Annotated in this window: 55 protein-coding genes and 2 tRNA genes (1 of these 57 running past the window's edge); 37 read left to right on the top strand and 20 right to left on the bottom strand. The window is 38.9% G+C overall.

Annotated features, from left to right (window positions below; all coding sequences use genetic code 11):
- Positions 1-326: 326 nt before the first annotated feature.
- Positions 327-3,011, top strand: coding sequence for a bifunctional acetaldehyde-CoA/alcohol dehydrogenase (adhE, locus tag PPBDW_RS10795; protein ID WP_036795437.1), 2,685 nt, complete (start codon positions 327-329; stop codon positions 3,009-3,011).
- Positions 3,012-3,188: 177 nt separating this feature from the next.
- Here adhE and PPBDW_RS10790 read toward each other — a convergent pair whose 3' ends face one another.
- From PPBDW_RS10790 to PPBDW_RS10755, 8 genes are all read right to left on the bottom strand, one after another.
- Positions 3,189-3,878: an SDR family oxidoreductase gene (locus PPBDW_RS10790; protein ID WP_036795435.1), complete on the bottom strand. Its 690-nt coding sequence runs from the start codon at positions 3,876-3,878 to the stop codon at positions 3,189-3,191.
- 221 nt (positions 3,879-4,099) lie between these two features.
- Entirely contained in the window at positions 4,100-4,609 is a 510-nt protein-coding gene (locus PPBDW_RS10785; RefSeq protein WP_036796440.1) for a VC2046/SO_2500 family protein, read from the bottom strand.
- A 135-nt stretch (positions 4,610-4,744) separates the two neighbouring features.
- Entirely contained in the window at positions 4,745-5,719 is a 975-nt protein-coding gene (locus PPBDW_RS10780) for an alpha-L-glutamate ligase-like protein (protein ID WP_036795433.1), read from the bottom strand.
- 3 nt (positions 5,720-5,722) lie between these two features.
- The gene (locus tag PPBDW_RS10775; RefSeq protein WP_036795431.1) at positions 5,723-7,237 is read right to left on the bottom strand and encodes an inactive transglutaminase family protein; all 1,515 of its coding nucleotides are present in this window, start codon (positions 7,235-7,237) and stop codon (positions 5,723-5,725) included.
- A gap of 14 nt (positions 7,238-7,251) precedes the next feature.
- Positions 7,252-8,058 (bottom strand): ATP-dependent zinc protease family protein, encoded by an 807-nt coding sequence (locus PPBDW_RS10770; RefSeq protein ID WP_036795429.1) that lies wholly within the window; start codon positions 8,056-8,058, stop codon positions 7,252-7,254.
- Positions 8,059-8,145: 87 nt separating this feature from the next.
- Positions 8,146-9,120: a tRNA 5-methoxyuridine(34)/uridine 5-oxyacetic acid(34) synthase CmoB gene (cmoB, locus tag PPBDW_RS10765; protein WP_036795428.1), complete on the bottom strand. Its 975-nt coding sequence runs from the start codon at positions 9,118-9,120 to the stop codon at positions 8,146-8,148.
- A 16-nt stretch (positions 9,121-9,136) separates the two neighbouring features.
- Positions 9,137-9,865, bottom strand: a complete 729-nt coding sequence (gene cmoA, locus PPBDW_RS10760; RefSeq protein WP_036795427.1) for a carboxy-S-adenosyl-L-methionine synthase CmoA — start codon at positions 9,863-9,865, stop codon at positions 9,137-9,139.
- A gap of 233 nt (positions 9,866-10,098) precedes the next feature.
- Positions 10,099-10,986 (bottom strand): LysR family transcriptional regulator, encoded by an 888-nt coding sequence (locus PPBDW_RS10755; RefSeq protein ID WP_036795426.1) that lies wholly within the window; start codon positions 10,984-10,986, stop codon positions 10,099-10,101.
- A 187-nt stretch (positions 10,987-11,173) separates the two neighbouring features.
- Here PPBDW_RS10755 and bla point away from each other — a divergent pair, with 187 nt between their 5' ends.
- The gene (gene bla / locus PPBDW_RS10750) at positions 11,174-12,037 is read left to right on the top strand and encodes a class A beta-lactamase (RefSeq protein ID WP_036795425.1); all 864 of its coding nucleotides are present in this window, start codon (positions 11,174-11,176) and stop codon (positions 12,035-12,037) included.
- A gap of 20 nt (positions 12,038-12,057) precedes the next feature.
- Here the strand turns inward: bla and PPBDW_RS10745 are convergent, their stop codons facing one another.
- The gene (locus PPBDW_RS10745) at positions 12,058-12,951 is read right to left on the bottom strand and encodes a DUF72 domain-containing protein (protein WP_036795422.1); all 894 of its coding nucleotides are present in this window, start codon (positions 12,949-12,951) and stop codon (positions 12,058-12,060) included.
- 329 nt (positions 12,952-13,280) lie between these two features.
- On the opposite strand from PPBDW_RS10745, the gene aspS reads away from it, so the two are divergent.
- From aspS to nadA, 20 genes are all read left to right on the top strand, one after another.
- A complete protein-coding gene (aspS, locus tag PPBDW_RS10740) occupies positions 13,281-15,065 on the top strand; it encodes an aspartate--tRNA ligase (protein ID WP_036795421.1) in 1,785 nt (594 codons plus the stop codon).
- A 203-nt stretch (positions 15,066-15,268) separates the two neighbouring features.
- A complete protein-coding gene (locus PPBDW_RS10735; RefSeq protein ID WP_036795419.1) occupies positions 15,269-16,015 on the top strand; it encodes a YebC/PmpR family DNA-binding transcriptional regulator in 747 nt (248 codons plus the stop codon).
- 20 nt (positions 16,016-16,035) lie between these two features.
- Positions 16,036-16,557: a crossover junction endodeoxyribonuclease RuvC gene (gene ruvC / locus PPBDW_RS10730; protein ID WP_036795417.1), complete on the top strand. Its 522-nt coding sequence runs from the start codon at positions 16,036-16,038 to the stop codon at positions 16,555-16,557.
- A gap of 191 nt (positions 16,558-16,748) precedes the next feature.
- A complete protein-coding gene (gene ruvA, locus PPBDW_RS10725) occupies positions 16,749-17,372 on the top strand; it encodes a Holliday junction branch migration protein RuvA (RefSeq protein WP_036795415.1) in 624 nt (207 codons plus the stop codon).
- Between the two features lie 27 nt (positions 17,373-17,399).
- A complete protein-coding gene (gene ruvB / locus PPBDW_RS10720; RefSeq protein ID WP_036795413.1) occupies positions 17,400-18,416 on the top strand; it encodes a Holliday junction branch migration DNA helicase RuvB in 1,017 nt (338 codons plus the stop codon).
- A 977-nt stretch (positions 18,417-19,393) separates the two neighbouring features.
- Entirely contained in the window at positions 19,394-20,980 is a 1,587-nt protein-coding gene (gene cydA, locus PPBDW_RS10715; RefSeq protein WP_036795411.1) for a cytochrome ubiquinol oxidase subunit I, read from the top strand.
- Between the two features lie 18 nt (positions 20,981-20,998).
- Positions 20,999-22,135 carry a cytochrome d ubiquinol oxidase subunit II gene (gene cydB, locus PPBDW_RS10710; RefSeq protein ID WP_036795410.1) on the top strand — a complete coding sequence of 379 codons (1,137 nt, stop codon included), beginning with the start codon at positions 20,999-21,001 and terminating at the stop codon, positions 22,133-22,135.
- Between the two features lie 14 nt (positions 22,136-22,149).
- A complete protein-coding gene (cydX, locus tag PPBDW_RS10705; RefSeq protein WP_036795409.1) occupies positions 22,150-22,257 on the top strand; it encodes a cytochrome bd-I oxidase subunit CydX in 108 nt (35 codons plus the stop codon).
- Complete coding sequence (locus tag PPBDW_RS10700) at positions 22,250-22,552, top strand: cyd operon YbgE family protein (protein ID WP_036795408.1); 303 nt, start codon at positions 22,250-22,252, stop codon at positions 22,550-22,552. Before cydX ends, PPBDW_RS10700 begins: the two co-directional genes overlap by 8 nt.
- Before the next feature lie 272 nt (positions 22,553-22,824).
- The gene (gene ybgC, locus PPBDW_RS10695) at positions 22,825-23,229 is read left to right on the top strand and encodes a tol-pal system-associated acyl-CoA thioesterase (RefSeq protein WP_036795407.1); all 405 of its coding nucleotides are present in this window, start codon (positions 22,825-22,827) and stop codon (positions 23,227-23,229) included.
- On the top strand, positions 23,230-23,916 hold the full coding sequence (gene tolQ / locus PPBDW_RS10690) for a protein TolQ (protein WP_036795405.1): 687 nt from the start codon (positions 23,230-23,232) through the stop codon (positions 23,914-23,916). It begins immediately after the preceding gene.
- A 6-nt stretch (positions 23,917-23,922) separates the two neighbouring features.
- A complete protein-coding gene (gene tolR, locus PPBDW_RS10685) occupies positions 23,923-24,375 on the top strand; it encodes a protein TolR (protein ID WP_036795404.1) in 453 nt (150 codons plus the stop codon).
- Between the two features lie 3 nt (positions 24,376-24,378).
- A complete protein-coding gene (gene tolA / locus PPBDW_RS10680) occupies positions 24,379-25,458 on the top strand; it encodes a cell envelope integrity protein TolA (RefSeq protein ID WP_036795403.1) in 1,080 nt (359 codons plus the stop codon).
- Positions 25,459-25,530: 72 nt separating this feature from the next.
- The gene (tolB, locus tag PPBDW_RS10675) at positions 25,531-26,853 is read left to right on the top strand and encodes a Tol-Pal system beta propeller repeat protein TolB (RefSeq protein ID WP_036795401.1); all 1,323 of its coding nucleotides are present in this window, start codon (positions 25,531-25,533) and stop codon (positions 26,851-26,853) included.
- A 66-nt stretch (positions 26,854-26,919) separates the two neighbouring features.
- Positions 26,920-27,471, top strand: a complete 552-nt coding sequence (pal, locus tag PPBDW_RS10670; protein WP_036795399.1) for a peptidoglycan-associated lipoprotein Pal — start codon at positions 26,920-26,922, stop codon at positions 27,469-27,471.
- Positions 27,472-27,492: 21 nt separating this feature from the next.
- A complete protein-coding gene (gene ybgF, locus PPBDW_RS10665) occupies positions 27,493-28,221 on the top strand; it encodes a tol-pal system protein YbgF (protein ID WP_036795397.1) in 729 nt (242 codons plus the stop codon).
- 137 nt (positions 28,222-28,358) lie between these two features.
- On the top strand, positions 28,359-28,685 hold the full coding sequence (locus PPBDW_RS10660) for a hypothetical protein (protein WP_036795395.1): 327 nt from the start codon (positions 28,359-28,361) through the stop codon (positions 28,683-28,685).
- A gap of 16 nt (positions 28,686-28,701) precedes the next feature.
- Complete coding sequence (locus PPBDW_RS10655) at positions 28,702-29,022, top strand: hypothetical protein (protein ID WP_036795393.1); 321 nt, start codon at positions 28,702-28,704, stop codon at positions 29,020-29,022.
- Positions 29,023-29,030: 8 nt separating this feature from the next.
- Positions 29,031-29,408 (top strand): hypothetical protein, encoded by a 378-nt coding sequence (locus PPBDW_RS10650; RefSeq protein ID WP_036795392.1) that lies wholly within the window; start codon positions 29,031-29,033, stop codon positions 29,406-29,408.
- A 368-nt stretch (positions 29,409-29,776) separates the two neighbouring features.
- On the top strand, positions 29,777-30,817 hold the full coding sequence (gene nadA / locus PPBDW_RS10645) for a quinolinate synthase NadA (RefSeq protein ID WP_036795391.1): 1,041 nt from the start codon (positions 29,777-29,779) through the stop codon (positions 30,815-30,817).
- Positions 30,818-30,931: 114 nt separating this feature from the next.
- On the opposite strand, the gene PPBDW_RS10640 is transcribed toward nadA, so the two are convergent.
- Positions 30,932-31,507, bottom strand: a complete 576-nt coding sequence (locus tag PPBDW_RS10640; protein WP_036795390.1) for a UPF0149 family protein — start codon at positions 31,505-31,507, stop codon at positions 30,932-30,934.
- A 302-nt stretch (positions 31,508-31,809) separates the two neighbouring features.
- Here PPBDW_RS10640 and PPBDW_RS10635 point away from each other — a divergent pair, with 302 nt between their 5' ends.
- The 8 genes from PPBDW_RS10635 to PPBDW_RS10600 all read left to right on the top strand — a co-directional run bounded on the left by PPBDW_RS10635 (position 31,810) and on the right by PPBDW_RS10600 (position 39,003).
- Positions 31,810-33,462 (top strand): LytS/YhcK type 5TM receptor domain-containing protein, encoded by a 1,653-nt coding sequence (locus PPBDW_RS10635; RefSeq protein WP_036795389.1) that lies wholly within the window; start codon positions 31,810-31,812, stop codon positions 33,460-33,462.
- 4 nt (positions 33,463-33,466) lie between these two features.
- Positions 33,467-34,198 (top strand): LytR/AlgR family response regulator transcription factor, encoded by a 732-nt coding sequence (locus PPBDW_RS10630; protein ID WP_036795388.1) that lies wholly within the window; start codon positions 33,467-33,469, stop codon positions 34,196-34,198.
- Between the two features lie 191 nt (positions 34,199-34,389).
- Positions 34,390-35,589 carry an OFA family MFS transporter gene (locus tag PPBDW_RS10625; RefSeq protein WP_036795387.1) on the top strand — a complete coding sequence of 400 codons (1,200 nt, stop codon included), beginning with the start codon at positions 34,390-34,392 and terminating at the stop codon, positions 35,587-35,589.
- A gap of 222 nt (positions 35,590-35,811) precedes the next feature.
- Positions 35,812-36,900: a glycerol dehydrogenase gene (locus PPBDW_RS10620; protein WP_036795385.1), complete on the top strand. Its 1,089-nt coding sequence runs from the start codon at positions 35,812-35,814 to the stop codon at positions 36,898-36,900.
- Between the two features lie 155 nt (positions 36,901-37,055).
- The gene (locus PPBDW_RS10615) at positions 37,056-37,859 is read left to right on the top strand and encodes an MIP/aquaporin family protein (RefSeq protein ID WP_424022320.1); all 804 of its coding nucleotides are present in this window, start codon (positions 37,056-37,058) and stop codon (positions 37,857-37,859) included.
- Between the two features lie 269 nt (positions 37,860-38,128).
- On the top strand, positions 38,129-38,584 hold the full coding sequence (locus tag PPBDW_RS10610; protein ID WP_036795383.1) for an L-alanine exporter AlaE: 456 nt from the start codon (positions 38,129-38,131) through the stop codon (positions 38,582-38,584).
- Positions 38,585-38,798: 214 nt separating this feature from the next.
- Positions 38,799-38,886: transfer RNA gene (locus PPBDW_RS10605), tRNA-Ser, on the top strand.
- 26 nt (positions 38,887-38,912) lie between these two features.
- Positions 38,913-39,003 (top strand) — tRNA-Ser (locus PPBDW_RS10600).
- A 1,004-nt stretch (positions 39,004-40,007) separates the two neighbouring features.
- Here the strand turns inward: PPBDW_RS10600 and PPBDW_RS10595 are convergent.
- From PPBDW_RS10595 to PPBDW_RS10580, 4 genes are all read right to left on the bottom strand, one after another.
- Entirely contained in the window at positions 40,008-41,180 is a 1,173-nt protein-coding gene (locus PPBDW_RS10595) for a copper amine oxidase (RefSeq protein WP_036795381.1), read from the bottom strand.
- A 37-nt stretch (positions 41,181-41,217) separates the two neighbouring features.
- On the bottom strand, positions 41,218-42,369 hold the full coding sequence (locus PPBDW_RS10590) for a hypothetical protein (protein ID WP_036795380.1): 1,152 nt from the start codon (positions 42,367-42,369) through the stop codon (positions 41,218-41,220).
- 54 nt (positions 42,370-42,423) lie between these two features.
- Positions 42,424-43,125, bottom strand: coding sequence for a hypothetical protein (locus tag PPBDW_RS10585; protein WP_036795379.1), 702 nt, complete (start codon positions 43,123-43,125; stop codon positions 42,424-42,426).
- 169 nt (positions 43,126-43,294) lie between these two features.
- Positions 43,295-43,573: a hypothetical protein gene (locus PPBDW_RS10580; protein WP_036795378.1), complete on the bottom strand. Its 279-nt coding sequence runs from the start codon at positions 43,571-43,573 to the stop codon at positions 43,295-43,297.
- Between the two features lie 222 nt (positions 43,574-43,795).
- Between PPBDW_RS10580 and PPBDW_RS10575 the strand changes: the two genes are divergently transcribed.
- The gene (locus PPBDW_RS10575) at positions 43,796-45,067 is read left to right on the top strand and encodes a DEAD/DEAH box helicase (RefSeq protein ID WP_036795377.1); all 1,272 of its coding nucleotides are present in this window, start codon (positions 43,796-43,798) and stop codon (positions 45,065-45,067) included.
- Between the two features lie 128 nt (positions 45,068-45,195).
- Here the strand turns inward: PPBDW_RS10575 and PPBDW_RS10570 are convergent, their stop codons facing one another.
- Entirely contained in the window at positions 45,196-47,586 is a 2,391-nt protein-coding gene (locus PPBDW_RS10570) for a GH92 family glycosyl hydrolase (RefSeq protein WP_036795375.1), read from the bottom strand.
- Positions 47,587-48,043: 457 nt separating this feature from the next.
- Between PPBDW_RS10570 and yiaY the strand changes: the two genes are divergently transcribed.
- Positions 48,044-49,192, top strand: a complete 1,149-nt coding sequence (gene yiaY, locus PPBDW_RS10565) for an L-threonine dehydrogenase (protein WP_036795373.1) — start codon at positions 48,044-48,046, stop codon at positions 49,190-49,192.
- A gap of 90 nt (positions 49,193-49,282) precedes the next feature.
- On the opposite strand, the gene cls is transcribed toward yiaY, so the two are convergent.
- Positions 49,283-50,743, bottom strand: a complete 1,461-nt coding sequence (gene cls, locus PPBDW_RS10560) for a cardiolipin synthase (protein ID WP_036795371.1) — start codon at positions 50,741-50,743, stop codon at positions 49,283-49,285.
- Between the two features lie 300 nt (positions 50,744-51,043).
- Between cls and PPBDW_RS10555 the strand changes: the two genes are divergently transcribed.
- From PPBDW_RS10555 to sbmA, 4 genes are all read left to right on the top strand, one after another.
- On the top strand, positions 51,044-51,730 hold the full coding sequence (locus tag PPBDW_RS10555) for a TIGR01621 family pseudouridine synthase (RefSeq protein ID WP_036795370.1): 687 nt from the start codon (positions 51,044-51,046) through the stop codon (positions 51,728-51,730).
- 139 nt (positions 51,731-51,869) lie between these two features.
- Positions 51,870-52,073 carry a hypothetical protein gene (locus PPBDW_RS10550; RefSeq protein ID WP_036795368.1) on the top strand — a complete coding sequence of 68 codons (204 nt, stop codon included), beginning with the start codon at positions 51,870-51,872 and terminating at the stop codon, positions 52,071-52,073.
- Between the two features lie 89 nt (positions 52,074-52,162).
- Positions 52,163-53,104: a class I SAM-dependent methyltransferase gene (locus PPBDW_RS10545; RefSeq protein WP_036795367.1), complete on the top strand. Its 942-nt coding sequence runs from the start codon at positions 52,163-52,165 to the stop codon at positions 53,102-53,104.
- 265 nt (positions 53,105-53,369) lie between these two features.
- Positions 53,370-54,371 carry a peptide antibiotic transporter SbmA gene (gene sbmA, locus PPBDW_RS10540; RefSeq protein ID WP_052671541.1) on the top strand — a complete coding sequence of 334 codons (1,002 nt, stop codon included), beginning with the start codon at positions 53,370-53,372 and terminating at the stop codon, positions 54,369-54,371.
- Between the two features lie 73 nt (positions 54,372-54,444).
- Here the strand turns inward: sbmA and gspS2 are convergent, their stop codons facing one another.
- Together gspS2 and PPBDW_RS10530 are read right to left on the bottom strand one after the other, a co-directional pair.
- Positions 54,445-54,846: a type II secretion system pilot lipoprotein GspS-beta gene (gene gspS2, locus PPBDW_RS10535; protein ID WP_036795366.1), complete on the bottom strand. Its 402-nt coding sequence runs from the start codon at positions 54,844-54,846 to the stop codon at positions 54,445-54,447.
- Between the two features lie 19 nt (positions 54,847-54,865).
- Positions 54,866-55,165 (bottom strand): YciI family protein, encoded by a 300-nt coding sequence (locus PPBDW_RS10530; RefSeq protein ID WP_036795365.1) that lies wholly within the window; start codon positions 55,163-55,165, stop codon positions 54,866-54,868.
- A 606-nt stretch (positions 55,166-55,771) separates the two neighbouring features.
- On the opposite strand from PPBDW_RS10530, the gene PPBDW_RS10525 reads away from it, so the two are divergent.
- Positions 55,772-57,178: an endonuclease/exonuclease/phosphatase family protein gene (locus PPBDW_RS10525; protein WP_162271198.1), complete on the top strand. Its 1,407-nt coding sequence runs from the start codon at positions 55,772-55,774 to the stop codon at positions 57,176-57,178.
- A gap of 75 nt (positions 57,179-57,253) precedes the next feature.
- On the opposite strand, the gene yciA is transcribed toward PPBDW_RS10525, so the two are convergent.
- Together yciA and PPBDW_RS10515 are read right to left on the bottom strand one after the other, a co-directional pair.
- Positions 57,254-57,655 (bottom strand): acyl-CoA thioester hydrolase YciA, encoded by a 402-nt coding sequence (gene yciA / locus PPBDW_RS10520; RefSeq protein WP_036795362.1) that lies wholly within the window; start codon positions 57,653-57,655, stop codon positions 57,254-57,256.
- Positions 57,656-57,668: 13 nt separating this feature from the next.
- Positions 57,669-57,671: the end of a septation protein A gene (locus PPBDW_RS10515; RefSeq protein WP_036795361.1), read on the bottom strand. It continues 537 nt past the right edge of the window; the window shows 3 of its 540 coding nt (coding positions 538-540); its start codon lies beyond the right edge, outside the window; its stop codon occupies positions 57,669-57,671.

The following is a 57,671-nucleotide window of genomic DNA, read 5'->3' as shown; positions in this document are numbered from 1 at the left end:
ATGTATTTTTATTACGTAATATTTCGGCTTGTGAAATAAATGATTTTAGTACATATTAAACAAATCAACTGTGAGGCTCATTAAATTGCATGTAAAAGCATGAAAAACGCACTACTTTTTGCCATTTAGTGATATTTTCAGCATTTTAAGGGTGTAGTGATCTAAATCAATTTCTTTTACAGTGTGAAAAATTATAATCAAATTTGAAAGCAATTTACTAAGTATGTGTATTGCAATAAATGTTAATGCGTTTTAACGCTTTAATGTGAAAGGATTCCAGCATGTTCTTACTAAATGATTTTTAATTTTAAAGCTAGGAGTTATGTATGCCTGTAACAAATATGGCTGAACTAGATGCAATGGTTGCACGTGTTAAAGCGGCTCAAAAAGAATTCGCTACTTTTTCTCAAGAGAAAGTAGATGCAATTTTCCGTGCAGCATCTCTTGCTGCAAACAACGCACGTATTCCTTTAGCACAGCAAGCAGTTGCTGAATCTGGTATGGGTATTGTTGAAGACAAGGTTATCAAAAACCACTTCGCTTCTGAATTTATTTACAACAAATACAAAGATGAAAAGACTTGCGGTATCTTAGAAGAGAACGAAGAGTTCGGCACTATGACTATTGCTGAGCCTGTAGGTATCATTTGTGGTATCGTTCCAACAACGAACCCAACATCTACCGCTATCTTTAAATCACTTATTTCTCTTAAAACACGTAACGCGATTATTTTCTCGCCACACCCGCGTGCTAAAAATTCAACCAATGCAGCCGCTAAACTTGTATTAGATGCAGCTGTTGCTGCTGGCGCACCAAAAGATATCATTGGCTGGATTGACCAACCTTCAGTAGAGCTTTCAAATGCACTAATGAAGCATGATGATATTAATCTTATCCTTGCAACTGGCGGTCCAGGCATGGTTAAAGCTGCTTACTCTTCTGGTAAGCCTGCTATCGGTGTTGGTGCGGGTAACGTACCAGTTGTTATTGATGAAACTGCTGATATTAAACGTGCAGTTGCATCAGTACTTATGTCTAAGACATTTGATAACGGTGTTGTTTGTGCTTCTGAGCAAGCAGTTATCGTTATGGATGAAGTATATGACGAAGTGAAAGCACGTTTTGCGTCTCACAACGGTTATGTTCTGTCTAAAGATGAAGCAAATAAAGTTCGTAAAATCTTGTTGATTAACGGCAACCTAAACGCAGATATCGTTGGTCAGCCAGCAACTAAAATTGCTGAGATGGCAGGCGTTAAAGTTCCAGCTAATACTAAGATCCTTATTGGTGAAGGTGAGCAAGTTTCTTACGATGATGAATTCGCACATGAGAAACTATCTCCTACATTAGGTATGTTCCGCGCGTCTTCATTTGAAAACGCAGTTGACCAAGCAGTAACTATGGTTGAAATCGGTGGTATTGGTCATACATCTGGCCTGTACACTAACCAAGATACTAACGCTGACCGTATTAAATACTTCGGCGACAAAATGAAAACTGCCCGTATTCTTGTAAACATCCCGACAACACACGGTGGTATCGGTGACCTTTACAACTTTAACGTTGCACCTTCGCTAACTCTAGGTTGTGGTTCATGGGGTGGTAACTCTATCTCTGAGAACGTAGGTCCTAAACACCTTATCAACAAGAAGACAGTAGCGAAGCGAGCTGAAAATATGTTGTGGCATAAACTACCTAAATCAATCTACTTCCGTCGTGGTAGTCTTCCAATCGCACTTAGCGATCTAGAAGGTAAAAAACGTGCGTTCTTAGTAACTGACCGTTTCCTATTTAATAACGGTTACGCAGATGAAATCGTATCTTTGCTTAAAGCGCAAGGTATCGAAGTTCAGACATTCTTTGATGTAGAAGCGGATCCAACACTTTCTGTTGTTGAGAAAGGCGCTGAAGCAATGAAGAGCTTCCAACCAGACGTGATTATTGCACTTGGTGGTGGTTCTCCGATGGATGCTGCGAAGATCATGTGGGTTATGTACGAGCACCCAGAAACGCATTTCGAAGAACTAGCAATGCGCTTTATGGATATTCGTAAGCGTATTTACAAGTTCCCTAAAATGGGTAAAAAAGCTGAGCTAGTATGTATCACAACGACATCTGGTACAGGTTCTGAAGTAACACCGTTTGCGGTTGTAACTGACGATAAAACAGGTGCTAAATACCCACTAGCAGATTACGAACTAACACCTCACATGGCTATCGTTGATGCGAACCTTGTGATGAACATGCCTAAGTCGCTAACAGCGTTTGGTGGTTACGATGCAGTAACTCACGCATTAGAAGCTTATGTATCAGTTCTTGCTAACGAATACTCAGATGGCCAAGCGCTTCAAGCACTAAGAATGCTAAAAGAGTACTTACCATCAAGCTATGCAAATGGTGCTAATGATCCAATTGCACGTGAGAAAGTACACAATGCGGCAACTATCGCTGGTATCGCGTTTGCTAACGCATTCCTAGGTGTTTGTCACTCAATGGCACATAAACTAGGTGCAGAGTTCCACGTACCACACGGTCTTGCTAACGCATTGTTGATTTCTAACGTTGTGCGTTACAACGCAAATGATAACCCAACCAAGCAAACTGCATTCTCACAGTACGCAAGCCCACAAGCGCGTCGTCGTTATGCTGAAGTTGCTGACCACTTGGGTCTATCTCATGCAGGTGATCGCACTGCACAGAAGATTGAGCGTCTACTAACTTGGTTAGACGAATTGAAAGTGAATCTTCAGATTCCAATGTCAATTCAAGAAGCTGGTGTTGCTGAAGCGGATTTCCTAGCGAAAGTTGATGAGTTAGCGGTAGAAGCGTTTGATGACCAGTGTACTGGTGCAAACCCACGTTACCCTCTAATCTCTGAGCTTAAAGAAGTATTACTAGCTTCTTACTACGGTAAACCTTTCATTGAAGGTGAAGCGTTTGAAGGCACTACAGTAATCAAGAAATCAGAGCCAGTAGTAATTGCTGCTAAAGGTAAAAAAGCGAAAGCTTAATCCTCTTTACTGATTAAAAAATAATAAAGCCCGTCTAGCAATAGACGGGCTTTTTGTTTGGGGTTATTTACAGAATCGATAAATGATCAAAATTAACCTCTTAAACCTTAAACCTAAAAAAGGCCGAGTAGTTATACTCAGCCTATTGGTTAGATTCATTGTTTAGTACTGGTGAGATTAGACCCCAATTTCAGACTCAAGCATTCGGCCATTAAATGAATCGTTACGGACAATATATTCAACATTACGTGCAATTTCATCCTGCATCGGCACGTTAACTATCGTGTGCTGTTCATGGCGTTTGTCTTGTAAATTAATTGGCACAATACCGCCGACTCGAATATTTAAACTCGCAAGTTCATTAGCCCAATTTTGAGTTAAGCCGCTAACAACCGTTTTACTTGTTGTTGGCGTATGTGGGTGATGGTTTTCATGGCTCAATGCTAAATTAATAATGACACTTTGGTGGGGTTGATACTGCATAAATTCAGCAGCAACTTTGCCGAAAATAAAAAAGCTGGCGGCACTTTTTTGCATAATAAGATTAAAATCAGTGATTGATGTCGGTGATAATAAATGTGGTATTTCAGTTCCAGTCCAAGTGTTTAATAAAATATTAATGGCACCAAAGCGATCAGTGACTTGTTGGAATAAGGATTGAATACTGGCTTCATCATAACATTGCATGTAGAAAGCGGCTGAAGCATCATTAATTTTACGGCAAGATTGTAAGGTTTTTTTTAACTCAACTTCATTATTATCGACGAGTGCTAAGGTTGCTCCTAATGATGCGAAATGAAGTGCCACCGCTTTACCAATAGGGTTACCAGCATCGGTAATGATAGCGACTGATTGTCCGATATGCATAGATTCCTAGCCTTAATGTTTGAATGGTTCAATTTAAGCCTTATTGGTATCAATATGGGAGTGGTTATCTCTAAGGCAATTACTAGTATCAATATTAGCCAATAAGGCCGCAAACTAATAATAATAAAGAAGAAATTATGAGCAATGTCACGAACAAATACCGTAGTTATTTCTGCATCATAAATGACATATTTTATCTTTGACCAACTGCAAATATTGCTTTAAGCAGCCCAATTCATTTCACTTAGGCGTTTAGATTTAATCAGGGCTAAGTAAAGATTTTGTGGTGTTGCTTGAAGAGGTTTGGGTTCGACTGGCGGTAACTTACGGCGTTCGTGGATCGATAAGTTATGAAACAAATCTTCAGGTAAGCCTTTAGTTTGTTGCGGTGGGTAGCAAAGGGCGGTGGGTTGTAACTGTGACAGTAAACGAGTGCTAGTTAAACTGGCTTGGTGAAAAGCTTGAGCCTGCTCTGCTGAGCGCTGATAACATGATGCTGTTGATGTTAGTGGCTGCGAAGCTGGAATTTCAAAATAAGCCCGTAATTGTTGCGATGACTGTGTTTCAGTCGGCGTTGTATCTACAGGAATATTCTCATGCAGATCAGAAGATAATAGTGCCAGCATTAGAGAGAAATCAGCACGACGGCCACTTTCAACCGCATGGTTGAGGTTAGTACCGAGTTGGATTTCATTAATGAGCTGTATATTATCAAGTGATTGAGTTTGCATGTAACCAATAGACATCTATGTAAGATAAGGTACTTAAGTTATCGGCCATAGTATAGGTAACTTTAATGATTTATTTTAAATAATAAAAAGCCCTGAAGATGTCAGGGCTTGTATTTTGGGCAACGTAATTACAGGTTAAAACTCAGACTTAGCGCCAAACTGATGCGCACAATAGGCAACCCGTTCTTCTGGTGTTGGTGTATGTGCTGTAACACCCATTGCTTCAATATGACGTAAGCGAGGTAATAAACCAGTACCGTTAGCTATTTGAATTGCTAACCCTGGGCGAGCATTAAGCTCTAATACCATTGGACCTTTGGTTTTATCCAATACCATATCTGTACCCATATAGCCCAAACCAGTCATTTCCCACGCACTTGACGCCAGTACTAACAGTTTGTTCCACTCAGGTACTTTGAGCTCACTTAATAGACGATCGGTATCAGGGTGGCGCTCGATCGGTTGGTTAAATTGGACCGCTCGAATGGCTTTACCTGACGCAATGTCGATACCAACACCAACAGCTCCTTGGTGCAAGTTGGCTTTACCATCAGAAGCCGATGTTGAACAACGCATCATTGCCATAACAGGGTAACCCTTAAATACGATAACACGTACATCGGGCACACCTTCATAACTGAAACCATCAAACACATTATCAAACTGAATTAGGTTTTCGACCATGGCAACATCATTTTTACCCCCTAGCGAGAATAATCCCGCCAGAGTATTGGTAATATGGCGCTCAACATCTTGTTGATTGATTTCTGCACCTGATGGTTTGACATAGATTCCATCTTTGTGCTTAACAATCACCAAAATACCTTTACCACCTGAACCTTGTGCGGGTTTTATTACAAATCCCGGCCAATCCTTAACCATATGATGAATATGTTTAACGGTAGCTTGGCTATCAATAACGCCAATCAAATCGGGTACAGTTGCTCCTGCTTGTTGGGCAATAAACTTCGTTTTTAGTTTATCGTCCACAAGAGGATAACGGCTACGATCATTATAACGTCCAATGTAGCTATGGTTACGTTTATTCATGCCCATGATGCCACGTTCACGCAGTTTTTGTGGTGAAGTAAACTGTGAAAATAATGACATAGTTTAGTCCTCAGCGAGCGGCTTAAAGCGACGTAATTCACTTAGGCGATAACCGGTGTAGTTACCTAATATTAAGATCGCTGCTAGAATCAGGAACTGTACACCAATAAAGTTAAACGTTAGGTGACGTACGATTGGTGTCGTCATTGCAAGGTAAATTAACACTGATGTTAACAGTGAACCACCACCTTGAATAAACACTTCTTTTGCACCTTCCTCTTCCCATAGAATCGACATCCGCTCGATAGTCCATGACAAAATGATCATTGGGAAGAAGGTAATTGTTAGACCTTCAATCAGACCAATCTTAAACGCCACTACAGTGAATATCGAAATAATCAATATAACGGTTATTATGACCGCGGATATTCGGGCAACTAAGAGCAGGTTGAGTTTTGATAGATAACTTCGAATAATCAAACCTGTACCGACTATTAGTAAGAAACCAACAATACCTGTGAGTAATTGGGTTTGGACAAACGCTACTGCGATCAATACTGGCATGAAAGTACCAGAGGTTTTTAAACCGATGATCACACGTAAGAACACCACAATTAGCGCACCAATAGGGACCAGCATGATGGTTTTAAACATCGCCTGTTCTTCAAGTGGTAAGCTATGGATTGAGAAGTTCAGTAGATCTTCTGCTTTAATCTTTTCTTGGGTTGCACGTTGTGGCGTGATGTCTTGCGCAATAATAGAGAAACTGATGTTTGAGTTGCGACCACCAACAACATCAAGTAGGGCATTACCTTGTTGATTCCAAATCATCACATTTTCTGGTTTGCCTTGCTCACCAGTAGTCAGATTAAACAGCTGCCAATTTTTATGTTGTTTATCCCACACTTCAACCATAGGTGAAACACTTTGACGACGACGGCCATCTTCAAGCGTTAACCCACTGACAATACGAGAGTGAATATTTTCAAGTGAAAGTAAGCTTGTCACTACGTCTGCTGGTGACATTGTATCAAGCAGTACTGCAGCATTTTGATTCTGCTTATCATGTAATTCACGAATTAACTCACGTGCTAATGTGACATCATCTGCTGATAAGTTACGAGCTTGAGTTAATAATGCTGTTGCCGCTGTTTGTTGTGGGTTACTTAAACTGACCTCAGCAACGTTACCTTTTGGTGGTATCGGCTTATATTCAGCTTGGTCATCAACCAGTAATTGTGTTTTGTAATACAACACTTGTTTACCAATTGCGGTACGAGTAGCCCAATCGGCCTGACGACCATCTTTAGTATTGTGGATCACAACAGAATAATTAGGGGGGGATGAAGTACTTTCATCGATAAGAGTAAAGCCCTGTTGCGTACCTGGAGCTGACATTTTTACTTGTACAGGATCGCCAATAGCATCAAATTGTACTCGTGCTTCAACTTCCCATACTGCCCGCTCTTTGCCTGGGGTCCATGGTACGCCATAAACATCATGGCGGTACATGCTTAATCCTATACCTGAAATAATTAGCAGTGATATAAGAATATAAAAGGGTATTCTAGACGTCATGACATCCTCATCATTTATTTGTTAACTTGGACTGGTTTGGGCTCAGTCTTTCCCTGAACAAATTGTTTACCTACATCAACCAGCGCAATATCTTTAAAGAATTCACGTCCAAGTAAAATAGGGAAATCCATTTTCGTTCTGTCTGCGAGAGTAAATTGCGCTTTTTCGTGTAGATTACCTAAGGTGATCCAAGCTTCGATAACAGGTCGGCGAACCGCTTCTTCAGATGTTGACTGACGAATACGTACCCAGCGGAAAATAGGCGCTTCAATAGTTTCTGGTTTTGCTTTGCTATTCGCTGCAATTTCTTCAGGTGTGTCCATTGCAGAGTCATGACTTAAATTAAAACGAACCCATTCTTTACCATCACGCTCAAATGTTTGTACATCAATCGCATTGAGTGATGATGTAGTCGCACCGGTATCAACACGCGCTTTAAAATGGCTCTTAACTGAGTCAATCCATACCCACTCTTCTTGACCTAAAATGGCTTTACCATTCGCGGTTTTAGAGTCAGTTACAGGTTGCTCAATAGGAACACGAACAATTTGCTTTTCAACAATTACTTTAGGCTGAGTTAGACTCTTATGCTTAAGAAATTTTATATCTTTTGAGATAGATGCTAATTTTCTTTCAAGTTGGCCTATATATTGTTGCTGATTTGCAACGTGCGTAGAAACATTATTGATTTTAGTGTCAATGTGAGTTTCAACATTATTGATAGCTGCTAAAGTTTGTTGGTGATTTTTCTCTAGCGTTGCATTTGAGGTACATCCTGAAAGTATCGCTAGTGCAATTACTGATACGCTAAGACGAAGCATCATATCTCCTATGTGCGTCTGTTTTATATAATAACAACATTAGTTTACATCAAAAAAGGGATGCGCACAGCATCCCTTTGTCAGTCGTTAGTCAGGATTCCTACCCACTAAGATTGCCCGTCTTGGGGCTGGATATCCTTCTATAGTTTTTGAACTATTTTCTTGGTCTAAATATTCTGGGAGGGAATTATTTGTCATCCAGTCTGTTGATCTTTGTTCATCTGTAGTAGTGATATTCTCATCAACAATACGAACGTCAACAAAGCCACATTTCTCCATCCACACTTTTAATGCTTTAGCGGAAGGGAAAAAATAGACATTGTGCATTTGTGCATAACGATGGGTGGGTACCAACACGGTATTTTCATCGCCATCAATGACTAATGTTTCTAAAATAACTTCACCACCGGCACGCAATTGATTTTTTAATTGCAGGATATGATCTAATGGTGAACGGCGGTGATATAGAACTCCCATACTGAATACAGTATCAAAAGCTTTTAACTCAGGTAGCTGCTCAATGCCTAGAGGAAGTAAGTATGCGCGTTCGTCTTGCCCCATTAAACGCTTAATAGCTTCAAACTGAATTAAGAATAGACTCGATGGATCAATACCGACAGTTAACTTGGCACCTTCGCCAAGCATGCGCCACATGTGGTAGCCATTACCACAACCCACATCTAATACACTACGACCTTTTAGTGGTGTAATGTGAGGTAGAACGCGATCCCATTTCCAATCAGAGCGCCATTCAGTATCGATATGAATATCGTGCATAGTGAATGGGCCTTTACGCCAAGGATGAAGTAAACGTAATAGACTTTCTAAACGTTTTTTTTCACCATCGGTAATCGGTACTTCATTACGAACACTGACTTCATTTTTGAGATCAATAATATCTGGCTTGTTGGTAGGGAATTTTTGTAGTGCACGTACCCAACGAGCCATGTCGCCATGTTCTTGCTGTTCCCAATCACTTAATTGTTGTGGCAGCGTATTTAACCATGGACGCAACGTTTCATGTTGAGCGAGAAGCTGATAAAAAGCAGAAAAACTAAACATATTGGAACTGTAAACCTTATTTAATCGCAAACATTGAGCCAAAGTTGAAGCATTGGAACCACACTTCAGAGCTAGAAAAACCAATATCATTGAAACGTTGTTTGTGGGTTTCAATGCTGTCTGGACGCATCACATTTTCAATTGCGCTACGTTTTTGACTGATTTCTAATTCGCTATAACCATTTGCTCGTTTAAAGTCGTGATGAAGATCGATCAGCAGTTCATTGGCTCGTTCATCATCAAAAATGTATTTTTCAGAGAGAATTAATATTCCCCCCGGACGTAAACCGGCATAAATTTTTTCTAATAATGTTTGACGGTCTGCGGGAGCAAGAAATTGGAGCGTAAAATTGAGCACAACCACTGATGCATCATGGATATCGACATGACGAATATCGGCTTCAATCACTTGGACAGGTGTTTCAGAACGGTAAGCATTAACCAATAAGCGGCAGCGTTCAACCATAGCTGCTGAATTATCAATGGCGATAATTTCACAGCCTTCTTGATGAATATGACGACGCATCGATAAAGTGGCAGCGCCAAGTGAACAGCCAAGATCAAACACTTTTGAGTGTGGTTTGGCAAAACGTTCAGCGAGCATACCAATAGCAGAGATGATATTGCTATAACCCGGCACCGAGCGTTGAATCATATCTGGAAAAACTTCAGCAACACGTTCATCAAACGTAAAGTCACCTAGCTTTGCAATTGGCGTAGCAAAAATATTGTCGTGGCTTGCCATTCTCACGAACCTCATCATATATAAAAAATAGGGATCCTACTGGTACTGTGATGGTGTCTTGCAGTAAAGAGCAACCATCAGGTGATCCATCACCTTTGAAAGGTCGCGTATTGTAGAGAAAATAGCATCATTTGTCTTTAATAATTGTTGAAATGCACTGTTAGTTAGGATTGATACTTCATCGTGCTTGATAAGTAAAATGAATGTTGAGTCATGACTATGTTGTGATTCAATCATTCGTTATTGAGTTGGTGTGCTTGTTTTAATAACCAAGATTTAAATGCTATTTGAGCAGGGGTTTGTTTTTTTATATCTAATCGAGTAAGCCAATATCCGCCTTTATTAAGGTAAATATCGAAGGGTTGCACTATTTGTCCTTGTGCTATTTTTTCTTGGAACATAAACGGTGACGCTAGTGCAATACCATGTCCATTTATTGCTGCTTCCATCATCAGCGCGGTTGAATCAAAAGTAATACTTGCAGTGTGTGAACAATGGGCCATTTCTTGCGCTTGATTAAACCATAAACTCCATTCGTTAATATCGTAAGAGCGCAATAATGTGTGTTGTAAGATATCTTGTGGCGCATGTAAGTATGAGGCAATCGTTTTATTGCAAAGAGCGCTAAAGGGGGTATCAAATAAATGCTCAGCAACGGTACAGTGCCAATTACCACGTCCAAAACGAATGGTGTAATCGAGTCCTTCGGCAAATGTATCTGCAATATTATTATTCGTTGAAATTCTCAGTTCAATATGTGGATGTGATTGATAAAAATCACGTAGTTTTGGTAATAACCAATTGATCGCAAATGTGCCGACGACACCAATATTAATGAGTTCTCGATCTGCACCTAATTTTAAATTATCAAGATTGAGGCTAAGGTCAGAAAATACTTTTTCAACGACGGGAAATAATCGAACGCCCTCCATGGTTAGACTTATTCCTCTTGGCATGCGGTTGAACAGTGTGATGCCCAATTTCGATTCTAATCCTTTAACTTGCTGGCTCACTGCTGTTTGGGTTACGCACAATTCCTGAGCAGCTTTGGTAAAGTTTTGGTGTTTTGCGGCTGCAAAAAAAGCCCGTAGTGAATTGAGCGGAAGTTGATTTAAGTTCATGGAGTTCTTATTCGCCAATTAAAGCTGGGTATTTTATCGTGCTACATGTTATTTACGAATATTAATCTGGCGACGGTATCATTATTTTAGCCCAAGAAAATCTTTGGTCTCTGGTTAGAAATGGTATGTTGTGAGTGTTTGGATGACCTCTTAAAATCCTTTACTCATCTTTTTATGGACAAGAACAGTGAAAAAATATTTGGTATGTAGCTTGTTGGCATTGTTTTCTTATACGGCATCAGCAACCGATCTTGAACAGTATTTACGTCATACAGAACAACAGATTCAAGGACAAATTGGGGTAGCGATTATTGATACTCAACAGCATAGTCAGTGGAACTTTAATGGCTCGAACCATTTTCCAATGATGAGTGCCTTTAAAACGTTGGCTTGCGCTAATGTGTTATATGATGTGCAACAACATAAGCTAAGTTTGACCAATAAAATCAAGGTAACCAAAGCTGGTCTTATTAATTGGAATCCCATTACCCAAAATTTTGTTGGTGGTCAAATGTCACTGCAAAGTGTTTGTGGGGCTGCAATGTTTATGAGTGATAATTATGCAGCTAATTTAGTATTGGAGCAGATTGGTGGGCCACAAGGGTTGACCGAATTTTTGCGAACGATTGGTGATAAAAAAACGCGACTTGATCATTTTGAACCTAAGTTAAACTATGTTGAAAAAGGGGCGCTAAATGATACGACCACGCCAATTGCTATGATGAATACCATTAAAAAATTATTAACAGGAAATGTATTAGATAGTGAAAATAAAGCCCAATTACAATTATGGATGACCAATAATATGGTATCTGATGATTTGGCACGAGCAGTGCTACCGAGGGGATGGAAAATCGCTGACCGTAGTGGTGGTGGCGTCAATGGATCACGAACTCTGACGGCAATGGTGTGGAATGAACATCAACAACCATTGTTTATCGGAATATTTATTGCTAATTCAAAGCTTAAAACATTACCGGAACTAAACCGAGTGGTAGCGAGTATCAGCGCAAAAATTTTCAATAAATATAATATTGTTGAGCCACACTGATAGCTCGCGTTAGACTGTGATTATAGAAGTTTAATTTGCTGATCCTGCTGTTGATGTAATGGTAATTCAACATTAGGCAGAGCAATGATTGATGCCATTTGGTGTTGTAAGCTTTTATATAAACGTACCGCCGATTCTGGCGCATGATTATTATCAGGTGAATGAATAAATAAATACGGTTGTTTACCTTCGGCTATCCACAGCGGTAGCCGTTGCAACCAATTTTTAAAAAATGGATCATTGCAGTTGTCATTCGGATGACCAATGAAACGGATCACTGGGTTATTGGCTGTGGCGATAGCATGCACTGGAATCTGCGGTTTTTTACGATGGGCATCAATAACCGCAGGTGTAATTGGAGCGGCAGAAAAGACAGGCCGACTATCCATAATAATACGATTGCTGCGGTGTTTGATTAATAATCGATTTAGGGCTTGTTCTTCTGGACCTTTAGCAAAAAAAGCCGGATGTCTAACTTCAACCCCAGTTGTTAGATGAGCTGGAAATTTGGCTAAAAATTGTGCCAATATTGGCAAAGCGTCAGGACCAAATTGAGCCGGTAACTGAATTTTCCAAATCCCTGTTTTTGGCTCTAATACTTGCATCGTACTTAAAAAATCTGCCACAGCTTGATCGCAATGCCGTAATTGCTGCTGATGAGTGATGGTTTGTGGCAACTTAAAAGTAAAACGAAAATGGTCAGGAGTTGCATCATGCCACTTTTGTACAGTTGTCATACTTGGTGTGGCATAAAATGTAGTATTCCCTTCTACCGTATTAAATACCTCAGCATAACGTGCTAAGCGATCGCCACTTTTACAGCCTTTATCATAAAGGCTATTGATCCAGTGATTATGCGACCACTGGGTGAGCCCTAATCGAAGTGGTGACATTCTAGCTGTAGTTAATGACATGCAAAGCCTCATGGTGATAACCGTTAATTCATGATTACTTTATCGTATTTGTATTTAAAATGCTTAAATTGCCGCAATTAGAAATAATTTCAGTAATGATCTGTTTTGATTGGTTGCTGATAGTACGAATAAACGTGCGGTTAACTTCGCAAACTGAGGCTGTTTGGGTATAATAGCTCGTTATTTTTGCCTCTTGGCCGGCTTGCTATCCAATTTTATGCGTAAATTAGACAGCAAGCGGTCGGGATTGAACCAGTTGTGCTTTGTTAACAGTGAACTGTGACCTGAGTACAAACATGCTAAGTAAATATATAGATTGGGAATTTCTTATGCGCACCCATTATTGTGGACACCTAAATAAGTCCCTTGCAGGACAAACAGTAGATTTATGCGGTTGGGTAAACCGTCGCCGTGATTTGGGCGGTCTTATCTTTATTGATATGCGTGATCGCGAAGGTGTAGTTCAGGTTGTTATTGATCCTGATATGACAGAGATCTTCACACTAGCAAACCAATTACGTAACGAGTTTTGTATTCGTCTAACGGGTGAAGTGCGTGAGCGTCCTGAAAGCCAATGCAATAAAGACATGGCAACGGGTGAAGTTGAAATTTATGCAACTGGCCTTGAAATTATTAACCGTTCAGAAGCGTTACCACTTGATTTCAACCAAAAGAACTCAGAAGAACAACGCCTAAAATACCGTTATTTAGATCTTCGTCGTCCAGAAATGAGCGATCGCATTAAGCTACGTGCTAAAGCATCAAGCTTTGTGCGTCGTTTCCTTGACGACAATGCATTCCTTGATATCGAAACACCAGTACTAACTAAAGCAACACCAGAAGGTGCGCGTGACTACTTAGTACCAAGTCGTGTACATAAAGGTAAATTCTACGCATTACCACAATCACCACAGCTATTTAAGCAGCTGCTAATGATGTCTGGTTTTGATCGTTACTACCAAATCGTTAAATGTTTCCGTGATGAAGATTTACGTGCTGATCGTCAGCCTGAATTTACTCAAATCGATATCGAAACATCATTCATGTCAGCTGATCAAGTACGTGCAACAACTGAAAAAATGATCACAGAAATGTGGAAAGAGCTACTAAATGTAGATCTTGGCGCATTCCCTGTAATGTCATTTGAAGAAGCTGCCCGTCGTTTTGGTTCTGATAAGCCAGATCTACGTAACCCACTAGAGTTAGTAGATGTTGCAGATATTCTTAAAGATGTTGAATTCCAAGTATTCTCAGCACCAGCAAATGATCCTAAAGGTCGCGTTGCTGTGATCCGTGTACCTGGCGGTGCATCTCTAAGCCGTAAACAAATCGATGAGTACACTAAGTTTGTCGGTATTTATGGTGCTAAAGGCTTAGCGTGGATGAAAGTTAACGATCGCGCAGCGGGTTTTGAAGGTGTTCAATCTCCAGTGGCTAAGTTCTTAAACGAAGAAGTTGTTGAGAACTTACTTGAGCGTACTCAAGCAGAATCTGGCGATATCATTCTATTTGGTGCTGATAGCAAGCGTGTTGTTACAGAAGCGATGGGTGCACTTCGTCTTAAATTAGGTGAAGATCTAGAGCTAACTGATAAGTCTGCATGGAAACCACTTTGGGTTGTTGATTTCCCAATGTTTGAAGAAAATGAAGATGGTTCATTGTCTGCAATGCACCACCCATTCACTTCACCATTAAACCTAACGCCAGAAGAATTAGCGGCTAATCCTGCTGATGCATTATCGAATGCGTACGATATGGTTATCAATGGCTACGAAGTTGGTGGCGGTTCAGTTCGTATTCACAACTCAGCAATGCAATCGACAGTGTTTGATATTCTAGGTATCTCTACTGAAGAGCAACGTCTGAAGTTTGGTTTCTTACTAGACGCACTGCAGTTTGGTACACCACCACACGCAGGCCTTGCGTTTGGTCTGGACCGTTTGGTAATGCTTCTTTGTGGTACTGATAACATTCGTGATGTTATTGCATTCCCTAAAACAACAGCAGCGGCATGTCTATTAACGGATGCGCCAAGCCTAGCAAACCCAGCGTCACTAGAAGAGCTTTCTATTGCGGTTAACATTGCTAAGAAAAAAGAACAAGATCAAGAGTAATCTTATCCTGTTTAACTGTCATTTAGCCTAAATAGGATAAATTTTCAGTCTTTCATGAGCCAATCACCTAATACAGGGATTGGCTTTTTTTATAGCTATTAAGATGATTTAGCATCGCTTTGGTAAAAGTCTTTTGTTCGCTTTCATGATTTATTTAGTTTATGTTTTTAGAGGACTAAAAATAATGACAGTAGGAGATCGAGATGGCTGGTCACAGTAAATTTGCTAATATTAAGCACCGTAAAGCGGCACAAGATGCTAAACGCGGTAAGATTTTTACTAAATTAATTCGTGAAATTACGGTTGCGGCCAAAGAAGGAGGAGCTGAAGCCGAAAATAACCCTCGTCTACGTGCAGCAATAGATAAAGCATTATCAAATAATATGACCCGTGACACCATTAATCGAGCTGCAAGTCGTGGTGCTGGTGGAGAGGGGGATGAAGGGGTCGAAACGGTTATTTATGAAGGCTATGGGCCGGCAGGGACTGCGGTGATGGTAGAGTGCATGACTGATAACCGTAATCGTACTGTTTCTGGTGTTCGTCATGCTTTTTCTAAAGCGGGTGGTAATTTAGGTACTGATGGTAGTGTTAGTTATCTTTTTGAAAAGAAAGGTGTTATTTCTTATGCTGCGGGTACAGATGAAGATTCGATGATAGATGTTGCATTAGATAGTGGTGCCGATGATGTTGCGACTAATGATGACAGTTCTATCGATGTTTATACTACGCCTGCTTATTTTGGTGCGGTAAAAGATGCCTTAGATCGAGCTGGTTTTGTCGCCGAAAATGCTGAAGTAACGTTAGTGCCGTCAACCAAAGCTGAACTGGATATAACAACCGCCCCTAAGCTACTACGTTTAATTGATGCATTAGAAGATCTGGATGATGTTCAAGAAGTTTATCATAATGGTGATATGTCTGATGAAGTAGCAGCAGCACTCGAATAAGTGTTTGCTTCGGAATATAAATGTCAATTATTTTAGGTATTGACCCAGGGTCAAGGATCACGGGTTATGGTGTTATTCGTCAAGTAGGACGGAAACTTGAATATTTAGGCAGTGGATGTATTCGTACATCATGCCCTGATATTCCTGGTCGATTAAAACAGATTTATGCAGGGGTTTCTGAGGTTATTACTCAATTTCAACCCGACTGTTTTGCGATTGAGGAAGTGTTTATGGGGAAAAATGCTAGCTCTGCGATTAAGCTTGGACAGGCACGTGGTTGTGCCATTGTTGCAGCTGTTAATGCCGATTTGCCCGTGAGTGAATACGCCGCGCGGTTAATTAAGCAAGCTGTAGTAGGGAACGGTGGTGCAGATAAAGTTCAAGTGCAACATATGGTGTGTTCAGTGCTAAAGCTTGAAGGTAAACCACAAGCCGATGCTGCCGATGCTTTAGCGATTGCTATATGTCACGCTCATACTCATAAAACCCTAATTGCAATGGCAGGAAAAGCGACCAGCGCTCGTCGTGGTCGTTACCGTTAACTGCTCGATGATAGTAATTATGGTTATATAAAAGCAGCTATAGCTGCTTTTTTTATGGATGGAATTTTATTACATGACCGATAGTGGATATTCTGTGGCTGTTTGATCGCGATTACAGATAAAGGGCTGGATATTGATCCAGTAGTTTACTATTCTAGTGCCAATTTACTTTCTATTATAGAGATGATGTTGTGATTGGCCGACTACGCGGAATTGTGATTGAAAAACAGCCACCAGAAGTACTACTTGAAGTGGGCGGTATTGGCTATGAAGTATCTATGCCAATGAGTTGTTTCTATGAGTTACCTGAGTTAGGCCAAGAAGCTATTATTTTTACTCACTTTGTGGTGCGTGAAGATGCACAATTATTGTATGGCTTTAATAAAAAAAGTGAGCGTGAATTGTTCCGTGAGGTCATTAAAGCTAATGGCGTCGGGCCAAAATTAGGCTTAGCTATTTTATCTGCAATGACAGCAAGCCAATTTGTACGTAGCGTAGAATTAGAAGATGTTACTACATTGGTTAAAATCCCCGGAGTTGGTAAGAAAACAGCAGAACGACTAGTGGTTGAGATGAAAGATCGTCTTAAAGGTTGGGGTGAAGGTGATTTATTTACTGCGGCACTAGATACTGCAGCTTCTAATGCGGCAATTCAACATCCAGCGACTCAAGCTCGAGCAGAAGATGAAGCGGTTAGTGCTTTAGTGGCTTTAGGATACAAACCACAAGTAGCTGCTAAAGTTGTATCACAAGTTACTCAACCTGACATGACCAGCGAAGCGATTATTCGTGATGCACTGCGTTCAATGGTGTAATAGCACATCCTATAATAGGTATTTATTATGATTGAAGCCGATAGACTGGTTTCTAGTAATTTCGAGACACCTCGCGAAGATGATATTATTGATCGTGCTATTCGTCCGAAGTTACTGAATGATTATCAAGGCCAAGATCACGTCCGTGATCAAATGGAAATCTTTATTCAAGCGGCGAGATTGCGAAATGAAGCTTTAGATCACCTGTTGATCTTTGGCCCCCCTGGTTTAGGTAAAACTACTTTAGCCAACATTGTTGCTAATGAAATGGGAGTGAGTATTCGTACTACTTCAGGACCTGTGCTTGAAAAAGCGGGAGACTTAGCAGCGCTATTGACCAACCTCGAAGAGAACGATGTATTATTTATTGATGAAATACATCGTTTAAGTCCGCAGGTTGAAGAGATTCTTTACCCAGCAATGGAAGATTACCAATTAGATATTATGATTGGTGAAGGACCTGCTGCGCGTTCGATTAAAATTGATTTACCACCTTTCACTTTAATTGGTGCAACAACACGTGCTGGGTCATTAACTTCACCGTTGCGAGATCGTTTTGGTATTACGCAACGGTTAGAGTATTACAAAGTTGATGATCTTAAAGATATCGTCTCTCGTAGTGCTAGTTACTTAGGTTTATCACTCGAAGAGGGTGGTGCCATGGAAATGGCAATGCGCGCACGTGGAACACCTCGTATTGCCAATCGATTATTACGTCGAGTGCGTGACTATGCCGAAGTAAAAAGTAATGGTCATATTTGTCCTGATATCGCGAATAAAGCGCTTGATATGCTTGATGTAGATAGTAGTGGCTTTGATTATATGGACCGTAAATTATTGATGGCTATTATTGATAAATTTATGGGAGGTCCGGTCGGATTAGATAACCTTGCAGCAGCGATTGGTGAAGAAAAAGATACAATTGAAGATGTACTTGAGCCTTATTTAATTCAGCAAGGTTTTTTACAGCGAACGCCACGTGGGAGAATTGCAACTCATCGTGCTTACCTACATTTCGGTTTGGATATCCCCCAGACTAAATAATCTTGCGGCAGGTTAAAATAATGTAAAGGTGAGGCATTATAGGCCTCACTTTTTTTGCTAATATTTTGAGTTGCGTAAAAGATCACATATTAACACCACAAATAATAGTTATATTAATTAACAATTAATGATTATGTTTAACATGTATTGTGTGGGGTTGAACTTCCTAAATATAACTAATGGTTATTTTGAGGATCACAATATCTCTTTAATAGAGTTTAAAGGATAATTATTATCGTTTACAAAGAAGATAGCGTTAATTTTATTACCACCACCTCGTAAAAATCTCTCCTAAATTAAAATCTATTTTATTAAAAATGAATATTGACTTATATCAATTTAATAAGCGGTATGTTTTGTCTATTTATGGGTCGTGTAATATAAATGGCAGTGATGACTGTTTTTGTTTTTGCTTTTGTTTTTATATATCAATAGCTTAATTGCATTTCAAAACGTTTTTCTTATAAGCATCTGTGTTTATAACGTATTGTTTGGTAGTAACTTTTATTTTTTGCATTAATGATGACGAATTGACTGAATACCATCATCATGTGACACGATAAGAATGGATTATGTAACAATATGTCACCTAATAGCTAAATATTAAGGTGTAACTCTTATAAACTCGGCTCGCTAAACAAAAATGAACTCAACGTTGACTTGCATCAATGATTTGAAGTTCGTTGCTTTGATGAGGTTTTTCCTTGATGGATATCAAGGAAACACTATTAATAAATGCTTTGAAGATCAATGCTGATATCTGTAATATTAGCCTTGACTTTATTAGCTGTAGAATAACAGTAAAACAATATTTTTGGTACAAAACTGCAACAATAGAATGGACGCCATTATCAACATGATAAATGCGATCAGGAAGATCACTAATATTGCAGTTTGTTATCTACGATTGGCTAAGCCCAATAATCGGTACACTGTGTAGTACTGCACCAGTCAGCTGGTGAAAAAAGGAGTTATCAATGTTAACTGATGTCGTCGAACTATCGCGGTTACAGTTTGCTTTAACAGCAATGTATCACTTTTTGTTCGTTCCATTGACTCTAGGTATGGCTTTCTTGCTAGCCATCATGGAGTCGGTTTATGTAATGACCGGCAAGCAAATCTACAAGGACATGACAAAGTTCTGGGGTAAGCTTTTTGCTATTAACTTTGCTCTAGGTGTAGCAACTGGTCTATCCATGGAATTCCAGTTTGGTACAAACTGGGCTTACTATTCTCACTATGTTGGTGATATCTTCGGTGCTCCATTAGCCATCGAAGCACTGATGGCGTTTTTCCTCGAATCCACTTTAGTCGGTATGTTCTTTTTTGGCTGGGACCGTCTATCAAAACGTCAACACCTTACAGTGACATGGTTAGTAGCGTTAGGTTCTAACTTCTCAGCATTGTGGATTCTGATTGCCAACGGTTGGATGCAAAATCCAGTCGGCGCAGATTTCAACTTTGAAACCATGCGTATGGAAATGGTGAGCTTTGCGGACGTTGTGTTTAACCCAGTTGCTCAGGTTAAATTCGTTCACACAGTTGCATCTGGTTACGTATGTGGTGCGATGTTTATCCTTGGCGTAAGTTCATACTACATGCTTAAGGGACGTGATATTGCCTTTGCTCGTCGTTCATTCGCAATCGCAGCGGCATTTGGTCTTGCATCAATTGTTTCTGTAATGATTCTAGGTGATGAGTCTGGTTATGAATTAGGTGATGTTCAGAAAACTAAGCTAGCAGCGATTGAAGCTGAATGGCATACCGAACCTGCTCCTGCGGCATTTACTGCGTTTGGTTTCCCTAACCAAGAAACGATGGAAACAGATTACGCGATTAAGATCCCATATCTAATGGGTATTATTGCTACTCGTTCACTTGATACTCAAGTAACAGGTATTCGTGATCTGAAGAAACAACATGAAGTGCGAATTCATAATGGTATGGTTGCTTACGGATTGCTTGAAAAACTACGAGCAGGCGAAAGAACACCAGCTAACATTGCTGCATTTGATGAAGTAAAAGGCGACTTAGGTTATGGCTTATTATTGAAGCCTTATACTAAGAACGTTGTTGATGCGACACCAGAACAAATTCAACAAGCCGTTGATGACTCTATACCTCGTGTATGGCCGTTATTCTTTAGCTTCCGTATCATGGTTGGTGCTGGTTTCTTAATGTTTGCCATTATTGGTGCTGCATTTGTGCAATCATGCCGTCATAAAATCACAGGTAATAAGTGGGTACTTAAAGCAGCATTGTTTGGTATTCCATTGCCTTGGATTGCGATTGAAGCTGGTTGGTTTGTAGCTGAATATGGTCGTCAGCCATGGGCTGTTGGTGAAATATTACCAGTACATATGGCTGCATCCAATCTTGAGCCATCGCAATTATGGTTCTCGCTAGCCGCGATTATCGGACTTTACACCTTGTTCTTGATTGCCGAAGTGTACTTAATGCTTAAGTTTGCACGTTTAGGTCCAAGTAGCTTGAAGACAGGCCGTTATCACTTTGAACAACAAGATACGGCGCAAGATGTGGTTTCACGTCAGGTTGAAGTGTAAGCAGGGAGAGACAGAATAATGTTTGATTATGAAAGCTTGCGAGTCATCTGGTGGGTATTAATTGGTGTATTATGCATCGGTTTTGCTATCACTGATGGTTTTGATATGGGCGTAGGTATGCTGTCACCAATTATTGGTAAGACAGATAACGAACGTCGTGTAATGATTAACTCAATTGCACCGCACTGGGATGGTAACCAAGTTTGGTTGATCACCGCCGGTGGTGCATTATTTGCAGCATGGCCATTAGTTTACGCCACCGTATTCTCTGGTTTTTATGTAGCAATGATCTTGACCTTGGCTTCACTGTGGTTACGTCCGTTAGGTTTCGATTACCGTTCTAAGCTGACTGATCCAAAATGGCGTAGCTTGTGGGATAAAGCTATCTTTGTTGGTAGTTTTGTACCGCCAGTCATTTTTGGTGTTGCTTTTGGTAACCTGATGCAAGGTGTACCATTTGAAGTAAACGAATTTATGATTACAACCTATAAAGGATCATTCTTTGGGTTACTAAATCCGTTTGCATTACTTTGTGGTGTCGTGAGTCTACTGATGATCATCACTCAAGGCGCAACGTTCCTACAATTGAAAACAACCGATGCGATTCATGCTCGTGCACGTAATGTTGCAGCAATCTCTGCAGTATTAATGGCAGTAGTATTTATTATTGCTGGCTTTGTTTCTCAAGGTATTAACGGTTATGTGATTACATCGCAAGTATTACCAAATGCAGCTTCAGATCCATTAACTAAAGAAGTTGTTCGTCAGGTAGGCGCGTTGTTTATTAACTACCATAACTACCCTATATTATGGATTGCACCAATACTTGCAGTAGCAATGCCATTATTAACAGCGTTATGTTCACGTGCTGACCGTGCTGGTTTTGCGTTCTTGTTCTCAAGCCTAACTGTTGTTGGTGTGGTCTTAACGTTTGGTTTTGCGACATTCCCATTCATTATGCCATCAAGCTTAGATCCACATGTAAGTTTGACTATTTGGGATTCAACATCATCTGAATACACATTACAGATTATGACAGTGGTGGCATTTGTTATGGTACCTGTAATCTTGGCGTACACCTCATGGTGTTACTACAAAATGTTTGGTCGTCTTGATACTAAATATATCGAAGACAACAAGACGTCACTGTACTAAGGAGTAGACGAACTATGTGGTATTTCGCTTGGATTCTCGGTGTTCTACTGGCTTGTTCTTTCGGTATTGTCAATGCATTATGGCTTGAAACGACTGAAAATATGGATAAAGACAGTGAGTAATATAGATCGTGCGGTTAAGCTAATTCATGCACCACTGAGTGTGTTGCCGCTTAAATTATTAGCGATAGTAATGGCGTTGACCGTTACTGGGTTGCTAATGTGGGAGCCTCGACAATTTGCCGAAGATATTGGTGGATTTAGTGCGGGGTTAGCGCCTCTGATGATTTGGGCAACCTGTAGTGCCATGGTCTTTGGTATGGGGTTCGTTCCTCGTCGGTGGTATTTCCAGGTGTTTTTTACGCCTTATATCGCACTACCTGTATTATTGTATATTCTCGGATTACGTTTTTTATAACGTTTAATTTGTAGTACTAAAAAGCCTGTTTCCGTAATGGAACAGGCTTTTTTTATGTGAGTAAATTGTAACCATGATTAACAATTCGTTTTTAATGCATGATAACTGAACAGAATTGTGATTTGATTGTCAGAACCTACTGACAAATTTCATTTTTCAGTTAAATGCTCCCATCTATTAGCTCCACGGTAACTATCCGTGGGTGAGTTAGGGTATAGTAGTATTAAGCGAGATTGTTAGCACCGTGTAGGCATGACGGTTATGGATACCAAATGAAAGAACAAGATATTTTTAAATGGCCAATTACCATTTATTATGAAGATACCGATGTGGGTGGGGTGGTATACCATGCCAATTACTTGAAGTTTTTTGAGCGAGCAAGGACAGAACTACTGCGTTATATTGGCTTAAGTCAGCAACAATTATTTGCTGATAATATGAGCTTTGTGGTACGCAGTATGAATATTGATTTTATTCGCGGTGCAAGACTAGATGATCAGCTTGTTGTTAATACAACTATTCAAAATGTACGTCGTGCATCAATAGAATTTAATCAAGAGCTTGTTAATGACGATAATGTGGTCTTTTGCCGTGCAATTGTAAAAATTGCCTGTATTAATCCAACCATCATGAAACCAATAGCGTTACCTGCACAATTAAAGCCGGAGATCAATTAAGTGAATTCAGAATTAACCATTTTAGACCTTTTTTTACAAGCAAGTTTGTTGGTAAAACTGGTTATGCTTATTTTGCTTGGAATGTCGATTGCTTCTTGGGCAATGATCATTAAACGCTCGCAAGTTTTAAACAGCGCTGAACGTAACGCAGCTCAATTTGAAGATCGCTTTTGGTCTGGTATTGACCTTTCGCAGCTTTATCAAGAAATTCAAGATCGCAAAGAAGAGCTGTCAGGATCTGAGCGAATTTTTTACTCTGGCTTTAAAGAATTTGCACGTTTGCATCGTAGTAATGGTCGAGTGCCTGAAGCGGTAATGGAAGGTACTGGGCGTGCAATGCGAGTGTCATTATCCAAAGAAGTCGATGAGCTAGAAACGAATTTACCGTTTCTTGCTACCGTAGGTTCAATCAGTCCTTATATCGGCCTTTTTGGTACGGTATGGGGCATTATGACTGCATTTATTGCACTTGGTGCGGTAAAACAAGCAACATTGGCCATGGTTGCTCCTGGTATTGCTGAAGCATTAGTAGCAACAGCAATGGGACTTTTTGCTGCGATTCCTGCTGTAATGTTTTATAACCGCCTTACTAATAAAGTGACTAAACTTGAACATACTTATGTAACCTTTATGGAAGAATTTTCAAGCATATTACATCGTCAGGCATTTGCGGCGAATCAGGAGTAATAAGCAATGGCTTATCAACCGAAGAAACGCAAAATGACGGCAGAAATTAATGTCGTCCCTTACATTGATGTTATGTTGGTTTTATTAATTATCTTTATGGTGACAGCGCCGTTTGTTAGCCAAGGGGTAGATGTTGATCTACCTAAAACCCAAACTGCTGAAACAGTTGCGCAATTAAATAAAGATAATAATACTCCGCCAATCATTGTTGAAGTCGATAAAGATGGCAATTTAGGGGTTAGCATTGATAATGCTGATATGGCGCACGGGCTGAGTCTTGATGAGCTAATTGCGCGCGTAAAAGCTGAACTTGCGAGTAATCCAAAAACCTTAGTGATGGTTGGTGGTGATGGACGCACACCTTACGCTAATATTGTCGAAACCTTAGATGCGCTAAGCCATGCTGGGGTAGGATCTGTAGGCTTGATGACTGATCCGTTAGATAAACCCGGAAATTAAGGCATGAAGAAGAGTAATTATTCTAAGTCTGTCGTTATATCGGTGGCCATTCACGCGTTATTAATTGTGCTGCTATTATGGGGAGCTGATTTTACCTTTGATAATAAACAGCCTGTAGGTAATACAATCCAAGCGACCATGGTTGATCCTGCAATGTTGAATCAACAAGCTCAGCAGATTCGGCAACAACGTCAAGCGGCCAAAGAGGCTGAGCAGGCACGCCAAGATCGTTTAGAACAGCAAACAGCAGCCCTTGAAACCCAGCGTAAAGCAGAAGCTGAACGAATACGGCAACTAAAAGCCGATAAGTTGGCGGCTGAAAAACAAACGCGTGAGGCCGAAAAACAACAACAATTACAGCAGCAACAAGCATTAGAAGCTAAAGCAAAGGCAGAGGCTAAAGCGAAGGCAGAGGCTCAAGCAAAGGCAGAGGCTCAAGCAAAGGCAGAGGCTAAAGCGAAGGCAGAGGCTCAAGCAAAGGCAGAGGCTAAAGCGAAGGTAGAGGCTAAAGCGAAGGCAGATGCTCAAGCAAAGGCAGAGGCTAAAGCGAAGGCAGAGGCTAAAGCGAAGGCAGATGCTAAAGCGAAGGCAGATGCTCAAGCAAAGGCAGATGCTCAAGCGAAGGCAGAGGCTAAAGCAAAGGCAGAGGCTAAAGCAAAGGCTGATGCTAAAGCAAAGGCAGAGGCTAAAGCAAAGGCAGAGGCTAAAGCAAAGGCAGAAGCTCAAGCGAAACAAGATGCAGCATTAAATGATATGTTTTCTGGGCTAGAAGCTGAGAATGCACAACGTGGTGGTGCTCGAGGTAAGCATATTGCTGATGAAGTAGCCCGTTATGGTGCTATTTATAAGCAAATGATTCAACAAAATTTATTGGTTGATCAAAGCTTTAAAGGTCAAGAATGTAAGCTAACGTTACGTTTGTCTGCTAATGGTTTAGTGTTAAATGTTTCTCAGTTAGCTGGGAATGATACTCTTTGTCGAGCAGCTAAATCAGCCGTACTGCAAGTGAGTGAGTTTCCAATGCCAGATAATCCTGATGTCGTTAAGCAATTACGGGTTATTAATCTGACTGTTAGTCCATAGAAGTTGTTGAATATTTACTTTATTTTTTGCCACAACAATAGTTGTGGCTTTCGTAACGATAAGGAGCGATTGATGAAACGTTGGATGATAGGTGTTTTTTTTGCCTTACTAAGCGTTAGCCAATGTGCACATGCTGCACTTGATTTAGTCATCACTGATGGTGTTGATTCCGCCCGTCCAATAGGGATAGTACCTTTTGAATGGCAAGGCCAAAATAAATTACCTACCGATATTTCAGCTGTCATTTCTTCTGACTTACAGCGAAGTGGTAAATTTAGCCCACTAGCAAATAATAAGTTACCACAACACCCTTATAACGAAAGCCAAATTAATTACAGTGCGTGGACTAAATTAGGGGTAGATGCGGTTGTAACGGGCAGTATTACTCAAGACGCAGATGGTAATTATGTTATTGATTACCAACTGGTTGATGTCGTTAAAGGCAAACTGAATAGTGATTCGCAAGGTGCTGCGAGTGATTACTTACTTTTAAATAATCGTGCGGTAGTAAAGCCTGATCGAATGCGTCAATATGCGCATCGAATTTCAGATATGATTTATCAAAAACTCACCGGTGAGCGTGGTGCTTTTTTAACCCGTATTGCTTATGTAGATGATAATCAAGGGGCAGAATTTCCATACCAATTACGTGTTGCTGATTATGACGGCTATAACGAACGTGTAGTTTTAAAATCAAAGCAGCCGTTAATGTCGCCAGCTTGGTCTCCTGATGGCAGTAAGTTAGCTTATGTCAGCTTTGAAAATGGCAAAGCTGAAATTTTTGTACTGAATATTTATAAAGGTACTCGTGAACTTATTGCTAATTATCCACGTCATAATGGTTCACCGCAGTTTTCACCTGATGGTACAAAATTAGCGATGGTGTTATCAAAGACGGGTAGCTTACAGATTTATATTAAAGATCTACGGACGAAAGAATTACGTCAAATCACTCATGGTCGAGCTAATAATACTGAAGAAGTTTGGACGCCAGATGGTAAATCAATGTATTTCACTTCAGATCGTGGTGGCCGCCCACAAATTTATCATCTTGATTTAGCTACTGGTGATACTCAACGTGTAACATGGCAGGGTAGTCAAAACATGGGGGCTCAAATCACCCCTGATGGCCGTTTCTTAGTGATGGTTAATCGTTCAGATAGCGGTTATAACATCGCTAAACAAGACTTAAAAAGTGGTGCAGTGCAGATTTTAACAAAAGCAAACTTAGCTGAATCACCAAGTATTGCACCTAACGGTAGCATGATTATTTATAGCTCAGCACAAAATAATAGTTATGAATTGTCTTTGGTATCTATTGATGGTCGATTCCAGGCGCGTTTACCGTCGACAAGTAAACGTGTACGAGCTCCTGCTTGGGGTCCATTCCTATAATAGGATTATAGAACAATAACATACCCAAATAATGGGTATTACTGAATGATAAAGGATGAAAAATAGATGCAACTTAACCGAATTTTAAAAGGCCTAGCGATTGCGCTACCAATGATGACATTGGCAGCATGTAGTTCAACAGACAGTGCTGGTAGTTCAGCTGCGTCTCAAAACCAAAATGGTGGTATAGGTGGCGGTGGTGCTGGTCAAACAACTATCTCGACACCAGTCGATCAAAATGGTGCAATGACTGAACAACAATTGCATGAACAACAAATGCAAAAGTTGCGTCAAGAAGAACAAACAGTGTTCTTTAAATTTGACAATGCTGAAATCCAACCGGAATATCAAAAAATGTTGGAGGCACATGCAGAATATTTACGTAATAACCCAAATGTTAAGGTAATTGTTCAAGGTCATGCTGATGAGCGTGGTACCCCTGAATATAACATTGCACTTGGTGAGCGTCGTGCAACTGCTGTATCTCAATATTTACAGGCTTTAGGTGTACCGGCTAATCAAATGTCGATTGTTAGCTACGGTGAAGAAAAGCCATTATTGTTTGGACATACTGACGCTGATTATGCGAAAAATCGTCGTGCAGTGATCGTATACTAATTAAGATTTAGGTTGATAATTATGAACAGTAACAAAATAATGCGTCAATTTGCATTAGTGTTGCTGGTTGGCGCGGCGACCCAAGTGGTCGCCGCTCCTGCTTCAGCAGCTAATTTACAAACTTTAGAACGTATGCTTGAAGCACAAGGGCAATCGCAATTACAGGTTCAACGTCAGTTAGATCAAATGTCTGCTGATCTTGATAATATTCGTGGCAAAGTAGAGCGTAATAGCTACGATATTAAGCAGATGAAAGAGCGTCAACGGCAATTGTATAATGATGTCGATCAGTTAAGTCGTCAGCCAGTAAAAGCAGCCCCAGCGGCTAAAGAGACCAGTAATACACCGACAGAAGCATATTCTAAAAATATGGGCGAGAATGATGCTTATCAGAATGCGGTGAATTTGATCTTAAAAAAGAAAGACTATCAAGGAGCAACTCAAGCCTTTCAGTCTTTCTTAACTTCTTATCCTGATTCTGTGTATAAGCCAAATGCGAGTTACTGGTTAGGACAGCTCTATTTTGCTCAAAATGACTTATCGCAAGCGGCAAAGAATTTTGAGGTAGTCGCAAGCATCAAAGACTCAAGTAAGCGTGCGGATGCATTATTAAAGCTAGGTGTTATCGCTGAACGTGGTAACGACACAGTAAAAGCTATGTCTTATTATACTCAAGTCGTGAAAGGGTATCCTAATTCAACCAGCGCTAAGCAAGCTCAGTCTGCATTAACTAATTTATCAAAGCACTAAATTTATCGTTATTGATAGATTTAAAGCCTACAGAGATGTGGGCTTTTTTTTTGATGTTTTTTTGGTATGATCACCTTGAAAAATGAGTAGTTTTACTACTTACCTTAAGGTTAATACTATGGATAGTTGGAGTTCTTGTGTTAGATAAAAAAAAGATAGCATTATATTCATTAATTTCTATTTCAGGCTGGATTTTTGCGGCTTATCTGATGTTTATGCATCTACATAATGATCGTACTTTAATTAACGATAAGATAACTGAGAATGCGTACAATATCGTTTCTCAGTCCTTACAAGACAAGAAAACAGACCAAGAAATTGTCGCGCAAATGCAGCTATGGTTTGCCGATGGCTGGACGGCACAGACAGGATCAGTGACTACGATTTGTGATAATGATCGCAGTAAGTTTAAGACGATTTTATCTGATTCTTCAATCACTACTATTTGCCGTTTACATATCTAGTTTTAGGGTGATTAAGATGAATAAGTCAATATCAGCATTATTAGTATTATTGGCGTTATCTGGTTGGATAACAGGTGGAATATTCTCATATTACTCCAAAGTTAATGATGATTATGTAACAAAAATGGCAGGCGAGAATGCGTTTAATATTATCGAGCAATCGTTAAAAAATAATCATACAGAAGCCGATATACTTGCACAGATTCAGAAATGGAAAAAGGATGGTTGGACAGCTCAAACGGGCTCAATTATAACATTGTGTAACCTTGATCCCCAAAAGTTAGTTGATTGGGTAGGTAAAAATAATATAACGAAGATATGCCATCAAGCAGAATAGGTTAGCATATGGATATACCAACATTTATTTTGGTTGTTCTGTTTTGTTGTATAGCAGTTGTCTCTTATCTTTATTTATTACAGGTTTTTTCAGCAAAAGAGCAGCTGCTACAATTTGATGAAAGCACTAAAACAGTGTATTTCAGTGGACAGAAAGTGATTTCTGTTCGAGATGGGAGCGGTAACTATCGTTTCATTAAGTACGTCTTTGATAACGTTGGTAGGCCTATCTCTGTGGCTGAACTCGAAAAAAAAGTGTTTTTTGGTCAGAATGTAAACTTAGTAAAAGTACTGAGTAATACACATTTACCCAAAGAAATTATCACTATTTTTTTTAGTGTTTCTAAAGACAGTCTAACCTTCAAAAATAAAGCCTTTCTCAAATGAGAAAGGCTTTCGGCTTAAATTATAATTATATGCCGTAAGGGCTAGTTTGATGACAGTTATAGACATTCATCAATGTCTCACCTCTTCTACAGGTAGTTAAATCTTTGCTTTAAAAGCGATAAAGTATTATTTAATAGACTAAGGTTTAAAACTGTGATCAATGTCACTATTATTTTTTCTGAGATGTTCTCAGAGGATTCTCAGAATAAAATGACGTAAAATTCACTTTTATGTAGATGTTTTGGGTATTTTATATGCTTTTTGGGTATATGTGTGTATTGGTGCGTGTTTATTTGTTGACGGTGAAATTTCGAAATTCACAGGTATAATAACTAAACATGTAAGGAATGCTGACGAGCAAATGAATAATGAATATTGCATTTGATCCATCGGAAATGGTTTATCCGTTTCCACCTAAACCTGCTGTCTTATCGGATAATGAAAAGCAGGTTTATATTACAAAAATTAAGCAGCTACTACAGGATAATAATGCTGTACTGATTGCTCACTACTACACTGATCCCGAAATTCAGGCCCTAGCTGAAGTAACTGGTGGTTTTGTGGGTGACTCGCTTGAAATGGCACGCTTTGGTAATCAACACCCAGCAACAACCCTGATTGTTTGTGGGGTGAGATTTATGGGTGAATCGGCAAAAATATTAACGCCTGAAAAAAAGGTATTAATGCCGACGTTAGATGCTGAGTGTTCACTCGATCTTGGCTGTCCTGTTGATGCATTTACCACATTCTGTGATGAACACCCTGATCATACGGTAGTCGTTTATGCTAATACTTCTGCTGCAGTTAAAGCACGTGCTGATTGGGTTGTTACATCGAGCATCGCTTTAGAAATTATTGATCATTTAGACAGTGAAGGCCGTAAAATCATTTGGGGGCCAGATCGTCATCTTGGCGGCTATATTCAAAAGCAGACTGGCGCAGAGATGTTATTGTGGCAGGGTGAATGTATTGTACATGATGAGTTTTCAGCGCAAGCACTAAAACAGATGAAACATCTTCATCCAGATGCCGCTATTTTAGTGCATCCTGAGTCACCGGCAAGTGTCGTCGCATTGGCTGATGCGGTTGGATCTACTAGCCAGTTAATCAAAGCTGCAACAACACTGCCGCAAACCAAATTAATCGTGGCAACCGATAAAGGCATTTTCTTTAAGATGCAGCAAATGGTGCCAAATAAAGAATTAATTGAAGCTCCAACTGCGGGGGCTGGCGCAACTTGTCGTAGTTGTGCACATTGTCCGTGGATGGCTATGAATGGATTAAAAGCTATTTATACCGCTTTAGCTGAAGGTGGCCAACAGCATGAAATTTTTGTGGATGAAGCTGTGCGTTTAAAATCACTCATTCCTCTTAATCGAATGCTCGATTTTGCTGCTGAGTTACAGTGAAAGGTAATGCGTAAGTAGTCACTTACTCAATGTAAAAGAAAAGGCGATTAGATCTAATACTATTACTAGTAAAAAGAATCGAGTCGCCTTTTTATTATCGTATTAGATGACAGACTATTGGGCTGCTACGAGTTGTGCACCACGTTGGGTTAGGCCGCATAGCATGACTGGAATAGCGTTGAAGATTTCTTCAAATTGCGCGAGAGCATCAGCATTTTGTTCTTTCAGTGCTTCTAATGCGGTTTCTGGATCAAATAACAAACTAAAAGACAGTAATACACCGCCAAGTAGCGCGTTATCTTCACTATCTGGTGGCATAATAGTTTCCCAATCATCACGTGCTAATTGCCATCCTTGAAGCATACCCTCACAGAAGTTGCTGGTTGCTTCAGTTACAATTTGGCTATCGTCTAATGCACAGCCATCAGGCCATTGCCAACTACTTTCAAATAATGCAGCACGTGCTTCGTTCCAGATTTCGATGATTGCTTTTGCGTAAGTTTCTAAGTCATCATGATTTTCAAAAGGTGATGTTTCTTCGCCACCCCACATAAATGCTAGCCATTCAGTTGGATCTATAAGATGCGGTGCCGCTGCCATTGCTGTTACAAAGCCGCGAGTTTGTGATTCAGATAGCAATTGCTCTGCTAGTTGAGAGTTTTGCAGGATAGTACTTAGTTGTGAAGGCATAAAACAATCTCAGTTTAATAATGATTAACTGTTCAGGTGCATTAACTATACATGCATAGCTGAACTTTATACCAGTATTGTAACAGTCTCTTGATAACAACCTAGCAATGGTCGAATATATTTGTCCATATTGTTGTATAAAAAATACACGAAATACTTTTGCTGAGATTAAATTGCTTATTTTTGATTTTAATTAAAACATGGTGACTTCACAAATAACATAATCTTCAATTACTAAGCAGATTGATATTGGTAAAACAGATCAACGAGTGATGTTATTTACTTATAGTTAAGGTTGAGTGATGTATAGCGAACAATTAATGATGTTATTAGCAGTATTTGAACGCGCTGCATTGATGTTGATGACATTATTTTTATTAACGCGTACGCAATTGTTTCAATCAATCGTAAAGAAAACCCATCGACGTCCTGTTGAAACAGCAATGATTTCGTCTTTATTTATTTTATTTGCCGTATTTAGCACTTATACCGGCTTAAATGTAGACGGCTCATTAGTGAATGTGCGTATTATCGCAGTGTTGTCGGGTGGCATTATTTTTGGGCCGTGGGTTGGTATTCCTGCTGGTATTATTGCCGGTATTCACCGTTATTTAATCGATGTTGATGGCCCTACATCTGTTGCATGTTTGATTACGAGTATTTTTGCTGGATTATTAGCAACATGGATCCACTGTAAATGCGCTAAAAAGAATTATGCCTTACTTGGTATTCTTGCTGGGATGTGTTGTGAAATGTTGACAATGGTGCTAATTGTGGTGCTATCTCATAACAAAGTTCAGGCTTATAATATTGTTTCTCATATTAGTTTTCCGATGATTGTGGGCACATTATCGATTGGACTAATTATTAAATTAGTACAAGATCTTGATGAAGAAAAGGATCTTATCGCAGCTCAACAAGCGAAGTTAGCTCTTGATATTGCTAATAAAACCTTGCCTTATTTTCGAATTAATACTCGCCATGCTTTACAAAAAGTATGCAGTATCATTCGGTTTTATACGGGTGCAGATGCGGTTGCAATAACCAATACTCAAGATGTACGTGCTTATGTTGGTCGTGGAGAAGAACAATTTCTAGATGCCCACCATAAAATTAGTCAAATGACGCGTCAAGCAGTAGAAAGCGGCGAACAAATCATTAGTAATAACCTCAATGTGCATAACTTTCATTCATTGCTTATTATTCCATTATGGGAAAATGGTGAGGTTAGTGGCACGCTTAAAATATTTTATTGCCAGCCCGATCGTATTCGAATGTCGTTGCGTGAAATGGCGATTGGATTATCACAAATAATATCAACCCAAATGGAAGTCTCACGGATTGAGCAACTAAAGCAAATGGCTTCAAAAGCTGAATTTTCAGCACTACAAAGCAAAATAAACCCTCATTTTTTATTTAATGCACTCAATGCTATCTCTACTTTAATTCGTATTCGTCCCGATGATGCTCGGCAACTTATTGCTAATTTAGCGGATTTTTTACGGTACAATTTAGAACGAGATGTAGAGCTAATTGATATTCAAGAAGAAATTCAGCAAGTACGTGATTATGTCGCCATTGAGCAAGCCCGTTTTGGTCCAAAACTTGAAGTGGTGTTTGATATTGATGATGTACATCCGCGCGTACCGTGTTTGTTGATTCAGCCTCTGGTCGAAAATGCTATTTTGCATGGTATTCAACCATCACGAGTGGCTGGTAAGGTGCTGATTTCGGTTAAAAAAAGTGTTGATAATGTGGTTATTACTATCACAGATACTGGGGTTGGTATTGATCAACAAACTATTGATAAATTATATCAAGGTAAAATAGATTCACATCGCATCGGACTAAATAACGTTCATCAGCGGCTATTATTATTATTTGGCGATGGTTTGCATATTTGTCGCCTTGAGCAAGGTACGACCATGAAATTTTATGTAAAAGAACAGGATTAGTGCCATGAAACTAAACGCCCTGATCGTAGAAGATGAATATTTAGCACGTGAAGAATTAACTTATTTAATTGAAAAACATAGCACAATTAATATTGTTGCAGCTTTTGATGATGGTTTAGATGCCTTTAAATTCTTACAATCTAACAAGGTTGATATTGTTTTTTTAGATATTAATATCCCGTCAATTGATGGTATGTTGTTAGCGCGCAATATTGCTCAATTTTTACATAAACCTCAAATCGTATTTACTACTGCTTATAAAGAATATGCGGTTGATGCCTTTGAATTAGAAGCGGTTGATTATTTATTAAAACCGCTTAATGAGCAACGAGTTATGGGATTATTAACTAAATTACACACTCGTGCTCAAGATCAAGAACCTCAACAGCCACCAACGAATATACGTAGTCAAACTATCAACTTAATGCATAATAATCGTATTCATGTTACTGCGATTGGTGACATTTGTTGTGCTATTGCGCATGAAAAAGTTACTCATGTTTATACATCCGAAGGATGTTTTATTGCACCGGTTACGATTAGTGAATTAATGCTTCGCTTGCCCGTTAGTGACTTTTTCCGCTGTCACCGTTCTTATTGTATAAATATTAATGACGTTAAAGAGATTATTCCGTGGGTTAATAGTACTTATATGATAAAGCTTGCTAATGTTGAACAGCATATTCCTGTTAGTCGCAGTAATTTAAAAGCCTTCCGTGTCTTAATGCAGTTGTAAATAACAGTATATTGTTAGCGGCTATAATGCATTTCATGCCGCTATATTGTATTTTATTCCTTATAAGTTACCACTGATTTTATTGTTTTATCGTCCTCTTGTTATATGTGGTTATTGTCGTATTTTGGTGACCAGCACCAAGGTATGACACAAGGTTACCTTGAATATTTTCATCGTAAGAGGGCATCGCCATGACCAACCAACTTACCCATCGTAGTCGTTATTTCACGTTACTGGGCACTATTATTACTCAGTTTGCTTTAGGCTCTGTTTATACTTGGAGCTTATTTAATGCTCAGCTTGCGGGTAAGTTATCTGAACCTGTGAGTCGTGTTGCCTTTTCTTTTGGGATCATGAGCTTAGCTTTAGCTGTTGCTTCATCAATGGCGGGAAAAATGCAGGAGCGATTTGGGGTGCGTAATGTAACCCTTGGCGCTGGCGTTTTATTTGGAGTGAGTTTGTTGCTTACTGCGCATGCTTCAAATATATGGCTACTTTATATCTTTGCTGGCTTTTTGATCGGTTTTGCTGATGGTACTGGTTATTTAATGACATTATCTAATTGCGTTAAATTTTTCCCCGAGCGTAAAGGTTTAATTTCAGCCTGTGCTATAGGTGCTTATGGATTAGGTAGCTTAGGTTTTAAATTCATTAATATGTATTTCCTTGAGCATAATGGCTTAGAGAGCACGTTTGATTATTGGGGCATTATTGCAATGGTCATGGTTATTATTGGTGGCTTAATGATGAAAGATGCGCCTAAACTGCAAGTGTCTGCTACAGAATCAGCTGCTGATGTGCGTGATTTTAGTCTTGCGCAATCAATGAAATGTCCGCAGTTTTGGATGTTAGCATTAGTCTTTTTAACTGTTTGTATGAGCGGTTTATATGTTATTGGTGTTGCTAAAGATATCGGTCAAGGTTATGTACACTTATCGTTAGACGTTGCTGCTGCGGGGGTGGCTATTATTGCTGTGGCTAACTTAGGCGGGCGCTTAGTGCTAGGGGTGTTATCAGATAAAATTGCTCGTACCAAGGTTATCGCAATTGCATTGATTGTGTGTTTAGTTGGCGTGTGTGCATTGCTATTTGCTCATCAAAGTATGATGAGTTTTTATGTTGCTGTCGGCTGTATTGCCTTTAGCTTTGGTGGCACAATTACCGTATTCCCATCATTAGTCAGTGACTTCTTTGGTTTAAATAATCTTACCAAAAATTATGGCATCATTTATTTAGGCTTTGGTATTGGTAGTTTTATTGGTTCAATTGTTGCCTCTATCTTTGGTGGCTTTATAGCAACGTTTTATTTGATGTTTGCACTATTGATTATTTCACTAGTGATTGCATTAACGATTAAGTTACCTAAGTTACCGAGTCAAAATATCGCATAGAATATTATAAATCACCTTAATAATATAAGCCCAAACCCGTTATGGTTTGGGTTTTTTTATACCAATAAAACACCACTATCGGCCGTATAGGGATGATTATTACATTATGGTAATAATCAATTGTGAACTAATGGGCTAGTGTCAATTGTGAAAATAATTAAAAATACCTTATGGATTTTTAAATAATATAAAAAATAATTAATAGAATAAGGTGTTATATTTATGGATAAGATTATTATTAGCCCAAGTAAATATGTTCAAGGTGAGAATACGATTGCAGCGATAGCAGCTTACGTAAAGCCATACGGCAACAATCCAATGGTTATTGCTGATGATTTTGTTACGGAGTTAGTCGGTGAAACAGCTGCTCATAGTTTTATTGATGCTGATATGCAGTTTTCAATGGAATTATTTGGTGGTGAATGTTCACGACAAGAAATCGATCGGTTACAAGTTAAAATTGATGATGATCGCAATGATGTCATTATTGGCATTGGTGGTGGAAAAACATTAGATACAGCAAAAGCGATTGGTTTTTATAAAAAAATCCCAGTTGTTGTTGTTCCTACTATAGCCTCTACAGATGCTCCAACAAGTGCATTGGCTGTCCTTTATACCCCTACTGGACAATTTGATCAGTATTTAATGATTCCAACTAACCCAACGATGGTTATTATGGACACGACCATAATTGCAAAGGCACCGGTACGATTATTAGTTGCAGGAATGGGGGATGCTTTATCAACTTATTTTGAAGCTCGTGCAAATGCGGCATCGGGTAAAGCAACAATGGCTGGCGGTGCACCGACATTATCAGCACAAGCATTGGCTAAATTATGCTATGAGACCTTATTAGCTGATGGTTTGAAAGCCAAAATCGCAGCAGAAAATAATTTACCATCTAAAGCTTTGATGAATATTATTGAAGCGAATACTTATTTAAGTGGTATTGGTTTTGAGAGTAGTGGTTTGGCGGCGGCACACGCTATTCATAATGGTTTGACTCAACTGGAAGAAGCTCATCATCTATTTCATGGCGAAAAAGTAGCTTTTGGTACATTAGTTCAATTAGCATTAGAAAATGCACCATTAGAAGAAATTAATACGGTTATTAATTTCTGTCATCAAGTAGGTTTACCTACTAACTTATTTGATTTGGGTGTGAAAGATATTGACCTTAATAAGTTGATGGACGTTGCTATTGCATCTTGTGCTGAAGGTGAGACGATTCATAATATGCCATTTATAGTGACGCCTGAAGCTGTAGTTTCGGCGATACTTACTGCACACACATTAGGTTTAAAAAAATAATATTATGCTTCTACTTATTTTTATTTAATAAGTAGGAGCGTTACTTTATACGCAATGCTAATTTCAAAATATATTTGTATTTGTATTCATTAATTTTTTATATATGTAAATTCAATGATTTTACATATATAAAAATAATTAAAGTTTGGTGTAATATATCAATGAATATTAAAAATAGAATTATAAAAGAAAGTATTGCTGAGTTTATAGGTACTGCGTTATTAGTTTTTTTTGGGGTTGGTAGCGTTGCAGCATTAAAACTTACTGGAGCTACATTTAGCCATTGGGAAATTAGTATTATATGGGGGTTAGGGGTTGCTATAGCTATTTATTGTACAGCTGGAATATCAGGATCACATTTAAATCCGGCTATTACTATAGCACTTGCGACATTTAATAAATTTGATAAAAAGAAAATACTACCTTATATATCGGCACAGTTAGGTGGCGCTTTTTTTGCTGCTGCTATTATTTATGGTATTTACGGTAGCTTGCTAAATAATTATGAAATAACTCACCATATTATACGTAGTGGCTTATCTGGTCTTGATACTGCATCTATTTTTTCAACTTATGCTCAACCATTATTATCAACGCAGTGGGCTTTTATTATTGAATTGATTATTACAGCAATATTGATGTTTTCTATTTTAGCAATAACGGATGATAGTAATGGTATTGCTAATGGGGCAATGTCGCCATTGTTGATTGGATTAGTTGTGGCAATTATTGGCGGATCTGTCGGGCCATTAACAGGGTTTGCGATGAACCCCGCAAGAGACTTTGGACCTAAACTATTTACATTTTTTGCGGGGTGGGATTGGGTAACTTTTACAGGAGGTAGAGATATTCCTTATTTCCTCGTGCCATTAGTGGCACCAATTATCGGTGCTTTATGCGGAGCATGGCTATATTCACATATTGCGACGCCTTATTTATCAGAGATAAAAACAGTATAAATAGGGAAGTATATTTGTAATATATATCTAGTGGGTATATTTGTAACCAGATAATATGTAAAGATATTTCATCAAAATCACAACTAGATAAAATGACTGTTAATAGAAGATATTGCAGATAATAAATCGGAACTGAATTTAAAAATAGTACCTTATTTCGCAATAAAACTGTTCTAATGCGCACATAAACTGCATGGTGTTATTTGAATGGTTTTAAGTAACGTTTGCCATGTTAATATTGGTTGATTTTGCTAGGGTAAGGGAAGTGAATGTCTGTTATTAAAGTGCCATTTAAGGTGAGAAATGCTGCTGCAGATATATTTGCAATGGTGGTATTTAGCTTTATTACAGGGATGATGATTGAAGTTTTTATTTCAGGCATGTCTTTTGAACAGTCATTAGCATCACGTACGTTATCCATACCGATTAATATTGCGATTGCATGGCCTTACGGTATGTTTCGTGATTATGTTATTGGTTGTGGTAATAAACTTTCTCCAACGCGATGGATGAAAGGAATGTCTGATATGGTGGCATATGTGGTATTCCAGTCACCTATTTACGCTTGTATCCTATTTGCCGTTGGTGCTAATAAAGAGCAAGTAATTGCAGCTGTAATGAGTAACATTTTAGTCTCAGGTGCGTTAGGAGTGGTTTATGGCCAGTTTCTTGAGTTATGCCGTAGAATGTTCCGTGTTACTGCAGCGGCGCAACCAATAATTTAAGCACTATTAGCATTATTGATATCAATGAAAAGCATCCTTGGTGATGCTTTTGTTGTTTTTAAAATATGATAAACAATGATTTTGGTATAAGAACAGCACGAATTGCAGCATAAGCCAGCAAATAGAAAAAAGTCACATAAAAAGCCTTGACCCTGATCCCATAAATCATTACATTACACGCCGTCGACAAGCAAAGCGTTGTTGGCAACAATGTGGTGAGGTGTCCGAGTGGCTGAAGGAGCACGCCTGGAAAGTGTGTATACGGCAACGTATCGAGGGTTCGAATCCCTCCCTCACCGCCATATCTCTCTTTAAGAGATATAAAATTGGAGAGATGGCTGAGTGGTTGAAAGCACCGGTCTTGAAAACCGGCATACGTTTATAGCGTATCTAGGGTTCAAATCCCTATCTCTCCGCCACATTCAAAAAAGCCGCTAATGGAAATTAGCGGCTTTTTTACATCTGAATAAATTGGTCTCCATTATTCTCTACTACGAATACCAATCCTTAACCGTCATCATCTCCTATCGTGAAGTACAAACGCCGATAGGGAATCGATTATTAGCGCGTTATTGCTGTTTTTATTGGTACCTAATAGTGCGATGAGTAAATTGTAGTTAGGGTTCAAATCCACTAATCCTCAAAGCTGCTCCGCGACATTCAAAAAAGCCGCTAATGAAAATTAGCGGCTTTTTTACATCTGAATAAATTGGTCTCCATTATTCTCTACTACGAATACCAATCCTTAACCGTCATCATCTCCTATCGTGAAGTACAAACGCCGATAGGGAATCGATTATTAGCGCGTTATTGCTGTTTTTATTGGTACCTAATAGTGCGATGAGTAAATTGTAGTTAGGGTTCAAATCCACTAATCCTCAAAGCTGCTCCGCGACATTCAAAAAAGCCGCTAATGAAAATTAGCGGCTTTTTTATATCTGAATAAATTGGTCTCCATTATTCTCTACTACGAATACCAATCCATTTCCTATCGTGAAGTACAAACGCCGATAGGGAATCGATTATTAGCGCGTTATTGCTGTTTTTATTGGTACTTAATAGTGCGATGAGTAAATTGTAGTTAGGGTTCAAATCCACTAATCCTCAAAGCTGCTCCGCGACATTCAAAAAAGCCGCTAATGAAAATTAGCGGCTTTTTTACATCTGAATAAATTGGTCTCCATTATTCTCTACTACGAATACCAATCCTTAACCGTCATCATCTCCTATCGTGAAGTACAAACGCCGATAGGGAATCGATTATTAGCGCGTTATTGCTGTTTTTATTGGTACCTAATAGTGCGATGAGTAAATTGTAGTTAGGGTTCAAATCCACTAGTCCTCAAAGCTGCTCCGCCACATTCAAAAAGCCGCTAATGAAAATTAGTGGCTTTTTTACATCTGAATCAAATCACTACCATCATTAATAGAGGTTTTTAGGAATTAGCTTGAAGCTATTTCTATGCATATCCATTTCAGGTGACTCCTCACCGCGAGGGATGTGGTGTAAGCTTAAGCTATACCAAACCACAATATCTTTATTTTCGATTGATGCACTACTTTGGACAAAATCAGACAACTGTTTTTTATTGTTACAAGCATAGTTTTGTGAAGCATAACGTTCACAAGCGACATCTTTCGTAATGTATAAATCATTACGAGTAAAGGCTTCTTTCTTTTTGATTCCGACAAAACGGTGGCCAGAGTCTCCTGGTTGTACATGGTAGCTTTTATTGGAATTGGCATTTTCTTGAATTAGCCAGCCACGGTTATTTTCTGCTTTGTTATTAAAACGTGATTCAACAACAACATCACGCCATTTGGCGATTATTTTATTGCCTTGCTTTTTATATTGGACGATTTTAACAATATCGTCGTTTTCATTATCACCTAATGCAAAATCAATCCGCCAAAAATAATTATGAACATGTGAAACACCCACTGTTTTGTTATCTATTTTCCAACCTAGTTTACGGTATTTCTTTTCTCGATCAGGATTATTATGAATATTCACAATTGTTTCTAATGCACCTGTAGCACCAATAGCAAATTCGATCATGCCATTGTTATAGAATTTCCATTCTGGAATATAGTTGTATGCTCCAACTTGATGAGATGAAAACAGTAATAGGTGCTCACTGGTGCTTGGTGTCCCTATAACTGAGTTGATCGTGGTATCTAAGACTTTCCGTTGACAGAGCCCGCGTATGTCTTCATACATAGTGCTTACCGTGGTTAGTTTACCATTAGCACAATTTTGCGGTTTAATAGCAATAATACCGTCACCAAAGCTATAAGTTGTCACATCATGAAATCTATCTTGTCCATTATCATAGGGTACAAATATCTGAGCAATATTAACCTCATTGATCACTCGAAAGGGGGTATTACTATCAGGTGGAGTATAAGTAATATCGGTTAAATAAATACCTTCATCATCGTTAAATTCCCAACACATTGACCATTGGGCACCATTAGTGAAGTTTTCATGGATATAGTTATCATCTGCCGCAGTGCAGGCATATGCTGGTTGTAAAAATAAACAAGGTAACGCAATAACAAAACTGATTATCCAAAATCGCATTGATGTAAACATAATATCCTCTCTATATTAATAGCGATTGATTTCATATTTAATTGACTGGTTGTGGCATATCTATATCTGGAATATTAGGATTCTGACTATAGATATCTCGAGGATAGACAGTGAAGTATTGCCATATCGGTGCTAAATCAGCATTGTTGTTATAGGGTGGAGTATGGTGGGCGGTCAATCTTATCCAAGCTACGACATCTTCAAGCTTTTCGCCATTGGTCATTTTCGCAATATTGCTCGCACAGTTTAGGGAGTGGTTAGCAATGGCATTTGTTTCGCAGTCATTGTAATTAGTGAAGAATACATCAGCTTTCGTCCATGGACGCTTAGGATCGCGCTCAAACACATTGTGGTTAAGTGGAAATATATGATAAGACGAACGCATGCTGTAATCGTTACGTATTTGCTTATCGACTATACGCCAGCTTTTCATTTTTATACGATCATATTGTTTGTTGAATTCATTCGGTTTGTTAAAGGTAAAGGTATGAATTTGTCGACCTTTACGCCCCTGACGTATTTTTGAACGAAACTCTTCAACAGTATCATTATTGGCTGTTGCGCCAATATCAAAGTCAACTCGCCAAAAATAGTTCACCGTATAGGGTATTGAGTCTGTGACATTATTAGTAATAAAACTCACTGATGGGCTAAAACTACCATCATCATTTAATTGAATACGAGAGAGAAACTGATGATTATTTAAAGTCATAATATGGAAAATATCAATGGCATATTGACGACGAGATTGTTCTTCATATTGCATGGCAAAGTCTTGTGTCGACTCACTAAGACAAATAAGAGGGGTGTTATCATTTGTCGTTAATAATTGGCCGTTACTACAACTACCGGTTATTGTTGATAGTGATTTATCATGTTGAGTAATATGGGCAGTATTTGTTGTATTGTCATTTAAAACCATTTCAACTTGATTTAGCTGTAAGGATGATGCGATATAAATATCTAAATTTTCTTTGGCAGAATAAAAACTAAGATCATGTAGACTTAGACCTTGTTGTTCACTCCACATCCAGCAAAAATTCCAGCTATTGCCTGAATCAAACTTGTAGACCACTTGTTGCTGTTTTGGACATTGATATTTTTCAGAGATCATGGCCGCTTGTGTCGGAATACTGACTGTTAATAATAAAACAATCAGTAGCGAATAAGCTTTTTTACAATAAGTCATCGCCCTTCCACCCAATTAGTTGTTTGTATTAATAAAACATAACATCATCATGTATTAATGATGCACAGTATGGTTATGCTCACGTTGAGATTGATTGAATGCCGTTACCGCCTTTAGTGATAAATTAACGATGGCTTTAGTATCTAGTGTGACATTGGCATAAGGCGCTTCAAGAGAGGATAAGAAAAAATAAATGCAGCGATTTAAACCACAGTTCTTGGTGTTTTTAAACTGAGGCAGATTGTGCACATTATCCGAAGTTAAAATAACCGCTTTAACCCGTAGACTGGATAATGGAATGGCTGTACTCGGTAATTGAGAATGATAACGTTGATAATATTCTGTCGACAGCTGTTTCATGAATACTGGATCATTTTCAAGTAAGTGTGTTGCATATTTTATTTCATCACGTGTTGCTGAAAGCTGAAGATTTTGGTGACGTTTTGATTGAATTAATTCATTACTTTTCAAATTGTAAATTAAAACTTCTGTTGTATCTGTTGGATAGTGATAACGATAAATATCAACCCATTTGTCATTATTAGCCAATATATTTGAACGGTGTTTTGATATTTTGATTATCCGTGAAGTGGGATGTGCAGAACGGTGTGAATTATCCGTGGCTAATAATTTAGCTTGGTTAAAGTCGTTACTATTAAGCGGAACAGCATATAAGCCATGACTTAAAAATAGACTTAATCCACTGAATAATGAAATGATTATTACACGGTACTTTATGTGTTTTAAAATATGCATCATAGGCACCTATACAATATAAACTGCGTGTATATTTAGTAATGCAACATGAATCGCTACTTAAGCCTAGCATAGATGCTATTTTTTAGAGTAATATTTTTAAGAACTGTTAGTGAGTAATACTGAAAATAGATTTATTGAGGGTGATGTGGCATCAATCTGTATATTATTATTTTGATGTTCTAAGTCGTGATTCTTTGTTGAATTTTGCTTCTTGTATGTACCACAAAATTAATGCGAAAAAGGGCGTAAATACAACAGTAAAAATAATGATGGGCATTTTGTTATAGAAAAATAGACTTAATTTAATATCATAGTTGTCTACATAAAAAGCGATGAGGTGTCCTATTAACATACCGAATGATAGGATTAAACTTTGAGTGATAACATAGCTAAGCTGACCTTTCGCTCGGATTTTCGACCAACGCTCAAATTGTTTTGTCTTCATAATTTTGCTTCATAGAGTTGCGATTTAAGCGGTTATACTTATCGATTAGCGCGGTGTTAGCCAGTATGGTACTTAGAAATATCGTTAGTAATCACAAAAATAGATGATTGCTGAGAGAGAATTTCGTTAGGATCATGGCAATGGTTATTCGATATCACTATTGAGTGAAGGCTAAATACGCTAAAATAGAACTAATTATTTTAGCTTTGAGCCTTTATATTCATGACCACAACGACAACCCCAGCCAGCTTTACTGAACTTGGCCTTATTTCACCTTTGCTAGCACGATTAACGGAGTTGGAATATCAACAGCCAACGCCAATTCAGGCGCAAGCTATTCCAAGTGTATTAGCTGGTCGTGATTTAATTGCAGGCGCAAATACAGGCTCAGGTAAAACGGCAACATTTGCCTTGCCGCTATTACAACAATTGCATCAAGCTAAATCATCAGAGAATAAAAACGTTAAGGGTAACTATGTTGCTGGGCTTGTTTTAGTTCCTACTCGTGAATTAGCTAAGCAAGTTGCTGATAGCATTAAATCTTATGCAGTACATTTTAATGGCGCAATTAAAACTGTAGCTGTGTTTGGTGGTGTATCTGCAAATACTCAAATGTTGGCACTGCGTGGTGGTACTGATATTTTGGTTGCAACACCTGGTCGATTATTAGATTTGATTTCAAGTAATGCTATTAAGCTTGATAAGGTAAAAACGTTAGTACTTGATGAGGCTGACCGTATGTTAAGCCTTGGTTTTACCGAAGAATTATCAGCATTATTAGCATTGTTGCCTAAAAAGAAGCAAACGCTATTATTCTCCGCAACGTTTCCTGAACAAGTACAGGCTCTCACCCAAGAGTTACTTAACGATCCGGTTGAACTGCAATTACAAAGTGTTGACTCAAGCACTTTAGTACAACGTGTGTTTACAGTTAATAAAGGTGAAAAAACATCAGTATTAGCGCATTTAATTAAAGAAAATCAATGGCGCCAAGCACTTATATTTGTAAATGCAAAAAACAGTTGTGAACATCTTGCTGATAAGCTTTCTAAGCGTGGTATTAGTGCCGAAGTCTTCCATGGTGATAAAGGTCAAGGTGCACGTACTCGTGTGCTGGAAGCATTTAAATTGGGTGATATTGAGGTATTGATTGCAACAGATATTGCGGCTCGTGGTCTTGATATTGAAAAGCTGCCGGTAGTCATTAACTTTGATTTACCACGTAGTCCAGCAGATTATATGCACCGTATTGGCCGTAGTGGTCGTGCAGGTGAAGTTGGTTTAGCATTATCTTTGATTGATTATGAAGACAGCCATCATTTTAAGATCATCGAGAAGAAGAACAAGGTTCGACTTGAGCGTGAACAAGTTGCAGGTTTTGAAGTCGATGAAGCTGAAGTATTATTAGCAGTAGAAAAGCCAATGGCAAAACCTGAAGGTACAGGTAAAAAGAAACGTAAAAACAAAGCCATTGTTGATGACTTTTGGTCATAGGGCTAATTATTACATTAATCATCGCCAGCAATAAGCATCTAAATTAAAAAATCCCTCGTTATGACTAGCGAGGGATTTTTCATTATTGCTAATAACGATGTTTAAAGCTGGTATTTAAAGCCACTCACTTACTTTAATCGTGCTGCCATTGCTTGTGATTTATCAGCGGTCATTACAAAGTGCAATGTTCCACCTGCTTTGATTTCACTGTGCTCAAAGCTATTAAATATATCTAATGGTTTACCGTTGATCTGTGCTGACTTCACGTACTTATTATCACTACTGTTATTCTCAGCTGTAATCGTGAAATCACCTGCTGGTAGTTTGATTTTTACTTCATCAAAAATAGGGCGTCCAATAGTGTAAGTTGGATCGGTTGGAGTGACTTGATAGAAGCCCATTGCCGACATAATGTACCAAGCTGACATCTGACCCACATCTTCATTACCAATGATGCCATCAGGGGTTGGCTTATAGAACTCTTTATAAACTCTATCGAGGTATTCTTGGGTTTTCCATGATTCATTAGTACGGTTATACAAGTAAATAACGTGGTGTGATGGCTCGTTACCATGAATGTATTGACCAATAAAGCCTGTCATATCTTGGTGGTTTTCACCGCCATTGGCATCAGCGGTGAATAAGTCATTTAGCTTTGTATTGAATCCTTCAGTGCCACCCATCATTTCGGTTAGCTTGTCGAGATCTTGCATAAAGGTCCATTGCCACTGCCATGCATTACCTTCGGTATACCAATAAGCATCTGAGCTATATGGATTAAAGGCATCAGAAGCAAATTTCTTTTCACAGTTATCAAGTTTTACTGGGACAAAGAAACCTGCTTCGTTATCCCAATGATTTAAAGACCAATAGGCGCGATCATTAAACTCATTATAAGCGGCGTCATCACCGGCCACTTTTGCCATTTGGCCGATAGTCCAGTCATAGTATGAAAATTCTAATGCGTAAGAGACTGAGTTCCAGTTTGGTAAACCAACACACTTATCACGTTCGTAATAACTAAGTTGACCAGCCATCACCGCTTGCAGCGTGTGATCGGGTATTTGTGGAAAATCATATGGACGGTAGTAAGCCGATTTCTTTGCTGCCTCTAACGCATCTTGAGCATCAACATCTAAACCTTTAACGACCGCATCACCAATAATTGCGGTGGCGGGGTAGCCAATCATGGTACCAGTTTCTTCACCATAACCTTCCCATTTAGGTAGTAATCCTGTTTCTTGTGATTTACGGATCAAATCATTGGCTAGGTCAGTGGCATGCTGCGGGTTTGTGATAGTTAGCAGCGGGTGAACCGCACGGAATGTATCCCATGTCGAATAAACCGAATAGTTTTTATAGCCGTTTGCTTGGCGAACACCGCCGAGTAGATCGCGGTAACGGCCGTCGACGTCCTGATATTCAATCGGTGCGATCATGGCGTGATACATCGCGGTATAGAAGTTAGTTTTCTCAGCCTCAGAACCACCTTTTACTTGAACTGTCGCCAATTCTTTCGCCCATGCGAGTTCTGCATTCGTTTTAACATTAGTAAAATTATAGGTTGGAGTTTCTGCTTCTAAGTTCTTTTGCGCCCCTTCCCAATCTACAGGTGATAGTGCTACTCGCATTTCAATCGGCTGATCGCCTTTGCCAAAATCAAGATAAGTGATTTGTTCTTTATTTGGACTATTGATTGAGCCGTAAACTGCGCCCATCTTCATGTCCATTGCTTCGCCACCGTCACGGGCAATCATCGCATGAGCAATCGGCTGACTAAATTGCGCATAGAAGAAGATGTCTTGCCCTTGGAACCAACCTGTAGAAACACGGCGACCACGAATGGTGTATTCATCGATTAATTCAACTCGATTTTGTAATGATTCACCATTATTGGCAGTCAGTGTATGGGCAAGGTCGAGTTTGATTTTACGATCAGCACCTTGCTCATAGGTGTAGCGATGAACGCCAACACGGGTGGTTGTGGTTAATTCGGCTTTTATATTGCCATTGTTAAGTACCACCGAGTAGTAACCAGGGGATGCGACTTCAGTTGCTTTATTAAAGGTATTATTTTCACTATTGGCTATATCTGAATAAGGTAGTACTAAAATATCACCTAAATCTGTTGCTCCAGTGCCAGAAAGATGAGTATGGGAAAAACCATAAATGTTCAAATCTGTTGTAAATATATCCCCTGCAACATAATCACTCGCATCCCAGTAACCTGAAGCAGAATGCCAACTGTTTTGACCTGCTTCAGAATCCGCATTGGTGCCTTTAAAAGTATCTGGACTTAATTGCACCATCCCGCGAGGAACAACGGCACCAGGAAAGGTATGCCCAGAGGCTGCAGTACCAATCATAGGATCAATATATTTCAAGACAGCCATATTTATAATCGGTGTTGCTGGTAGGGTAATTTCAGGTTGGGCTTGATTATTGTTGTCGTTGTTACAACCCAATAAACCTAATGACAATACCAGTGAGATTGCAATTGGAGTCAATTTAAACGTCATAATGTTCCACCTAACAAATATGTAGTGCCGGAATGTTCACGTCGGCCAAGAGTGAATCTTCTCAAGCGCTAAGAGTAATAATAAGCTGCGTTAGCCGCATAGTAGGGGGGAATAACGGTTGTCGTAAGATGATAAATCGACCATTTACTGGATTTTTGTACCGATTAAATTGAAATGTGATACTGCTTCATGCTGTTTTTAGAGGTAATTATGTTTCCTCAATGAATGATATTGTTTTTTATGGGAAACAATAAAAAAGTGTTTTTGCGATAAGGTTCATAGTATTGCAGATAAGTTACAGTGTTTTTTCAATATTTGTTTTAGATCAATTAGATTTTATCACCAAAGGCGTAAAAATACTGAAAGCGTATTTTAGGCGGAGTGTCATTAGTTAAAGCTGTTTTATAGGATAAGACATATTTGATAATGAATATTTAAAAAATTAAGGTAAGTTATTATGAGTAGTGCATTTTATATTCCAACGGTTAACTTTATGGGGGCTGGTTGTTTAACTGCAGCAGCAGATGCTGTTAAGGCTCATGGCTTTAAAAAAGCATTAATAGTTACTGATAAAGTATTAAATGAAATTGGTGTGGTGACGCAAGTTGCGGTGTTATTGACTGAGCGTGATATTGAGTCTGTTGTTTATGATGGTACTCAACCAAACCCAACTATTACTAATGTTGATCAAGGTTTATCTCTGTTAAAAGATAACGGCTGTGACTTTGTTATTTCATTAGGTGGTGGCTCGCCTCATGATTGTGCAAAAGGTATTGCATTACTTGCGGCTAATGGTGGTCAAATTGGTGACTACGAAGGTGTTGATCGTTCAGCGAAAGCACAGTTACCTGTAGTGGCTATTAACACGACGGCTGGTACTGCGTCTGAAATGACCCGATTCTGTATTATTACCGATGAAACGCGTCATATCAAAATGGCGATAGTGGATAAAAACACCACGCCGTTAATGTCAGTTAATGATCCTCAATTGATGTTAGCGAAACCCGCGTCGTTAACTGCAGCAACAGGTATGGACGCACTAACTCACGCGATTGAAGCTTATGTCTCAATTGCTGCAACTCCAATCACTGATGCTGTTGCAATTAAAGCGATTGAATTGATTGAAGCGAACTTACGTACCGCAGTTAAAGAAGGCCAAAATCTTCATGCGCGTGAACAAATGGCTTATGCGCAATTTATGGCTGGTATGGCATTTAACAACGCATCATTAGGTTATGTTCACGCAATGGCGCACCAATTAGGTGGTTTTTATAATCTACCGCATGGGGTATGTAACGCCGTGTTATTACCGCATGTTCAGCGTTATAACGCGCAAGTGTGTCCTGAGCGTTTACGCGACGTTGCTGCGGCTATGGGCGTTAATGTTGATGCAATGACACCACAACAAGGTGCCGCTGCTGCCATTGACGCAATCATGACGCTATCTCAAGATGTGGGCATTCCTACGGGTTTAAAAGAGCTTAATGTAAAAGCTGAAGATGTCGCACTATTGTCTGATAATGCACTAAAAGATGCTTGCGGTTTTACTAACCCTAAGCAAGCAACGCATGAAGAAATTTCACAAATCTTCATGGATGCAATGTAATAGTTAGAGGTTAAATTCTACCTGTGCAAATAAAAAACGCCTCATGATTGAGGCGTTTTTTTATAAGGGGTTAATGCTGTTTTTTGATGGTTATAACAGTGGACTAAACATGTAGAAGAAACGCTCACCAAACTTATTACGTACTGAACGTTTTTCCCATTGATCTTTATCGACAGGCTCTGAGTTTGCAATGTAATTTTGTTGCAGTTGGCTCAGTTTATGAGTGAACTCAAGGTTATCAACTGCCATTGTTACTTCAAAATTGAGCCACAAACTGCGCATATCAAGGTTAACCGTACCGATTAAGCAATGAGTATCATCAATGACGACGGATTTCGTATGTAATAAGCCACCATGAAAGCGGTGAATATGTACCCCTGATTTTAATAAATCGCTGAAGAAAGAACGACTAGCCCATTCAACCATCGTCGAGTCATTTTTCTTTGGTAGTACAATATGAACCTCAATATTACGTTCTGCCGCGCCTTTCATCGCATGTAATAAGTGTTCACTCGGCACAAAGTAAGGGGTGGTAATGACAATACTTTTCTTTGCTTGGTAAATACTTAATAGCAATACTTGATGAATAATATCATCGGGCATACCTGGGCCTGAGGGGATCACTTGCACCGTATCATAATAGGGCTTATCTTCTGCTGGTATTTTGCAAGCAGGTAATGGCGGTAAAAAACGCTGTCCAGTTTCTACTTCCCAATCCCATGCCTGAATACAATTAAGTACTGAAACAGTTGGGCCGCTGATTCGAACCATGACATCAACCCATTGGCCGACACCTGCATCAACTTTAAAGAAGGCAGGATCCACCAAGTTCATTGAACCGGTATAAGCAATATTGTCATCAATAACCACGATTTTGCGGTGTTGACGTAAATCTAAACGGCGTAAGAACATTCTAAATGGTGATACCGCGAGAGCTTCTACTAACTCAATCCCCGCACCACGAATAAGCTTTGGCCAATGAGAACGAAAGAAGCGCATGCTGCCTGCGGAATCGAGCAATATTCTAATTTTAATGCCGCGCTTAGCGGCTTGGATCAGGGCGACACCGACTTCATCAGCAAGACCACCTGGATTCCAGATATAGAATTCTAGATGAATGGCATGTTGGGCATTATTAATATCTGTAATAAGTGCTCGTAAAATTTCATCAGTTGATGATTTTAATGAGAGGTGATTACCGACTAATCCAGGTAATCCAAGTCTATTCTCACATAGATCGCTAATCGGTTTTGCCACATCACTCATATTTTGTGGCTGGTGGCCTGGGCATTCAGTGAGGCATTGAAACCAGCTAGCAAAAGGAAAAAACATTTCGCGAGCACGTTCCGCCCGTTTTTTACCGAGATTAAGTTCGCCGAATAACAGGTAGGCAATAACACCACCAATAGGGACGATATAAATAATCATCATCCATGCGAGAGAAACGCCAACGGCTCGGCGTTTGAAGACCACACGCATAGTGACAGCTGCAATTAACAGCCAATAGGCGAAAATGCCAATCCACGTTAAGATTTGATAAAACTGTTCCATCGAATGACTTCATCAATATATAAATACAATTTGTACATATATTGCATTGAAATCGAAAAAAAACCTAATATTCACTGTTGTTTAGTGCTTATGTTGAATAATCAAGGCTATTTTTGAGGGGGCGTTACCACTTTGCAGGGTAAACTGAGAGTAATAATTAAACCGATAGTATAGGGTTGACGATATTAGAGAATGATTATTTTTAGTGATAATAAATAATATAATCTTCAAGGCTGTTCTTTTTTTAATGACTGGTTATACTCGCGCCATCTTTGTTCTGTAAAGGCGTTATTTGCGATTATGTTTGATCTTGTTTACCAGCATTCGGATTTTTTAGTCATTAATAAACATCCAGGGATCAGTGTTCATAAAGACGATAATGAACAGCCACTACTGGCTGCTGTTGCCGCACAAACAGGTGATGAGAAGTTATATTTAATTCACCGACTTGATAAAATGACATCAGGATTGCTACTGCTTGGACGTAATAAAACAGCAGCTGCAGCATTATGTGCTAATTTTGCAGAGCGTCGAGTTGAAAAGTTTTACATCGCCATAGGCACTAAAAAACCAAAGAAAAAACAAGGTGTAGTGATTGGTGATATGACTCGTTCGCGTCGTAGTAGCTGGAAACTAGAAACAACAACAGTAAATCCTGCAATCACTCAGTTCTTTTCTGCTGCTGCTGGAGAAGGACGACGGATATTCTTATGTAAACCTCATACTGGTAAAACTCATCAAATTCGAGTTGCGTTACGTAGTGTCGGCTCTGGTATTACTGGTGATGATATTTATGGTAACGAAGCTGCTGATCGTGGTTATTTACACGCTTATGGTTTGCGTTTTCCATATCAAGGTGAATTACAACAATTTTTATGCCCACCGAGCGTTGGACAATTATGGTCAACAGTGGAAGCACGACAAGCATTAACAGAATGGCAGCATCCTTGGAGTCAAGCGTGGCCCATTTTAGCGCATAAAAAATAAAGATCAGCATTAAATATCTGCAGTTAAAGCTTAACTGTGGATATTATCAGCAATTGATTAGTAAAAGGCGGATGTGGATTTCTTTTTAGTATTGATAAATTATAATACGCGTAGAGAATGTATTAGTTAGAGGTTTACAATGCGCAGTACTCATTCACGTACGCTTAAAATGCGAGTTTCTCAACAAAAACGTCAATCGCATCATCGACGCAATCGTGCTCAACAACATTTATTATTACCTGAAACTACTCCTCGTCATTTTCTATCATCAGCAACACTTACCTTACACTCAACGAGCCTGATATCTTATTCGAGTGAATATGTATTACGCGCTAAACATTAGTAGTTAATTATTCTATTTGGGCTGTGGTTGGTATTCTGAAGCGCAACGTATAGAATAGCCGCCTTAATTGACTATATTTGAATGATGTTATGGAAATTAGTGCTCTACCTACATTAGAAGCCCATTTATTAACGGCTTTAGCAACGCCACCGTCAGAAGTGCGCCGATTATTTCATGGTCGTGGCCGCTGTTGGCAAGGGCTTGAACAAATCACCGTTGATTGGCTTCAAGGTCAAGTACTGGTTTCCTTATTTAAAGAACCTGATGCTGATTTTATGTCGGCGTTAATTGATGTGTTAACAAGGTTAACGCAAACAGATACTTGGAAAGCAAGCGGCGCTCACTCTTTATTGTTACAGCATCGTGCTCGTCAAGGCTCACCGATGGATGTGCTATGGGGACAAAGCTCTGACTATCAAGATGTGATCGAAAGTGGTCTAACTTACAAGCTAGACTTAGGCCGAAATCAAAATAACGGTTTATTTTTGGATATGCGCTATGGTCGTGATTGGGTGCGCGAGCATGCGGCAGGTAAGCGAGTGCTTAACTTATTTGCTTATACTTGTGGTTTTTCTGTGGCAGCTATTGCTGGTGGCGCAGAATATGTGGTTAACCTTGATATGGCTAAAGCAGCATTAAGCCGTGGACGGGATAATCATCATTTAAATAACCATGATTTAAAGAAAGTCAGCTTTTTAGGCCATGAGTTATTTAAATCATGGGGTAAAGTACGCAAAATGGGACCTTATGATTTAATTATCATTGATCCGCCATCATTCCAAAAAGGCAGTTTTGCGCTTACTAAAGATTACCAAAAGATTTTACGTCGCTTACCTGAGTTATTAACTGCTGAAGGTGTTGTATTAGCCTGTGTGAATGATCCGACGTTAACCAGTCAGTTTCTTATTGATGGCATGGCAACCGAAGCGCCTGATATGGTGTTTACCCAACGATTAGATAACCCACCTGAGTTTAATGAAATTGAGCCTGAAGGTGGGCTTAAAGCCTTAATATTTGAGCGACGTAGCTAAGTTTACTGTTTTAAATACACTATAAAATAATTATCCCTTATCGATTCTAGCCACTCAGGCTAAGAGTATATAAGGGATTTTTTTTGCCTCATTTTAGTAGTAATCTTTTTATTATAATAAGTTATATGAGATTTATTGCTGTTAGTTTGTTGCGTTTTTGAGGGCAGTGACAAATACTCAAATTAGTAGATTAAAAAGAAAGTTAATTGATTCAGTTATTAGTGCAAGGGTTGCACTTAATATAATACATTAAGGATGTGTGCCAATGTTTAAATCGTTCTTTTTAGATCGACGCTGGTTTTTATGGTCGATTGTCGGTAGTGCCGTTATTTTATATGTCACTTGGTACAAAGTGCAGATAGATGTAGAAGTGAATGAATGGTTTGGTAGTTTTTATGATCTTATTCAAAAGGCATTAGCCAAACCTAATGCAGTGACGTTTGATGAGTTTCTTGCTGGCTGTATTGAGTTTTTCAATATTGTATCGGTGTATATTATTATTGCCGTTATTCTGGATTTTTTTGTTCGCCATTATGTCTTTCGTTGGCGTACTGCGATGAATAACTATTACATGAAACATTGGGATAAAATTAATCATATTGAGGGGGCATCACAACGAGTTCAAGAAGATACTATGCGCTTTGCACGTATTGTCGAAAGTCTAGGTGTTAGTTTTATGCGATCCTTGATGACCTTATTCGCATTTTTACCTATTTTATGGACTCTAAGTGAAAATATAACCGAGCTACCTTGGATTGGTAGTGTTGATCGCTCGTTGGTTTACTTAGCGATTATTTCGGCGTTATTCGGGACGGTGTTATTGGCAATTGTAGGTATTCGTTTACCGGGGTTAGAATTTAAAAATCAAAAAGTAGAAGCGGCTTACCGTAAAGAATTGGTCTTCGGTGAAGATAATCCACAGCGGGCAGAGCCTGAAACGGTTAAAGATCTATTTCTTAATGTACGAAAAAATTACTTTAATCTTTATCGGCACTACTTATATTTTGATATCGCGAAGTGGTCTTATATCCAATATACCGTGATTGTACCTTATATTGCACTGGGTCCGGCAATTGTTTCAGGTGTACTAACGCTTGGAGTATTACAGCAGATATTAAGAGCCTTTGGTAAAGTAGAAGATTCGTTTCAATTTCTAGTACACTCATGGAGTACTATTGTTGAATTAATGTCTATTTATAAAAGATTGAGAGCATTTGAAGTGCAGATTAATGATGCGATTAGTGTTGAAAGCGTGCCTGTTGATTAGTTTATTGAGATGATATAAAAAGCCCTAACCAATAATAATAAATAGGTAGGGCTTTTTATATTGTATAATGTAATTATTTCAGAGAGTCACAATATTTTTCTGAAATAGTTTGTGATACTAATTGGCGTCCACTGATATCACGGATGGTAATTAAATAATTAACGCCATGCTTAAACAATGGTATTAGCTCTGCATTATGGCAGTAATTAGCACTGGCTGTTTCAATTGCTGTTGTTGGTTTTATACGGCCATTGCCACCATAGATGATATTGATTTTTACAATATTCTTACTCGCATAAGCTTGAGTAATTTGGTAAGCATCAATTTTAGGATAGGGTGCTTTGCTATCAATTGCTGCCGCTCGTGATTGAGCGAGTGACTCTGCAACCATCTGTTGGTCATGTGAAGCACAGCCACCAAGGATGAATAAGCCAGCTGCTGCGACAAGCCATTTTTTTGTTTTAGTTAGGTTCACAAGTTGATCCTGAATATATTTAAGGTAAGACTTTTTTAAAGGGCTTGACGATCACATTTGCGTAGACACCTGCATCAATGTAAGGATCTTCATTGGCCCATTGTTGTGCTTGTGCTAATGAGTCAAACTCAGCAATAACAGTGGAGCCAGTAAAACCAGCTTCACCAGGGTTTTCACTATCAATAGCTGGCATTGGCCCAGCTACCAATAAGCGATCTTGTTGCTGAAGTTCTTTTAGGCGAGCTAAATGTTGCTCACGCACGCTCATACGGCGTTCTAGGCTATTTTCAACATCTTGAGAAAAAATCACATACCACATAGTCGGCATTCCCTATTTTGTTGGGTGAAAGAAACGAATTATTTTTCGTACTGTTTTTAGTATGCCACCATACTAACCAAATATTTATAGCTAACAAGTATTTATAATTATTAATTTTTATGAAATATGACAACCAGTATCAGTTGTGATTTACACGACTAATTATATGTTACTTGTTGTTTATATTTATGCAACTTATTGTATTATATCATTGGTGCATATAATGAAATGACAATATGTAATTAAATGTTTATTGAGAATATAATTAGAGTACTGATTATACGAATTATGTTGTTGAAGTAAGATCACAAAATGAAGCTTAATTCATTTGTCTTATTTTTTCGTTATACACAGCTATAGTATTTAAAGACGATAAATTATCCCTTAATGGGGTGTTTTTGTCCGTTTATGGAGAAGAAATCCCAATTAGCGATAGGTGTCTTTTTTGATTTTAAAAAATAAATCATTTGTAGTCATTTTAATATTTAATAAAATCCTCGCTATATCATTAATAGAAAATTGTTTTTTGTAACAATAGTAATTTAATTAATTCTAGCGATATTGATAATGTAATTAATATCAATCTGACCTAAAGTTAAAATAAAAATGAATAAAACGTTATTAGCAACATTATTAGCAGCGTCTTTTATAATGACAGGCTGTAATGATAATCAAAATACAATCCAACCAACACCTGTTTCTGAAGTGAAATTTGCGCAATTTAACGCAGCACTTGCTGTAGATAATGATCCTACAGAAACGTATCAACGTTGGGTTGAATACATGACGATTCCTGTTGCAAAACAAAATGAGTTAATTGCAGCGTGGAAAAATGATACAGCAAATGAAGCTGATCATTTATTGGCTGAGCGTATTATTCAGATCCGTAATATTGCCGCTATTATTCAAAAAAATCGACCTGATGTTTTATTGTTAAATGAATTTAATAATAACGGTACAGTAGATGATGTACGTTCATTAAATGGTTTCCAGCAAAACTATTTGGCGGTAAGCCAGAGTCTGAATAGTGTTGATGGTGGAAATATGCAACAACCTATCGTATATCCTTATGCTGAGAACTATGCGACTAATACTGGGTTAGCAACTGGCTTGGATTTAGATAATAACGGTAAAACCGATGATGCTAATGATGCTCAAGGGTTTGGTTTCTATCATGGTCACTACGCATTTGCATTGTTGTCTAAGTTCGAAATAGATACGGCTAATACGCGTACCTTCCAGAATTTTAAGCGTAAAGATCTACCTAATGTAGTTAGGCCAACTATTGAGGTTTGTGACAGCTCTAAATACCCAATTCCAGCTGAAATGTGTAATAAAGCATGGTTTAGTGATGAAGAGTGGGAAGTATTACGCTTATCATCTAAAAACCATGTTGATGCACCGATCATTATTCCAACCCCAAGTGGCAATAAAACCATTAATGTGTTGTTAGCACACCCAACGCCTTCAGGTTTTGATACTGTTACCTACAATAACCGTTATCGTAATAGTGATGAAAATGCGTTCTGGAGTTATTACATTAATGGTGAGCCATCATTATATGATGATAGTGGCACTAAAGGTGGTTTTAGTGGTGAACACTTTGTTGTAATGGGAGATTTGAATGCTGATAATGTAGTTGGTACTCAAATCAACGCGCCATTTGACGGTATCATTCAATTACTTGCTAATGAAAAAGTCAATCAAACTGTTGCTCAAGTAGGCCAACCATTTACACCACAAAGCAGTGGTGGTCTTGAGTCTAAAAATCCAGCTAATAACTGGAATCCTGTACATCCTAATCCTGAAATTCGCACAAGTGTATTTGGCTCTCGAGCAGATTACGTCTTACCTTCAGCGAGCTTAAACGTTATCCAGAGCGGTATTTACTGGCCAGCAGTGGGTGAGGAAGGACGATTACTGTTTAACGATGCACGCATTGGTATGCATGGAGATAGTAAAGAAGTGTCTTCTGATCACCGTTTTGTATGGTCAACAGTGAGCGTTAAGTAATCAGAAAGGCTGGTACATTTAGTCTGCTTAGTAATAAAAAAGCACCGTGAAAGGTGCTTTTTTTATGAAGCTAGGTTACTGCGGGACTTCAATTTTACGAGGACGGCCTTCGCTATTAATCGCAACATAATTAAATGTCGCTTCACAAACGCGGTAACGTTCACCTACGCCATCGACAGCAACGGTTTTCACCCATACTTCAAGACCCACACTCATTGATGTATTACCGATACGCTTACATTCACCGTAGCAACAAACAACATCACCTACGCCAACTGGCGCTTTAAATTCTATCTTATCAACAGAAACAGTAACCACGCGGCCACGAGAAATTTCTTTAGCTAAAATAGCTCCTGCAAGATCCAATTGTGACATGATCCAACCACCAAAAATATCACCATTTGCATTGGTATCGGCAGGCATTGCTAATGTACGCAGTAAAAGCTGTCCACGAGGGATATTGTTTTCAGTAGTCATCGGTTATACAACTTTA

Origin of the sequence: Photobacterium kishitanii, from assembly GCF_000613045.3 — a bacterium.
Taxonomy (GTDB): domain Bacteria; phylum Pseudomonadota; class Gammaproteobacteria; order Enterobacterales; family Vibrionaceae; genus Photobacterium; species Photobacterium kishitanii.
The sequence above is the reverse complement of the archived record's forward strand: the minus strand, read 5'-3'. Positions and strand labels throughout refer to the sequence as shown.

Bases quoted from the DNA above. Each gene is read 5' to 3' on its own strand.
- adhE (WP_036795437.1), top strand. From the start codon at position 327: ATGCCTGTAACAAATATGGCTGAACTAGATGCAATGGTTGCACGTGTT.
- PPBDW_RS10790 (WP_036795435.1), bottom strand. From the start codon at position 3,878: ATGCATATCGGACAATCAGTCGCTATCATTACCGATGCTGGTAACCCT.
- PPBDW_RS10785 (WP_036796440.1), bottom strand. From the start codon at position 4,609: ATGCAAACTCAATCACTTGATAATATACAGCTCATTAATGAAATCCAA.
- PPBDW_RS10780 (WP_036795433.1), bottom strand. From the start codon at position 5,719: ATGTCATTATTTTCACAGTTTACTTCACCACAAAAACTGCGTGAACGT.
- PPBDW_RS10775 (WP_036795431.1), bottom strand. From the start codon at position 7,237: ATGACGTCTAGAATACCCTTTTATATTCTTATATCACTGCTAATTATT.
- PPBDW_RS10770 (WP_036795429.1), bottom strand. From the start codon at position 8,058: ATGCTTCGTCTTAGCGTATCAGTAATTGCACTAGCGATACTTTCAGGA.
- cmoB (WP_036795428.1), bottom strand. From the start codon at position 9,120: ATGTTTAGTTTTTCTGCTTTTTATCAGCTTCTCGCTCAACATGAAACG.
- cmoA (WP_036795427.1), bottom strand. From the start codon at position 9,865: ATGGCAAGCCACGACAATATTTTTGCTACGCCAATTGCAAAGCTAGGT.
- PPBDW_RS10755 (WP_036795426.1), bottom strand. From the start codon at position 10,986: ATGAACTTAAATCAACTTCCGCTCAATTCACTACGGGCTTTTTTTGCA.
- PPBDW_RS10745 (WP_036795422.1), bottom strand. From the start codon at position 12,951: ATGTCATTAACTACAGCTAGAATGTCACCACTTCGATTAGGGCTCACC.
- aspS (WP_036795421.1), top strand. From the start codon at position 13,281: ATGCGCACCCATTATTGTGGACACCTAAATAAGTCCCTTGCAGGACAA.
- PPBDW_RS10735 (WP_036795419.1), top strand. From the start codon at position 15,269: ATGGCTGGTCACAGTAAATTTGCTAATATTAAGCACCGTAAAGCGGCA.
- ruvC (WP_036795417.1), top strand. From the start codon at position 16,036: ATGTCAATTATTTTAGGTATTGACCCAGGGTCAAGGATCACGGGTTAT.
- ruvB (WP_036795413.1), top strand. From the start codon at position 17,400: ATGATTGAAGCCGATAGACTGGTTTCTAGTAATTTCGAGACACCTCGC.
- cydA (WP_036795411.1), top strand. From the start codon at position 19,394: ATGTTAACTGATGTCGTCGAACTATCGCGGTTACAGTTTGCTTTAACA.
- cydB (WP_036795410.1), top strand. From the start codon at position 20,999: ATGTTTGATTATGAAAGCTTGCGAGTCATCTGGTGGGTATTAATTGGT.
- cydX (WP_036795409.1), top strand. From the start codon at position 22,150: ATGTGGTATTTCGCTTGGATTCTCGGTGTTCTACTGGCTTGTTCTTTC.
- ybgC (WP_036795407.1), top strand. From the start codon at position 22,825: ATGAAAGAACAAGATATTTTTAAATGGCCAATTACCATTTATTATGAA.
- tolR (WP_036795404.1), top strand. From the start codon at position 23,923: ATGGCTTATCAACCGAAGAAACGCAAAATGACGGCAGAAATTAATGTC.
- tolA (WP_036795403.1), top strand. From the start codon at position 24,379: ATGAAGAAGAGTAATTATTCTAAGTCTGTCGTTATATCGGTGGCCATT.
- tolB (WP_036795401.1), top strand. From the start codon at position 25,531: ATGAAACGTTGGATGATAGGTGTTTTTTTTGCCTTACTAAGCGTTAGC.
- pal (WP_036795399.1), top strand. From the start codon at position 26,920: ATGCAACTTAACCGAATTTTAAAAGGCCTAGCGATTGCGCTACCAATG.
- ybgF (WP_036795397.1), top strand. From the start codon at position 27,493: ATGAACAGTAACAAAATAATGCGTCAATTTGCATTAGTGTTGCTGGTT.
- PPBDW_RS10655 (WP_036795393.1), top strand. From the start codon at position 28,702: ATGAATAAGTCAATATCAGCATTATTAGTATTATTGGCGTTATCTGGT.
- PPBDW_RS10650 (WP_036795392.1), top strand. From the start codon at position 29,031: ATGGATATACCAACATTTATTTTGGTTGTTCTGTTTTGTTGTATAGCA.
- nadA (WP_036795391.1), top strand. From the start codon at position 29,777: ATGAATATTGCATTTGATCCATCGGAAATGGTTTATCCGTTTCCACCT.
- PPBDW_RS10640 (WP_036795390.1), bottom strand. From the start codon at position 31,507: ATGCCTTCACAACTAAGTACTATCCTGCAAAACTCTCAACTAGCAGAG.
- PPBDW_RS10635 (WP_036795389.1), top strand. From the start codon at position 31,810: ATGTATAGCGAACAATTAATGATGTTATTAGCAGTATTTGAACGCGCT.
- PPBDW_RS10630 (WP_036795388.1), top strand. From the start codon at position 33,467: ATGAAACTAAACGCCCTGATCGTAGAAGATGAATATTTAGCACGTGAA.
- PPBDW_RS10625 (WP_036795387.1), top strand. From the start codon at position 34,390: ATGACCAACCAACTTACCCATCGTAGTCGTTATTTCACGTTACTGGGC.
- PPBDW_RS10620 (WP_036795385.1), top strand. From the start codon at position 35,812: ATGGATAAGATTATTATTAGCCCAAGTAAATATGTTCAAGGTGAGAAT.
- PPBDW_RS10610 (WP_036795383.1), top strand. From the start codon at position 38,129: ATGTCTGTTATTAAAGTGCCATTTAAGGTGAGAAATGCTGCTGCAGAT.
- PPBDW_RS10595 (WP_036795381.1), bottom strand. From the start codon at position 41,180: ATGTTTACATCAATGCGATTTTGGATAATCAGTTTTGTTATTGCGTTA.
- PPBDW_RS10590 (WP_036795380.1), bottom strand. From the start codon at position 42,369: ATGACTTATTGTAAAAAAGCTTATTCGCTACTGATTGTTTTATTATTA.
- PPBDW_RS10585 (WP_036795379.1), bottom strand. From the start codon at position 43,125: ATGCATATTTTAAAACACATAAAGTACCGTGTAATAATCATTTCATTA.
- PPBDW_RS10580 (WP_036795378.1), bottom strand. From the start codon at position 43,573: ATGAAGACAAAACAATTTGAGCGTTGGTCGAAAATCCGAGCGAAAGGT.
- PPBDW_RS10575 (WP_036795377.1), top strand. From the start codon at position 43,796: ATGACCACAACGACAACCCCAGCCAGCTTTACTGAACTTGGCCTTATT.
- PPBDW_RS10570 (WP_036795375.1), bottom strand. From the start codon at position 47,586: ATGACGTTTAAATTGACTCCAATTGCAATCTCACTGGTATTGTCATTA.
- yiaY (WP_036795373.1), top strand. From the start codon at position 48,044: ATGAGTAGTGCATTTTATATTCCAACGGTTAACTTTATGGGGGCTGGT.
- cls (WP_036795371.1), bottom strand. From the start codon at position 50,743: ATGGAACAGTTTTATCAAATCTTAACGTGGATTGGCATTTTCGCCTAT.
- PPBDW_RS10555 (WP_036795370.1), top strand. From the start codon at position 51,044: ATGTTTGATCTTGTTTACCAGCATTCGGATTTTTTAGTCATTAATAAA.
- PPBDW_RS10550 (WP_036795368.1), top strand. From the start codon at position 51,870: ATGCGCAGTACTCATTCACGTACGCTTAAAATGCGAGTTTCTCAACAA.
- PPBDW_RS10545 (WP_036795367.1), top strand. From the start codon at position 52,163: ATGGAAATTAGTGCTCTACCTACATTAGAAGCCCATTTATTAACGGCT.
- sbmA (WP_052671541.1), top strand. From the start codon at position 53,370: ATGTTTAAATCGTTCTTTTTAGATCGACGCTGGTTTTTATGGTCGATT.
- PPBDW_RS10530 (WP_036795365.1), bottom strand. From the start codon at position 55,165: ATGTGGTATGTGATTTTTTCTCAAGATGTTGAAAATAGCCTAGAACGC.
- PPBDW_RS10525 (WP_162271198.1), top strand. From the start codon at position 55,772: ATGAATAAAACGTTATTAGCAACATTATTAGCAGCGTCTTTTATAATG.
- yciA (WP_036795362.1), bottom strand. From the start codon at position 57,655: ATGACTACTGAAAACAATATCCCTCGTGGACAGCTTTTACTGCGTACA.